Here is a 55,665-nt window from a genome sequence, read left to right as displayed (position 1 = left end):
ATATCCTCGCGTGCTTCGAGGATCTCCGGATAGATGCCGAGCGAGGCATTGTTAAGAAAGACCTGCCCGTTGACGCGGCCCACCCGGATCGGGTGCGCCTCACCCTCACGGATCGCGCGGGCCGCCTCGACGGGATCTTCGGAAAGCCGCAGGCCACGGGCAAAGAAGTTGAACGTGCCCAACGGCAGAACCGCCATAGGCACGTCGCGCCCGAGCAGCGCCCCCGCCACGGCCATCGCTGTCCCGTCTCCGCCCGCCGCAACGATCATCTCGGCCCCGTCATCGAGCGCCTTGTGCACCGTCGCTACGATATCAGCCTCGGGCGACCATCGGTAAAGCGTCGCCCCCTCACCCAGTGCCTCCATCGCACGCACGATCGAGGCTTCGTCCTTGGCGTTCCCGCCCGATTCGGGGTTCGCGATCAGTGCGACGCTTTCGCGACGCAGCGCAGCGCGCGGCGAGGGCGGCTCAGGCGACGCCGCGGCGGATTGCATGGCGGGTTGGCTCATCGGTTTTCCTTTCCTCGCGGCTCAACGCCGCAAGCGCCGGGAAAGGTCCGCGAAAACCTTGCACCTCGGGCATTGTAGTTTTACGACATAGGTGTGTCGTATTTTGACAATTTCCTGCGGCGCCCCATCTGGGGTCGAAACATGCCGCTTACCGCCCGGGCCCTGGCACCGGGCGCAAAGGGTCGAACGCGCGGTGGTAGCCCGCCCGACCCGAAACCCGGACGCTGCCACTACAGGAGGACTGTATGAACAAACTCAAACTCGCGGGCCTTGCCCTGGCCTTCCCGCTCACCGCGCTTGCCGCCCCCGCTTTCGCAGCGGATGGCGAATGCGGCTCGGTGACCGAAGCGGAGATGAACTGGGCCTCGGCTGGCGTCGCCGCGTGGGTCGACAAGATCATTCTCGAAAACGGCTATGGCTGTGACGTGACGCTGGTGACCGGCGACACGATGCCCACCTTCACCTCGATGAACGAAAAGGGTGAGCCCGACATCGCCCCCGAGCTCTGGGTGAACGCGGTGAAGGTCGCACTCGACAAGGCCGTGAGCGAGGACCGCCTCGTGATCGCCGCCGAGATCCTCAAGGACGGCGGTGAAGAGGGCTGGTGGATTCCGAAATACGTCGCCGACGCCCACCCCGAGATCAAGACGGTCGATGATGCGCTCGCTCATCCCGAGCTGTTCCCCGATCCCGAAGAGCCTTCGATGGGCGGCGTCTACAATTGCCCGTCGGGATGGAACTGCCAGATTTCGACCGCGAACCGTTTCAAGGCGCACAAGGCAGAGGAAAAGGGCTTCAAGCTGGTCGATACCGGTTCGGCTGCGGGCCTCGACGGCTCGATCGCCAATGCCTACGAGTCGAAGAAAGGCTGGCTGGGCTATTACTGGGCGCCGACCGCGATCCTCGGCAAATACCCGATGGTCAAGCTCGATGCAGGCGTGCCCAACGACAAGCAAGCCTGGGATGAGTGCAACTCGCAGGCCGATTGCGTCGATCCCAAGCCGAACGCCTACCCGACTTCGGATGTCTACACCGTCGTGACCAAGGAGTTCTCCGAGAAGAACGCGATCGCGATGGACTACCTGTCGAAGCGTGAATGGTCGAACAAGACCGTGGGTGAATTCCTCGCCTGGCAGGCCGACAACCAAGGCACCAATGAGGACACCGCCTACTACTTCCTCGAGAACTATCCGGATGTCTGGAAAGCCTGGGTCTCCGAGGACGTTGCCAAGAAAGTCGAGGACGCGCTCTGAGCGCCCTAAGGCAGAAAATGACGCGCGCGAAGACCTCTTCGCGCGCGTTTTTGCATTAACCGGCGCCAAAAATCGACCGGAGGACATAAGAAGATGGCTTCATCCTGCTGGGGGCTCCCTGAACTGCTATGCGAGTTCCCGTCCCTTCCCAACAAGACCCTGCGCCACATGCGCATGGGGATCGATGACGGGTTTCGCGGTATCGTCCGCGCCTATTCCGATCAGATCGACGCGGCCACGCGGCCGCTTCAATGGTTTCTCAACATGCTCGAACATGCGTTCGTGGATACGCCCTGGTTCATCATCTTCGCGCTGATCCTGGTGGTTGTCTGGTTCGCTTCGCGCAGCGTGAAGATCGTGATCGGCTCGGCCATCGGCCTTGCGCTGATCGGCGTCTTCGGCCTTTGGGAGGACACGATGACGACGCTCGCGATGGTCACCGTGGCCACGATGATCGCGATCATCCTCGGCCTGCCCATCGGCATCCTGATGGCCCGCTCCGACCGGATGCAGAAGATCCTGACTCCGGTGCTCGACGTGATGCAGACCATGCCGTCTTTCGTGTACCTCATCCCGGTCGTGGTGATCTTCGGGATCGGCAAGGTGCCGGGCGTGATCGCCGTGGTGATCTACGCGATCCCGCCGATGATCCGCCTGACCAATCTGGGCATCCGGCTGGTCGACAAGGAAGTCATCGAAGCCGCCGATGCCTTCGGCGCCAACCCGCGCCAGAAGCTCTGGGGCGTGCAGCTGCCGCTGTCGCTGCCGACGATCATGGCGGGCGTCAACCAGACCATCATGATGGCGCTGGCGATGGTCGTCGTGGCCTCGATGGTCGGCGTTGGCGGTCTCGGCAAGAACGTGCTGCAGGCGATCAACAACCAGTTCTTCACCATCGGCTTCCTGAACGGCTTCGCGCTTGTCGCGATCGCGATCATCTTCGACCGCGCAAGCCAGGCCTTCGGCAAGCGGCTGCAGAAACATTCGGAGGCTGGCCATGACTGATGCGACGACGAATGCAGGCACCGAGCAGCGCTCGGGCATCGAGATCCGCAACCTCTACAAGATCTTCGGCGCGAACCCCTCGGCCTATGTCGAGAAGGTACAGGCCGGGATGGGCAAGGAAGAGCTGAACGACAAGCACAACCACGTGCTTGGCCTTCAGGACATCAATCTCGACCTGCCGCCGGGCAAGATCTCGGTGATCATGGGCCTGTCGGGCTCGGGCAAATCGACCCTGATCCGCCATATCAACGGGCTGATCATGCCGACCTCGGGCGAGATCCTCTACAATGGTCGCGACGTGGTGAAGATGAACACCGAGGAGTTGCGCGAATTCCGCCGTCATGAAACGGCGATGGTGTTCCAGAAATTCGCGCTGCTGCCGCACCGAACCGTTCTGGAGAACACGTGCTACGGGCTGGATATCCAAGGCGTTCCGCGCTCGAAATCCGAGCCCATCGCCAAGAAGTGGATCGATCGGGTCGGCCTTGCGGGCTACGAGGATTACTACCCCAACCAGCTCTCGGGCGGCATGCAACAGCGGGTGGGGCTTGCTCGCGCTCTGGCCAACGATGCCGATATCCTGCTGATGGACGAGGCATTTTCGGCGCTCGATCCTCTGATCCGCATGGATATGCAGAAGGTGCTTCTGGACCTTCAGGCGGAGCTGCAAAAGACCATCGTCTTTATCACTCACGACCTCGACGAGGCGCTGCGTCTGGGTGACAAGATCGCGATCCTGCGCGATGGCGCGCTCAATCAGGTCGGCAGCGGTCAGGAGATCGTGCTGCGCCCCGCGAATGAATATATCGCCGAGTTCGTGCGCGAGGTGAACCGCGGCCGGGTCATCCGCGCCGAAACCATCGCCATGCCCCTGCCCGAAGGCGAGCTGCCGAAGATGAAGGTCAAGGCCAGCTCCGTCCTCGAGAAGATTGCGCGGCGAATGGCCGATGCCGAGGTGCGCATGGCCACGGTCGTCGACAAGGCGAACAAACCGATCGGCGTGGTCGACATGCCGACGATCCTGACCGCCATGGTCACGCCCGCCAGCGTCGAAGAGGGCGATGACGCGGTCGAGGAAGAAAGCGCCGCCTGATCGGTCGCTTCCGTGGGAGGGGCGGATCGCTCAACCGGTCTCAGACCGGTGCGATCCGCCCCCACCGACGCGCGCTCGGCGCACTCCCTTCGTCCCGGTGGGAAGGACGGGGATCGGATGATCTGGATATGGGAAGGCGGCGCTGCGCGCAAAGCCCCGGTCGTCAGAGTGTGATAGCGCGCGACCGGACGCGATCAGGCCCAGCTCGGACCACGGCGCGACAGGCGCGCGAGATTGGCACTGGTATGGCGTCCGATTTCGGACATCGAGGCCGAGATCGCCCGATCCGCGCTATGGCCTTTCAGGATCGCCCAGGCTGCGGCCTCGGTCGCCTCGACCACCGCAACAGGCTTTTCATGCAACATCTGGAAAGTCTCGTGCACAGGCACGTCCCAGAGACCTGCCATACCCGCCAGTCGCATCGCGATCACCGCCTGAGCTTCGACACCAATTCGCGCGGCTTCGAAGCCGATGCGCACCAACGAGAGGGGATCCATTTGAAATCCTTCCAAAACTCACAACGCCAAGGCGAAAACGCGCCGCATACGCTAACATTCAAGAGTTAATATATTGCCCGGATTCGGAAGGTCGAGCCATCCAAAGGTCGCATAACGGCTACCCAGCGCGCGCAGGCGCACAGGGGACTTGTCGCACGCGCGCCAAGCGATGCTTGAATTCACAGCCACGTGAACCATCATCTGTGCGAAATGGAGCGGATTGACTCCGGGAAAAAAATTGAACCATCTGGTTCAGAACAAATGCGCCGTCTTTTCTGGCCGGACGCTCAGGTAAATTCGACGGGACTCCTCATGATCAAACGTCTTCTCATCGCCATTGTCGCGCTCATTCTCGTCGTGGGCGGCATCGTCGGCTACAATATGTTCCGCTCGAAAATGATCGCGCAGTTCTTCGCGAACATGCAACAACCGCCCGTCGCGGTCTCGGTGAGCGAGGTGAAGCCTGTGACCTGGACGCCGGGTCTCGAAGCGATCGGCACCGCCTCGGCCGTGCGCGGGACCGAACTGGCCGTCGAGATGGGCGGCACGGTTCAGGAAATCCATTTCAAGGCCAATGACCGGGTCGAGAAAGGCCAGCTTCTGCTGCAAATCGACGACCGCTCCGAACGCGCCGATCTGACCTCGGCCAAGGCGGCGCTCGATCTGGCGGAGACCAATCTCAAGCGCGCACGTCAACTGGCCGAGCGCGGCGTGTCGGCCACCTCTAACCTCGATCAGGCCGAAGCCTCGGCGCAGGAGGCCCGCGCCACCGTCGCCAAGCTGCAAGCCGTGCTTGAGAAGAAACGCCTCGTCGCGCCCTTCGCTGGCGTGATCGGCATCCCGCAGGTCGAGATCGGCCAATATGCCGCCACCGGCACCGCCTTTGCCACGTTGCAGGACCGCGATCACATGCGCGTCGATTTCACGCTGTCCGAACAGCAAGCGCGACAGGCGAAGGTCGGCCAGAAGGTCGAGGTCTCGACCGAGGACGGCACGCTGAACCTGACCGGTGAGATCACCGGGATCGAGCCCAAGATCGACCCGAACTCGCGCCTCGTGACGCTCCGCGCCGAAGTCGGCAATGATGGCAACCAGCTCACGCCGGGCCAGTTCGTCCATGTCCGCGTCGTGCTGCCCGCCGAGGATGGCGTGATCGCGCTGCCGCAGACGGTCGTCAGCTCGAACCTCTATGGCGACTCGGTCTTCGTGATCCGCAAGGAAACCCCGGAAGGCGCGGACGCTCCGAAACTCATCGCCAAACAGGTCTTCGTCACGCTCGGGCGTCGCTCGGGTCCGCTGGTCGAGATCACCAAGGGGCTGACTGCGGGCGACATGGTCGTTAATGCGGGCCAGAACAAGCTCAATTCCGGGGCTGCGGTGGCTATCGACAACACGATCTCGCCCGACCCGGATGCGCCCACGACCGCCGAGGTCATGAAGGCTTTCGACATGCCCGCCCCGGCGGCGGCGCAGTAAGGGCGATCCCATGAACATTTCGGAAATCTTCATCCGCCGCCCTGTCCTGTCGATGGTGTTGGGCGCCTTCATGCTCCTGCTGGGCGCGCAGGCCTATTTCAACCTACCCGTCCGCGAATATCCGGAGGTCGAGGAGACGGTGGTCACCATTACCACGACCTATCCCGGCGCCTCGCCCGAGCTGATCCAGGGTTTCATTACCTCTCCCATCGCGGCGGCTGTCGCGACGACCGAAAACGTCGATTACGTCACTACCCAGTCGCGCCCCTCGGCCTCGGTGATCTCGGTTCATATGAAGCTCGGCTCCAACTCCGACGCGGCGATGACCGAGGTGCTCTCGAAAGTGCAGCAGGTGAAGGGCCAGCTGCCCTCGGCGGCGAAAGACCCGGTGATCGTGAAAGGCACGGGGCGGCAATTCGCGCTCATGTATCTTGCTGCGATCAACCCCAACATGACGCCCGAGCAGCTGACCGAATATCTGCGCCGGGTGATCCGTCCGCGCATGTCGACGATTCCGGGCGTGGCGCAGACCCAGATCATCGGCGCCTCCGATTACGCGATGCGGATCTGGATCGACCCGGACAAGCTGGCCGCACGCGGCGTGACCGCCTCGGAAGTGCTGGGCGCGATCCAGGCGTCGAACTTCCTCTCGGCGCCGGGCAAGACGAAGAACGAATATGTGGCGCAGTCGATCACGCTGCAATCGACCCTGCAGACGCCCGAGGCCTTCGGCAAGCTGCCGATCCGGTCGTCTGGCGACGAGGTCGTGCGGTTGCGCGATGTCGCGAAGATCGAGCTGTCGAAAGCCGCCGACAACGAGATCGTCACCTTCGACGGCAAGCAGGGGACCTTCCTCGGCGTCTTCCCGACACCTGCCGCGAACCCGCTCGACACGGCGGCCGCGGTGCGCAAGGAACTGCCCGCGATCAACGCCACCCTCCCCGAGGGCATGAAGATCGAACTGGTCTACGACTCGACCGAGACGATCTCGGCCTCGATCGACGAGGTCTTCAAGACCATCGCCGAGGCGGTCGCGATCGTGACCGTGGTGATCTTGCTGTTCCTCGGCTCCTTCCGCTCGGTGGCGATGCCGATCGTGACCATTCCGCTCTCGCTGATCGGGGTGCTCGCGGTGCTGATGGCGCTTGGCTACTCGATCAACCTGCTGACGCTGCTGGCGATGGTGCTCGCGATCGGCCTCGTGGTCGATGACGCGATCGTGGTGGTGGAGAACATCCACCGACATATCGAGGACGGGATGAAACCGATCCCGGCCGCCGTGCAGGGGATGAAGGAAATCACCGGCCCGGTGATCGCGATGACGATCACGCTGGCGGCGGTGCTGGCGCCTCTGGGCTTCACCGGCGGGCTGACCGGGCAGCTCTTCCGCGAATTCGCATTCGCCTTGGCAGGCTCCGTGATCCTCTCGGGCGTGATCGCACTGACGATTACGCCGATGATGTCGGGGCGCTTGCTGAAACATGGCGAGGCGAAGGGCTTTCAGGCTTTCATCGACCGCAATTTCGACCGGCTCGCTGGCTGGTATGGGCGACGCGTGAATGGCTCGCTCGATCTGCGCGGCATCACGATCATGATCGTCGTCTCGCTGATCGGCGTCACCGGCTTCATGCTGATGAACACCAATACCGAACTGGCCCCGGAGGAAGACAATGGCGCGCTTTTCGCGATCCTCAACGGGCCGCGCTACGCGACCAGCGACTATACCCAGAAATATATCGACCAGGTGAGCAAGGATACCGCCGGCATCCCCGAAGTGCGCACCGATTTCTCGATCGCGGGCTTCGGCGGCGACAGCTCGCAGGGCATCTATATCTGGGCGCTGAAGGACTGGTCCGAGCGCGAGCGCAGCCAGAAACAGATCCAGCAGGAGATCCAGGGCGATCTGGGCAAGTCGACGGGCCTCAAGGGCTTCGCCTTCGCGCCGCCGTCGCTGCCGGGCACCGGGGGCGGTCTGCCGATCTCGGTGGTGATCCAGTCGATCCACTCCTCGAAACGGGTGGCCGAGGTCGCCGAGGAGATCAAGAACAAGGCGATGGCCTCGGGCAAGTTCATCATCGTACAGAACTCGCTCAATTTCGACAGCCCGCAGGTCGATGTCACCATCGACCGCGACCGGGCGGCGGCGCTGAATGTGCCGGTCTCGGATATCGGTTCGACCCTTGGCCTTCTCGTAGGCGAAGCCTCGGTCGCGCAATTCGACCGCGACTCGAACAGCTATGACATCATCCCGCAGGTGCCGCAGAAATTCCGCGCCAATCCTGAAGAGCTGGGCCGTTACTACGTGCGCTCGGCATCGGGAGAGATGGTGCCGCTTTCGGCGCTGGTGAAGATCGAAACCGGGGTGAACGCGGCCTCGATCGAGCAATTCGACCAGCTCAACGCGGCGACGATCACAGCGCTGCCGCTGCCGGGTCAATCGACCGGTGCGGGGCTGCAAACCATCGTCGATATCGCCAATCAGGTAATGCCCGAGGGGTTCTTCATCAACTATTCCGGCCAGTCCCGGATCGAGACCCAGCAAGGCAACACGATCCTGATCGCCTTCGCGGCTGCCGTTCTGGTGATCTATCTCGTGCTCGCCGCGCAGTTCGAGAGCTTCCGCGATCCCTTCATCATCATGATGACAGTGCCGCTGACGATCTTCGGCGCGGTGTTGCCGCTCAATCTCGGGCTGGGCACGCTCAACATCTATTCCGAGGTCGGGCTGATCACGCTTGTCGGCCTGATCACCAAACACGGGATCCTGATGGTGGAGTTTGCCAACCAGCAGCGCGAGACCGCAGGGCTCACCCGCCGACAGGCGATCGTGAAGGCCGCCCAGATCCGTCTGCGCCCGATCCTGATGACCACAGCCGCGATGGCGCTCGCGGTGGTGCCGCTTATCCTTGCCCAAGGCGCCGGTGCCGCGGCGCGTCAGGCGATGGGGCTGGTGATCTTCTCGGGGCTTCTGATCGGGACGATGTTCACGCTCTTCGTGGTGCCGATGTTCTACAGCTTCATCGCGCCCTCGGATGCGGCCTTCGATGCGGCGGCGAAGAAGCGCGCCGAGGCGGGCTGAGGCAATGACATGAGAGGCACGGGGAACCCCGTGCCTCTCATCTTCACCCGGCCGGTTTCTCACCCGCCTTCCACGCTTGAAGCGCCGCGTTTTCTTCGGAGGCATCGGGCGTTTGCAACGTGGCGGGCGGCGGCGCCACCGCCTTGTTCATCCGGAAATAAAAGGCCTCGCGGGCGCCGAAATAGAAGCTCACAACCGCGCCCAGCAACCACCAGAGCGGCTCGGGCACGTAGTTCAGCCCAACCATTCGCTGAGCGAAGCCAACCGGATCGACCATCGCATAGACGAAGAGCCCGACGATGCCGAAAGCCAGCGCCGGACGCGGCAGGCGGTTGATGCCGTTCACGATCCGATCGAAGCGGCCAGGGCGGATATATTGGAACTCCGCGCCATGCTCCTCGAGGGCCGCAAGATAGGCGGCCTGCGTAGCTTCCAGCTTTTTCGTGGCGTTGGGCACGAAGACCTCTGCCACCGAGGTCGCTGCCTCGCCCACGGCCTTTGCGGCGGCGGCTCCACCAACGAGCCTGTCGATCACGCCCATGCAGACACCCGCTTGCGATGTTCGGCCTCTGTGAGATGGAAGCGCGGCGAGATGAATTCTTCCGCGCGGCGGATCCAGCCCCCCTTCTGTCCCGCGCGCGTGTTCGCGTATTTGCGGCTCGAGGGGCGGGCATCGGCAACGCGGTAATAGTAATTGCGCCGGGCGATCCCGTAGGCATCGGCGAAATACCCCGGCGCCGTAGCATCCGCGATCTCGGCGGCCGCTATGGTCTGCGGACCGATGACCCCGTCCACCACAACGCGCTGACCCATATCGCCCAGCAGCCGCTGAAGGATCACAACCGCATTGCCGCCCGCATTCACATACATGTCGAAAACCGAGGGCTGAATCGCAGCCGGGAGCCGGTCTATACGCGGCGCCTCGAAATAATGCTGGATGAAGATCTCGGAGGCCTGCGCGGGATCGAGCGCGCGCACATCCATCTCGTCGATCCGCCCGTCACCGGTAATATCGCGCCCGAGCCTTTTGAGCGTGCCGAGCGTCACCCCGTGCTTCGTCGCCCCGCCCGGATCGTCCGGGTCATCGACATAGCCCCCTTCGCGCGCGACGATCTCCGCCGCGATCTGCGTGACCGTTTTCATGGCCTGCCTCCGTTACTGCGAACGGCGACAGGCTCAGATTTCGGGATTAATCCTCAGGCAAACCAGCGCGCGCTGGTGCAAGGATCGAGACGCGGATCAGGACGAGGGCGGCTCGTAGATGCCCTGCTCCTTGAGCGCGTCCACGACTTCCTTGGGCATGTAATTCTCGTCATGCTTGGCAAGGATCTCGGAGGCAACGAAGGTATCGCCTTCCATCTTGCCGGTGCCGATCATGCCCTGACCTTCCTTGAAGAGATCCGGAAGCACGCCTGCGAATTTCACCGGGACGGTCGCGCCGCCATCGGTAACGTTGAATTCGATCACTTCGCCCTGACCACGCTTGAGCGAACCGGTCTCGACCAGACCGCCGAGACGGAACACCTCGCCGGGCTGCGGCGGTTCGGTCGCGAGCTGCGAAGGCGCGCGGAAGAAGTTGATCCCGTTGCGCATGGAATAGCCGATCGTGCCGGTGGCGATCACCAACGCGAGCGCGGCCACGGCCAACACCTGAATACGACGTTTCTTCTTCAGACTCTTCATCGTCTTGCCTCCTCGGATGCCGCTTCGTCTACCTTCACCGGTCTGGCCGCGCCATGACCCTGGTCAAGGGAAGACGGGGGCGAGCATCAGCCCTTCGCTTTCCTCCAGCCCGAGCATCAGGTTCGCGTTCTGGATCGCTTGTCCCGACGACCCCTTGCAGAGGTTGTCGATAGCCACGACCACGAGCGCGCGCCCGGGGATCCTGTCTCCTGATACACCAATATGGGCATAATTGGAGCCAGTTACAGACCTCGTCGACGGAACTGCGCCGAAAGGTAGCATCTCAATGAAGATTTCCGAGGCATAGCGATCCGCCAGCGCCTTGTAGACGGCCTCCGGGTCGCCCTTCACATAGGCCGAGGCAAGGATGCCGCGGTTGAAGGGCGCGAGATGCGGGGTGAACTGCACCAGCACGGGACGGCCCGCCAAGGCACTGAATTCTTGATCGAATTCGCCCAGATGGCGGTGCTTGCCGCCCTGCGAATAGGGGGCCACGCCGCCCGAGAGCTCGGCATGAAGCAGGTTTTCCTTCAGCGAACGGCCCGCCCCCGACACCCCGTTCTTCAGATCGAGGATGATGTCGTCGAGGTCGATCACGCCCGCTTCGATCAGCGGACGGATCGCGAATTGGCCGGCCGCCGCGTTACAGCCCGTGCCCGCGACCAGCCGTGCCTCGCGAATCGCGTCGCGGTAGAACTCGGTCAGCCCGTAGACCGCCTCTTTCTGAAGCTCGACCGCGGCGTGGGGCTTGCCATACCATTTTTCGTATTCGGCCGGATCGCGCAGTCGGAAATCGGCCGAGAGGTCGACGATCTTCAGGTCGCGCGGCAGTTCCTTGATCACCGCCTGCGAGGTCGCATGGGGCAGCGCGCAGAAGGCAAGATCGACATCCGAGAAATCAATGTCTTCGATTTTCACCAGATCGGGCAGCCCGAGATGACGCAGATGCGGGAAGACATCGCCCATCGCCATGCCGGCCTTACGCTCGCCCGACAGCGCCACGATCTCCATACCGGGATGGGTGGCGATGAGCCGGACCAGCTCCGCGCCGGTGTACCCCGATGCGCCCAGAATTGCGATTTTCTTGGTCATGTCTTTCTCCGCGCTTGTCGCTTGGCATTTCATTACCCTAAGCTCACGCTCAAATAAACTCCGCGTGAAGACGGGGCGAGCAGGTATTTGGACAGGTATTTTTGATGGCCCAAGACTGGTTTTACGCGGACGGACAAGCGCCCACCGGGCCGCATACGAGCGAACAGATCGAAGATATGATCCGCGCGGGTCGGATCAAGCCTGACACCCTCGTCTGGCATGAGGGAATGGCGGGCTGGGAGCCTGCCGCGGATCACTTCTTCAAGACCCGGGTCGAGGGCGACGACACAGCCAAGGACGATCTGTCGCAAAATTATGCGCATCCCGGCGTCGATCATGGCGGCGCGACCAATTACGCCGCGCGCGTCGCCCAGCGCCATCAGGCCGAGGGCAAGCTCGAGACCAATGATCCGCGCGCCTACGCCGATGCCTCGATCGAAACCGAACGGGCGAAGCGCGGCATCGGCCCGGACGGGCTTTACATCGAGGCGCCTTCTCGCGGTCCCATCGAAGCGGTGAAGGTTTGCTTTCGCAAATACGCGACGTTCAAGGGCCGGGCGAGCCGGTCGGAATATTGGTGGTTCATCCTGTTCGTGGCGATTGCCAGCGTGATCGGAGAATTCGCTGAAGGCGCGATGGGCTCGGATGGGGCCGCAATCAACGGCGTGATCGCGATCGCCACCTTCATGCCTTCGATCTCGGCTCAGGTGCGGCGCATCCATGACACCAATCGCTCGGGTTGGTGGGTCGGGGGCTACTGGCTGCTGTCGAGTGGCGGCGGCGCCTATATTGGTTATCTCGCCTGGGAGACCGGCGCAGTGGCGACGCCTTCGGGCGGCGTCGCAATGATGGCGCTGTTGTCGCTCTGGGGGATCGCGATGCTGATCTATTCGCTCACGCTATTTGTTTTCAGCGTGCGCCGAGGTACCTACGGCAAGAACGATTACGGTTGAGCTCAGGCGGCTTCGAAGCGGATCGGGTAGCGCAGGAACTGTGTCGCGTGGCTCGATACCGAGGCCGGATCGCCGGTGGTCAGGAATTTCGATGTCGTGCCGGCACCGATGAATTCGGGCCTCCGGGTGAGGTAGTCGGCCAGGCTCTCGGCCACGAGGTTGGCCTGACTGTAGACATCGACATTCGCGCCCAAAGCTTCCTGGAAGGTCTTCTGCATCAGCGGGTAATGGGTGCAGCCAAGGATCGCCGCCTCCGGATGCGGCATCCGCCGCTTGAGCGCCTCGACATGGGATTTCACCAGCGCCTCGGCGAGGATCTCGTCGCCCGTCTCGATCGCATCGACCACACCGCCGCAGGGTTGCGCCTCGACATCAACGCCGATCGCGCGGAAGGCCAGCTCGCGCTGGAACGCGCGAGACGCCACCGTTGCAGGCGTTGCAAACAGCGCCACATGCTTCACGGCCACTTCGCGCGGCGGGGAATTGTCGCCCCATTTGCGCTCGGTGAGCGCCTCGATCATCGGCACGAAGACGCCCAGCACGCGCTTGCCCTCGGGGATCCAGGTCTCCTGCATCCGCTTGAGCGCGGCGGCCGAGGCCGTGTTACAGGCGAGGATCACCAGATCGCAGCCCTCGTCCCAGAGCCGCTCCACCCCCGCGCAGGTCAGGTTGAAGATGTCATCGGCATCGCGCACCCCGTACGGCGCATGCGCATTGTCGCCGTAATAGCAGAAGGCCACGTCGGGCAGTCGCTTCGCGCAGGCATCATAGACCGTCAGCCCGCCCAGACCCGAATCGAACACACCTACCGCCATGGCACTCCCCGCGCGAAAACCCGGCGCGGAACTCGCACCGGGTAGGCATCATTTACGCCCAAGTTTTCGCGAAAGAAACGCCTTTTAGGTCACTCGGCCGCGAGCGCCTGCGGGCTTCCGCCTTCACGGAACGCCGCGAGCAACTCCTCGCGCCGCTTCGCCGCCATCTGTTCGGCCTGCGCCTTGACCGGACCGAAGCCCCGGATGCTCAGCGGCAGCTCGGCCAGTTCGCGCGCAATCTCGAGCGTCTCGGGCGTGACCTTGGGCAGCACTTCGGCCATGTCGGCCTCGTATTGCTTGATCAGGGCGCGCTCCATCTTGCGCTCGTCCGAGTAGCCGAAGATGTCGAACGGCGTGCCGCGCAGGCCTTTCAACTTGGCCAGAAGGCGGAAGTTGCGCTCCATGCCGGGGCCGAATTCGCGCTTCTTCGGGCGACCGTCCGGGCCTTGCTTGGACAGGATCGGAGGGGCGAGATGGAAGTGCATCTCGAAATCACCGTCGAACTCGGCACGCGCCTTCTCGGCCGTTTCCAGATGCAGCCGCGCGACCTCGTATTCGTCCTTATAGGCCAGAAGCTTGTGATAGCCCTTCGCGACCGCCTCGCGCAGGTCCGACGGCGCTGCATCGACCAGCTTGCGGAACCGCTTGGCGAGGCGATTGTTCTGATACTCCACCAGATGCGCCGCCCGGAACTCGATCGGATCGACGGGGGCCTTCACCACCTCCGAGGCCATCGCTTTCGCGGCCTCCTCGGGGAAGGCCATGGCCCAGCGGCCCAGCTCGAAGGCCCGCTTGTTTTCCTCGGGCTTGGCGCCGTTCAGCTCGATCGCGCGGAAGATCGCTTCATGGCTCAGGGGCACATATCCCTGCTGCCACGCGGCCCCCAGCACGACCATGTTCGAGTAGATCGAGTCGCCCAGCATCCGCCGCGCCAGCTCCGAGGTATCGGCAAAGGCCACGCGGTCCTTCAGCCGCGCCTCAAGGCTCAGCTTGAGCTGTTCGCCCGGCAGGCGGAAATCGCGGTTGCGGGTGAACTCGCCGGTGACGATCTCGTGGCTGTTGATGACGGCACCGGTGCGGCCCGTGGTCATCAGCCCCAGCGTCTTGGCCCCGGCCGAGACCACCAGATCCCCGCCGATCACGCAATCGGCCTCGCCCACGGCGACGCGGATCGCCGAGATATCCTCGGGCTTGTTCGCGAGCCGCAGGTGGATATGCACCGCCCCGCCCTTCTGGGCGAGACCGGCCATCTCCATCATGCCCGCACCCTTGCCGTCGATATGGGCGGCCATCGCCAGCACCGCGCCCACGGTCACGACGCCCGTGCCACCAACCCCGGTGATGACCACGTTATGCGTGCCCTCAATCGCGGGCAGCGCAGGTTGCGGCAGATCCGGCAGGTCAAGCGCCTGCGCCTTGGCCTTCTTCACCTTCGCGCCTTTCAGCGTCACGAAGCTCGGGCAGAACCCGTCGAGGCAGCGGAAGTCCTTGTTGCACGACGACTGGTCGATCGCACGCTTGGTGCCAAGTTCCGTCTCCACCGGAACGATCGAGACGCAGTTCGACTGCACGCCGCAATCGCCGCAGCCTTCGCAGACATCGGTGTTGATGAAGACGCGCTTGTCCGGGTCGGGGAACTGACCGCGCTTACGGCGGCGGCGTTTCTCGGCCGCGCAGGTCTGGACGTAGATCAGCGCCGAGACGCCTTTCGTCTTCGCCAGCCGCTTCTGCACCGGCATCAGCTCGGCGCGTTCGACCTTCTCGACGCCCGCCGGGAAGGCGGACAGGTCCAGCTCTTCCTTCTCGTCATAGACCACCACGACCGGCTTCACGCCCATCGCCACGATCTCGGCGGCGATCTGCTGCGCGGTCAGCCCGCCCTCGTTCTCCTGCCCGCCGGTCATTGCGACCGCATCGTTGAACAGGATCTTGTAGGTGATGTTCGTGCCCGCCGCCAAAGCCGCCCGGATCGCCTGCGCGCCCGAGTGGTTATAGGTGCCGTCGCCGAGGTTCTGGAACATATGCTCGCGCGTCGAGAACGGGGCCTCGCCGACCCAGTTCACGCCCTCGCCGCCCATATGGGTGAAGCCTTCGGTGTTCCGACCCATCCATTGCACCATGTAGTGACAGCCGATCCCGGCATAGGCGCGCTCGCCCTCGGGAACCTTGGTCGAGCTGTTATGCGGGCAGCCCGAGCAATACCAAGGTGTGCGGGTCGCGATCTCGGGCGCGTTGTCGGCACGCTGCGCGGCCTCGATCTTGGCAATCCCCGCCTTGATCGCGTCCGTGCCCCGGCCTTCCTCGATGAAGATATCGCCCAGCTTGCGCGCGATCATCACCGGATCGAGTGCGTAGCGCGTCGGGAACAGCTCTACCTGACGGCCATTCTTCCAATTGTCGCCCTTGTGCCAGCCATAGACGCGCCGTCCGCGGCGATCGTCGAAGATCGCCTCCTTGACCTGCACCTCGATCAGCTTGCGCTTTTCCTCGACGACGATGATCAGCTCCAGCCCCTCGGCCCATTCATGGAAGCTTTCCATGTCGAGCGGGAAGGTCTGGCCGATCTTGTAGGTGGTGATGCCGAGCCGTTCGGCCTCGGCCTCGTCGATGCCCAGCAAGCTCAGCGCATGAACCAGATCGAGCCAGTTCTTGCCTGCCGCCACCAGACCGATCTTCGCACCGGGCTTGCCCCAGACGCGATTGTCGATGCGGTTCGCGCGGGCAAAGGCCTCAGCGGCGAAACGCTTGTAGTCGATCATCCGCGCTTCCTGCGCGACCGGCGTGTCGCCGAGCCGGATATTCAGCCCGCCCTCGGGCATCTTGCACTCCGGGATCACGAATTGCTGGCGGAAGGGATCGCCATCGACGACCGCCGTGGCCTCGACCGTGTCTTTCATCGTCTTGAGACCGACCCAGACCCCGGCGAAACGGCTCAGCGCGTAGCCATACAGCCCGTAATCGAGGATTTCCTGCACGCCCGCGGGCGAGAGCACCGGCATATAGGCATCGACCATCGCCCAGTCGGACTGGTGCAGCACGGTCGAGGATTCGCCCGTGTGGTCGTCACCCATCGCCATGATCACGCCGCCATGGGGCGAGGTGCCCGCCATATTGGCGTGGCGCATCACATCGCCCGAGCGGTCCACGCCCGGCCCCTTGCCATACCAGAGGCCGAAGACACCGTCATATTTGCCTTCGCCGCGCAGCTCCGCCTGTTGCGAACCCCAGAGCGCAGTCGCCGCGAGGTCCTCGTTCAAGCCCGGCTCGAAGCGAACCTGGCTCTCTTCAAGCACCTTTCGCGCCCGCGCCATCTGCAAATCGACCGCCCCCAAGGGCGAGCCGCGATAGCCAGTCACATAGCCGGCTGTATTCAGACCCGCCGCCTTGTCGCGCGCCGCCTGAGCCAGAACCAGACGCACCAAAGCCTGCGTCCCGTTCAGCAAAACCGGAGATTTCGTAAGGTCAAACCGATCCGCGAGGGATATTTCTTGCCTTCCCATTAAGCACCTCCCCTTGCTAATTGGGCATAGGGCAATGATAGGTCACAAACTCTGACCTAGAAAGCGAAAAATTGTTGCGAAGCGGTTTCTTAAATTGCCCGGAGTAATGTAAAGAAACTTGCGCAGGCAGTCTTCGCGACGAACCGAAAGTGACCGGAATGGATTGGGACAAGCTCAGAATCTTCCACGCAGTGGCCGATGCGGGGTCTCTCACCCATGCTGGTGACGCGCTGCATCTTTCTCAATCTGCCGTGAGCAGACAGATTCGCGCGCTCGAAGAAGCGCTCGGAACGACGCTGTTTCACCGCCATGCCCGCGGACTGATTCTCACCGAACAGGGGGAGCTTCTGTTCGAGGCGACCTCGGCGATGGCGAAAAAGCTCGACAGCGCCTCTGCGCGAATCCGCGATAGTGAAGAGGAAGTCTTCGGCGAGCTGCGCGTGACGACCACGACCGGCTTTGGCACGCTCTGGCTCGCGCCTCGCCTGACGAAGCTCTACGAGAAATATCCCGATCTGAAGATCGACCTGATGCTGGAAGAGCGCGTTCTCGACCTTCCGATGCGTGAGGCCGATGTGGCGATCCGCATGAAGGAGCCCGCGCAGGCGGACCTGATCCGCAAGCGCCTGCTGAATATCCGGATGCGGCTTTATGCGACGCCGGAATACCTCGAAAAATCGGGCCGACCCGAAAAAATCGAGGATTTGCAGAACCATAGACTGATCTGCCAGACGCCGCGCACCCCGCAGGTGCAGGCGGGTGCGCAGCTTGCCCGGCAAGTTCTGGCCTTCGATCAAAGCTCGACGCTGACGGTGAACAACTATTTCGGCGTGCTGCAAGCGGTGCTCAATCACATCGGAATCGGCATCCTGCCCGACTACCTGACCGCCGACTTCCCCGGCATCGAGCAGGTGCTACCGGAAGTGGAATCGGTCGAGATCCCGATCTTCCTCGCCTACCCCGAGGAGCTGCGCTCATCGCGCCGGGTGACCGCATTCCGCGACTTCATCCAGGAAGAAATCCTGTCCTATCGCCGCCATCAGGCAGGGGATTCAGCCTAAGGTTGCACCGCGACATTACCGCAACGCATACCGGCCATGATGCGCTTGCAGCATGTTTTCCCTTGATGCGTTCACAAACCGCCCATAAATGAGGCGAAGAAGGGTTGGACGCGCTTCTTGGCGCATCACCTTCTACCTCCCTGTTGGACTTTGGCCGAGCTTCGTCTCGGCCTTTTTTTTATCCCGCCCCGTCTGATCCCGAAGCCGCCTTCTACCAGAGGGGTCAAATCTCACGCTCCTTCACGCGGGCGTGTGGCGCGCAGCCGCGCTGTACGCGAGACTTCAGCCTCGGTTCATTATTTTCAGACCTCCGCTGGTCACAATTATTTCAGTGAACTTTCTGCCAAACGACCTCGTTGCCTTTCCAGACGCCACGACGGCGCAAGTGATTGAATGTCACGCCAAAACCGAAAGGAGATTGACATGACCAACCAGAAAAAACTTCTCGCTGCCTCGACCACTCTCATCGGCGCGTTCGCGATCGCAGGCTCGGCCTCCGCGCTCGACCTGACGAACGTTTCGGCTACCAACAACGGTGCGGGCCAATATTACGGCATCGCCGATTATCGCAGCGGCACCGTTCCCGCACAGGAAACGTCGGCTGGCACGCCGCCCGCAGTGACCGCGGCCAACACTTCGGCCTTCACCAATGAATACGGTATTACCGACGTGACCACCGGCACCGCAAATCTGCCCGAGACGTCGAAAGGCGAAATGGCGATTCCCGCGCAGAACCAGCTGACCGATCAGGCCGGCATCGCTGGGATGAAGGTTGCAGCGCATGCGGAAGACGCGGTGATGAGCGTTAATGGCAACGTGATCGGTTCGATCGAGAAGGTCGAAAGTCACGACGGCTACGATACGATCTACGTGCGCACCTCGAACAAGCTCGACACCACCGTGTCGATGTTCAAGCTGAACGTGCCGAAGACCGCCGCGATGGACGGCAAGGTCAAACTGGGCTGGACCGTTTCGGAGCTGCTGACCTCGCTCGAAAAGCAGGTCGACATGCGCTCGTAACGCGACACACCTTCCCTCGACAGAACGCGGGGCCTTCGGGCCTCGCGTTTTTTATTGCCGCAACGTCCGGCAAATCCCTTTTCCCCTTGCCCGGATTGGCCTAATAGGAGCCCAAACCCGATGCCCGGAGGCCCTCCCATGAACGAGCCGCAGATTACGCCCGATCTCATCGCAGCCCATGGCCTGAAACCCGATGAGTACGAGCGGATCCTCGAGATCATCGGCCGCGAGCCGACTTTCACCGAGCTCGGCATCTTCTCGGCCATGTGGAACGAGCACTGCTCTTACAAGTCGTCGAAAAAATGGCTGCGCACGCTGCACACCACCGGCGATCAGGTCATCTGCGGCCCCGGCGAGAATGCGGGCGTCGTGGATATCGGCGACGGGCAGGCCGTGGTCTTCAAGATGGAGAGCCACAACCACCCCTCCTATATCGAACCGCATCAGGGCGCCGCGACCGGCGTGGGCGGCATCCTGCGCGACGTGTTCACCATGGGCGCGCGCCCGGTGGCCGCGATGGACAGCCTCAGCTTCGGCATGCCCGATCACCCCAAGACCTCGCATATCGTGAAGGGCGTGGTCGAGGGCGTCGGCGGTTACGGCAACTGCTTCGGCGTGCCGAATGTCGGCGGCGAAGTGCGCTTCCACCCCTCCTATAACGGCAATTGCCTTGTGAACGCCTTTGCGGCAGGGCTCGCGGATGCCGACAAGATCTTCTATTCGGCGGCCTCGGGCATCGGCATGCCGGTCGTCTATCTCGGCGCGAAGACGGGCCGCGACGGCGTGGGCGGTGCGACGATGGCCTCGGCCGAGTTCGACGACACGATCGAGGAGAAGCGCCCCACCGTTCAGGTCGGAGACCCCTTCACCGAGAAATGCCTGCTCGAGGCCTGCCTCGAACTGATGCAGACCGGCGCCGTGATCTCGATCCAGGACATGGGCGCCGCGGGCCTGACCTGTTCCGCCGTGGAAATGGGTGACAAGGGCGGCCTTGGCGTTCAGCTCAACCTCGACGCCGTGCCGCAGCGCGAAACCAACATGACCGCCTATGAGATGATGCTGTCGGAGAGCCAGGAGCGCATGCTCATGGTGCTCAACCCCGAGAAGGAAGAGATCGCGCGCGAGATTTTCGTGAAATGGGATCTCGACTTCGCCATCGTCGGCGAAACGATCGCGGAAGACCGCTTCCTGATCGTGCATGGCAATGAGGTGAAGGCCGATCTGCCGCTCTCGAAACTCTCCTCGGAAGCGCCCGAATATGACCGCCCCTGGGTTCCCACGCCCGAGGCGACCGCTGGCGCGGCCCTGCCCGAGATCGGTGCGATCGACGCGCTCAAGGCGCTGATCGGCTCGCCGAACTATGCCGACAAGAGCTGGGTCTACGAGCAATACGACACGCAGGTGATGGGCGACACGGTGCGCCGTCCGGGCCTCGGCGCGGGCGTGGTGCGCGTGCATGGCACGCAAAAAGCACTGGCCTTCACCTCGGACGTGACGCCCCGCTACGTCAAGGCGAACCCGTTTGAGGGCGGCAAGCAGGCCGTGGCCGAAGCTTATCGCAACCTGACGGCGGTGGGCGCCAAGCCGCTCGCCTCGACCGACAACCTGAACTTCGGCAACCCCGAAAAGCCCGAGATCATGGGCCAGTTCGTGGGCGCCATCAAAGGCATCGACGCCGCCGTGCGCGCGCTCGACATGCCGATCGTTTCGGGCAACGTCTCGCTTTACAACGAGACCGACGGCACCGGCATTCTGCCCACGCCGACGATCGGCGCCGTGGGGCTGCTGAACTCGCTCGACGAGCTGATCGCGGGTCTGCCCACGGCGGGCGACGTGGCGATGGTGATCGGTGAGACGAAGGGCCACCTAGATCAATCCGCGCTGGCCTTCGAGGCCTTCGGGATCGAGTCGGGCGATGCTCCGGCGGTCGATCTCGACGCCGAGAAACGCAATGGCGAGTTCCTGCGCGAGAACCGCGCGCTGGTCAAAGCTGCGACGGACCTCTCCGATGGCGGCCTCGCGCTCGCGGCCTTCGAAATGGCCGAAGCCGCCGGTCTGGGTGTGACGCTCGACGCCTCCGACATCCCGATGCTGTTTGGCGAGGATCAGGCGCGCTATCTCGTGGCCTGTTCCTTCGATCAGGCCGAGGCGCTGATGGTCGCCGCCCGCAAGGCCGAGGTGCCGCTCTATACCGTGGGCCGTTTCGGCGGTGACACGATCAGCTTCGGGGCGGAAAGCGCGCCGATGGCGGAACTCGTGAGCCTCTACAAATCCGCCTTCAAGGCAGCGGTGGACGCCTGATCTCTGTGAGCTGATGCAGATCGGCCATGCGCGCGGGGGCAGTTTTCTTCGCCCGCGCGCAGACTATCCTGTAGCGAGACCCAGATGATCAGGATTTTCCTTTGCCCGCATCGACGCTTGCCTATGCCGCGCGGCTTTTTCTTGCCGCGACACTTGCCCTGACCTTTGCCCGCTGGCTCGGGCTAAGCAATATCTACTGGGCGGCGATGCCGGTCTGGGTGGTGATCCAGCCCAATCGCGAGGATATGGCGTTGCGCGCGGTGCTGCGCGTGGCCGGAACGCTGGTTGGCGCCGGCATCGGGATCGCGGCGCTGCGCTGGCTTCTCGTGCCGGGGATCGCGCTGACCGTGGCGCTGACTGCGGCCACCGGGGTCGGAATCGCCTACCGGATCGGCACGCATTGGGCCTATGGCTTCACACTCATGGCAATCACCATCGGCGTCGTGGTGATGCCCGCGCTCGGCATGGGGGCCGACGCGATCCCGCTCGCACTTGACCGGGTTTATTGCACGCTGATCGGGGTCGCCTCGGTCACTGCCGTCAACTGGCTCTTCACCCCGGCACGCGCCGCCCCGATGGCACCCCGCCCGAACCCGCATTTCGCGCAACAGCTCTGGATACGCATGGCGGCGGTCGCGGTGATGACGGGGGCTGCGACTTTGCTCGACGCCTATTTCAGCCATCCCGCGGCAACTGCAGCGGGATTGTCGGTGGTCGTGTTCTCGGCGGTGCTGGGCTCGATGCCCAATCCACGCCCAGCCGTGCGCTTTCTCGTACCCGGCGTGGCGCTCGGGGTGCTGGCCGCGGTCAGTTATCGGACGCTTGCCCCGCTTACCGGAGGCGACCCGACCGAGCTGTTGATCCTCGCCTTCGCCTTCATCGCAGGCGGCGCCCTGCTGCGCGCGCACCCGCGCACGTCGCTGATGGGGATCGACATCAACATGTGCTTCCTGCTCGCCGGAGAGATCGGCGCTCCGGGCCATTCCCTGCCCGTCACCGCCGCCGGAGCCGCCACGATGTTCGCCAGCAGCGTGGCCATCGCGACGATCATGTTTTTCCTCTCGCGGCTGCATCCGCCGCTCGAGACCGCATGAGCATCCCCTTGCGGCCAGCCGCTCCCCCGCCTAAGTTTGCCGCAAAGGACGAGGAGCCCTATTTATGCCGATGGAAGCGCATGACATCGAAGCCCTGATCCGGGCGGAATTCCCCGATGCCAAGATCACGATCACCGACCTGGCCGGCGACGGCAATCACTGGGCGGCGGAAGTGATCGACGAAAGCTTTCGCGGCCAGAACCGCGTCCAGCAGCAACGCGCGGTCTATGCCGCGCTCAAAGGGGCGATGGACGGACCGGACGGGGCGCTGCATGCGCTCGCGCTGACCACCAAGGCGCCCGACTGACTTCACACGCATCCCCCAGACGGGATGGAGAAAGGACAAAGCGATGACCGCGCAAGACCAGATCGCCCAGCAGATCGCCGAGAATGATGTCGTGCTCTACATGAAGGGCACCCGCGACATGCCGCAATGCGGGTTCTCGAGCCGAGTCGCGGGCGTGCTCAACTTCATGGGCGTGACCTACAAGGACGTGAACGTTCTGGCCGATCAGGAGATCCGTCAGGGCATCAAGGATTACTCGGACTGGCCGACAATCCCGCAGCTCTATGTCAAAGGCGAGTTTGTCGGCGGCTGCGATATCGTGACCGAGATGACGCTCTCGGGCGAGCTCGACCAGCTCTTCGAGACCAAGGGCGTGAGCTTCAACAAGGAAGCGGCCGAGCAGATCCGCGCCGCCAACGCCTGAACCCGGCAAGATCATTCTGGAAAAGCCCCGCTCCGGCGGGGCTTTTCGTTTCTGGACAGCGAAGAGACGGAGGCATCTCGCCCCACGCAATCACAGCCGATCGAAAAACGGGTCGATCTGCCAATAGGGGTGAAAATCCGAGGCCGTCGCGCGTGCCATCCCCAAAAGCTCCATCGCATAGATATCCATGCTCACGAGGGCGGCGAGGCGGTAGCCGCGGGCGGCCCCCTCCCCCGCGGGCCCCGTACCCGAGAAGTTGCTCTCGATCGCGGCGGCAGCCGCCACAAGTGCGAAGCCGATCTCGAAAATCGGACAATCGGGCCAACGATCCACCAGATCGCGTACGAGCGTGCGCCAGCCGTCGCCCGGCTCGATCAGCCGCTCGATCGCAAACGCCACCCGCGCATCCTCGTTACCAAACGTCATCACCCCAGCCCGTTTCGGCTGCCACCCGGACCAGAGTTGCCGAAATTCCTTTTCACGCAAGCGTTTCGCTTCAATTTTCAAATCAATGACGTTTGAGACGGCAGGAAACCGCCTTTGACCAAATGGTTGAAGGATCTCGTGCCCTTCGCTAGCCTCTTGGCAAATCTCCAGTCGGGTTCGCTCATGACTTCCCCCACAATCGACCTTCATCCGCCGCGCAATCCGGGCATGCCGCTCGACCTGTCCTGGTTCGACCGGATCGCGGTGAATACGCCTGCGGCGCAAGCCCGTGCCGCACAGTTGAGCACGCGGCGTTCGCTCAAGAAGGAATGGCAGGCGGCCTGGCTCGTGAACGCCATCCGCTGCATCGACCTCACGACGCTCGCAGGCGACGATACCGAGGCGCGCGTGGCCCGGCTTTGCGCCAAGGCGCGCCGCCCGCTGGCCGATCATATCCTCGACGGGCTCGGGCTCGATCACGTCCAGACCGGGGCTGTCTGCGTTTATCCGACGATGGTGCGCGCCGCGGTGCGCGCGCTGGAAGGCTCGGGCATTCCCGTCGCCTCGGTTGCAACCGGCTTCCCGGCGGGGCTGATGCCGATGAACCTGCGACTGGCCGAGATCCTCTACGCCGTCGAGGAAGGCGCCGCCGAGATCGACATCGTGATCTCCCGCGCCCATGTGCTCGAAGGCAACTGGCAGGCGCTTTACGACGAGATCGCCGCTATGCGCGAGGCCTGTGGCGACGCCCATCTCAAGGCGATCCTCGCCACCGGTGAGCTCGGCTCGCTGCGCAATGTCTACAAGGCCTCGATGGTCGCGATGCTGGCGGGCGCCGATTTCATCAAGACCTCGACCGGCAAGGAAGGCGTGAACGCCACCCTGCCCGTCAGCCTGACGATGGTCCGCGCGCTGCGCGATTACGGCGCGAAGACCGGCTACAAGATCGGGTTCAAGCCCGCGGGTGGTCTCAAGACCGCCAAGGACGCGCTCGCCTGGCAGATCCTGATGCGCGAGGAGATGGGGACCGAATGGCTCCAGCCGCACCTGTTCCGTATCGGCGCCAGCTCGCTTCTGGGCGATATCGAGCGTCAGCTCGAACACCATGTCACCGGGCGCTATGCGTCCTCGTCCCGCCACGCACTCGCCTGAGGGAAAGATGCCGACCGTGAAAGAAATCCTTGAGACGATGGATTATGGCCCCGCCCCCGAGAGTGCCTCGGAGGTGATGGCCTGGCTGAAGGACCGGGACGATTTCGGTCACTTCATCGATGGCGGCTTCACCAAGCCGGGCGATGGGTTCGCAACCGAGAACCCGGCCACGGGCGAGGTGCTGGCCAAGGTCACCCAAGGCAGCGCGCAGGATATCGAGGCCGCGGTGAAGGCCGCCCGCCGCGCCGCGCCGAAATGGGCGGGGCTCTCGGGCCATGAGCGCGCGAAATACCTCTACGCGATCGCGCGCCACCTGCAAAAACGCGCGCGCTTCCTCGCGGTGCTGGAAACGCTCGACAACGGCAAGCCGATCCGCGAGAGCCGCGACATCGACATCCCGCTGGCGATCCGCCACTTCTACCACCATGCGGGCTGGGCCGAACTGGTGGCCGAGGAATTCCCGAACCACGCGCCGCACGGCGTCTGCGGCCAGATCATCCCGTGGAACTTCCCGCTGCTGATGCTGGCCTGGAAAGTCGCACCCGCGCTGGCCGCCGGGAACACGGTCGTGCTGAAACCCGCCGAATACACGCCGCTGACCGCGCTGGCCTTCGCCGAGATCTGCGCCGAGATCGGCCTGCCCAAAGGCGTCGTGAACATCGTGACCGGCGACGGCGCGACCGGTGCGGCGCTGGTGGATGCAGAGGTCGACAAGATCGCCTTCACCGGCTCGACCGAGGTCGGCCGCATCATCCGTCGCGCCACCGCCGGGACGGGCAAGGCGCTGACGCTGGAGCTGGGCGGGAAATCCCCCTTCATCGTCTTCCCCGATGCCGATCTCGATGCCGCCGTCGAAGGCGTGGTCGATGCGATATGGTTCAACCAGGGGCAGGTCTGCTGCGCGGGCTCGCGCATCCTCGTCTCCGAGGCCGTGGCGCAGGAGTTCACCGCGCGGCTGACCGCGCGGCTGCACAAGCTGCGCGTGGGCGACCCGCTGGACAAATGCACCGATATGGGCGCGATCGTGCATCCGACCCAGCTGGCCCGCATCCGCGAGCTGGTCTCGCAAGGCGAGGCCGCAGGTGCGACGCTCGTCCAGCCCGAGACGCAACTGCCCGCGAAAGGCTCGTTCTTCGCGCCCGGCCTGCTGACCGGCGCGGAACCCGCGAACCCGGCCAGCGTCGAGGAGATCTTCGGCCCCGTCGCCACGCTCACGACCTTCCGCACCCCCGCCGAGGCCGTGCAACTGGCCAACACCACCCGCTACGGGCTGTCGGCCTCGATCTGGTCGGAGAACGTGACGCTCGCGATGGATATCGCGGCGCAGGTCAAGGCGGGCGTGGTCTGGATCAACTGCACCAACCAATTCGACGCGGGCGCCGGGTTTGGCGGGATGCGCGAAAGCGGCTTTGGCCGCGAGGGCGGGCGCGAGGGGATGCTGGCCTATCTCAAGACCCCCGAGCCGAAAGCGAAACCCGAAGCGAAGGCTCCCGATTTCGCCGCCCAACCCTCGCCTGACACCCCGAGTACCGCCACGATCGACCGCACGCCGAAGCTCTATATCGGCGGCAAACAGGCGCGCCCCGATAGCGGGCAAAGCTACACGATTGCCGTGAAGGGCCGCGAACTGGGCCTCGCCCCGCTCGGCTCTCGCAAGGACATTCGCAACGCGGTCGAGGCCGCGCATAAGGCCGGCGGCTGGGGCAAGCAGACCGGGCATAACCGGGCGCAGGTGCTCTATTACATCGCCGAGAACCTCGCCGCGCGCGCCGGGGAATTCGCAGCACGGCTGAAAGAGGCCGGCCATGACCCGAAAGAGGCCGAGGCCACCGTGCAGCGCGCCTTCTACTACGCCGCCTGGGCAGACAAGCTCGACGGCGCGGTGAAATCGACCCAAAGCGCCAAGGTGACCGTTGCGATGAACGAGCCCTGGGGCGTGATGGGCATTGCCTGCCCCGATGCGGCCCCGCTTCTGGGCTTCGCCTCGCTGGTGCTGCCCGCGATTGCGATGGGCAACCGCGTAATCGCGGTCCCGGCCCAGTCGATGCCGCTGATGGCCACCGACCTCTATCAGGTCTTCGACACCTCCGACCTGCCCGGCGGCGTGGTCAATATCGTCACCGGCCCGCGCGACGAGCTGGCCAAGACGCTCGCCCAGCACGACGATGTGGCGGCGATGTGGTATTGCGGCGGGCCCGAGGGCCGCGCGATGGTCGAGGCGGAAAGCGCCGGGAACCTGAAAGCGACCTGGGTGATGGAGAACCGTGACTGGGCGCAGGCGCAGGGCCGCGCGTTCCTGACCCGCGCGACCCAGATAAAAACGATCTGGGTGCCATACGGGGAGTGAGGGGGCGCTGCCCCCTCGGGCTTCGCCCTCACCCCCGGGATATTGGGAGCAGTTGGAAATGAGGGCCGGAACACGCAACCTGATCACCGATATCGCAGGGCTGCGCGTGGGTAATGCGCAGGATGAGGCCTTACGCTCAGGCGTGAGCGTGCTGATCGGCGAACGCCCCTTCACGGCCGCTGTGCAGGTCATGGGCGGCGCGCCCGGCACGCGCGAGAGCGACCTTCTGGCGCCCGACAAGCTGGTTCAGGAGGTCGATGCGCTCGTGCTCTCGGGCGGGTCGGCCTTCGGGCTGGCGTCTTGCGACGGGGTGATGGCGGGGCTGCGCGATCAGGGGCGCGGCTTTGCGGTGGGCGACCAGCGCGTGCCGATCGTGCCCGGCGCGATCGTCTTCGATCTGCTCAATGGCGGGGCGAAGGATTGGCGCGACAATCCCTATCCCGGGTTGGGCCGTGCGGCGCTGGAGCGGGCGGCGGAGGATTTCGAGATCGGCACCGCTGGCGCGGGCTATGGCGCGATGACCGGGACGCTGAAGGGCGGGCTTGGCTCCGCCTCGGCGGTTCTGGAGAGCGGGTTCACGGTCGGCGCCATGGTGGTGGTGAATGCGCTTGGCGCGGTGACGGTGGGCGAAGACGGACGCTTCTGGGCTGCGCCTTGGGAAATGGGCTGCGAATTCGGCGGTCTAGGAGCTGCGCGGAGCTATGCGCTCGGGTTTGAACCCGAACCGATGAAGCGACAGGGCGAGGCCACGACCATCGCGATCGTTGCGACCGACGCCACGCTGACCCAGGCGCAGGCGCAGCGCTTGGCGGTGGCGGCCCATGACGGGATGGCCCGCGCCATCGTGCCCTCGCATACGCTGCTCGACGGGGATCTCGTCTTTGCCGCCGCGACGGGGGAAAAGCCACTTACCGATCCAATCCGCGATCCGTTCCAGCTGGGCCATGCCGCTGCCTGCGTGCTGGCCCGGGCGATCGCGCGCGCCATCTATGAGGCCAGGCCCAAATCCGGCGATCTGCAACCTTGCTGGCAGAGCCGTTACGGAACACAGTCGCCGCCGGGGCATTGACCCGGTGAGACACCAATACCTTCGGGAGGACACCATGCTTGACGACAAGACTGATCTCAAATCCATCCTCAAGGACCCCTCGCTGCTCGCGACCAAAGCCTTCGTCGCGGGCGAATGGGTCGATGCCGATGACGGCACCACCTTCGAGGTCACCAACCCTGCGCGGGGCGACGTGATCTGCACCGTCCCCGATCTGGGCCGCGCCGAGACCGCCCGCGCCATCGAGGCCGCTCGCGTCGCGATGAAGGACTGGGCCGCGCGCACCGGCAAGGAACGCGCCGCCGTGCTGCGCAAATGGTATGACCTGATGATGGAGAACCAGGACGACCTCGGCGCGATCCTGACCGCCGAGATGGGAAAGCCCCTGGCCGAGGCGAAGGGCGAGATCGCCTATGGCGCGGGCTTCATCGAGTGGTTCGGCGAAGAGGCCAAGCGCGTCTATGGCGAGACCATCCCGGGCCATCAGCGCGACAAGCGGATCACCGTCATCAAGCAGCCGATCGGGGTCGCGGCCTCGATCACGCCGTGGAATTTCCCCAACGCGATGATCGCGCGCAAGGCGGGCCCGGCGCTGGCCGTGGGCTGCGGTTTCGTCTGTCGTCCGGCCTCCGAAACCCCGCTCTCTGCGCTCGCGATGGCGGTGCTGGGCGAGCGCGCGGGTCTGCCGAAGGGGATCCTGTCGGTGATCACCTCGGGCAAGGCTTCCGATATCGGCAAGGAGTTTTGCGAGAACCATACCGTGCGCAAGCTGACCTTCACCGGCTCGACCGAGGTCGGCCGCATCCTGCTGCGTCAGGCCGCCGATCAGGTGATGAAATGCTCGATGGAGCTGGGCGGCAACGCGCCCTTCATCGTCTTTGACGACGCCGATCTCGACGCTGCCGTGCAGGGCGCGATGGCCTCGAAATTCCGCAATAACGGGCAGACCTGCGTCTGCGCGAACCGGATCTATGTGCAGGCCGGGGTCTATGACGCTTTCGCCGAAAAACTCGCCAAGGCGGTCGAGGCGCTGAAAGTGGGCGACGGTCTCGACGAGGGCACAGAGGCCGGGCCGCTCATCAACGAAGAGGCCGTCGAGAAGGTGCAGGAGCATATCAAGGACGTGCTCGACCGGGGCGGCGCGGTCGTCACCGGCGGCGAACGGCACGAGATGGGCGGCACGTTCTTCAAGCCGACCGTGCTGACCGGGGTGACGCAGGACGCCAAGGTCTCGCATGAGGAAACCTTCGGCCCCGTGGCGCCGCTCTTCAAGTTCGAGACCGAGGAGGAAGCCATCGAGAAGGCCAACGCCACGATCTTCGGCCTCGCGAGCTATTTCTACGCCCGCGATATCGGCCGCATCACACGCGTGCAGGAAGGGCTCGAATACGGGATCGTCGGGGTGAATACCGGCATCATCTCGACCGAGGTCGCACCCTTCGGCGGGGTCAAGCAATCGGGGCTGGGTCGCGAGGGCAGCCATCACGGGATCGAGGATTACCTCGAGATGAAATATATCTGCCTCGCGGTCTGAGGTGGAACAGGCAGAGGGCGGGGCACAATCCCGCCCTCTCTTTTATTAGTGCCCTCCGCCGCTTATCTTGACTGCAACGAGAGCGAGAGAGGCATCCTTTGGGCATTTCCGACATTGCGGACGGGATCACGCGCGGGATCGAGGGCATCGGCCATTCGGTTTCCGAGGCGCTGTTCGAACCGGTGATCCGGCTCGGCGTGACGGGGCTGTCGCGCGCGGGCAAGACGGTGTTCATCACCTCGCTGGTTGCGAACCTGCTCGACCGGGGGCGTATGCCCGCGCTGGGGGCGGCCTCGGATATCACGGCGGCCTTCCTGCAGCCGCAGCCCGACGATACCGTGCCGCGTTTCGACTATGAAAGCCACCTCGCCGCGCTGACCGGCCCGTCGCCGCATTGGCCCGAGGGGACGCGCGCGGTCTCGGAACTGAGGCTCTCCTTCCGTATCCAGCCGCGCGGCATGCTGGGCGCCGTGCGTGGCCCGCGCGTCGTGCATCTCGACATCGTCGATTACCCCGGCGAATGGCTGCTCGATCTGGGGCTGATGGACAAAAGCTATGCCGAGTGGTCGGCCGAGGTGCTGGCCCGCCTGCCGAACCGCCCGCAAGGCGCGGGCTATCTGGCGCAGGCCGGGGCGGCGGATGGCGCGGCCGAGTTCACCGAGCCGCTGGCCAAGGCGCTCGCCGCCGGTTTCACCGACTATCTGGTCGAGGCACGGAAGGCAGGCTTTTCCGACTGCACCCCGGGCCGCTTCCTGCTGCCCGGAGAGATGGCGGGATCACCCGCCCTGACCTTCGCGCCGCTGCCCGAAGGCGCGGCCCCTCGCGGCTCGCTGCGCCGCGAGATGGAACGCCGCTACGACGCCTATAAGCGCGAGGTGGTCAAACCCTTCTTCCGCGACCATTTCGCCAAGATCGACCGGCAGGTGGTGCTGGTCGATGTGCTGGGCGCGATCCATGCCGGCCCCGCAGCCCTTGATGATCTGCGCCAGTCGATGGCCGATATTCTGGCGGCCTTCCGCCCCGGTCGCGCCGGGTGGCTGACCTCGCTTCTGGGCGGCAAACGGGTCGAGAAGATCCTCTTCGCTGCCACTAAGGCCGACCATCTGCACCACACGCAACATGCCCGCCTCACCGCGATCACCGGGGCGCTTTTGCGCGAGGCCAAGGACCGCGCCGATTTCGCGGGCGCCAAGACGCTGGCGCTTTCCATCGCCGCGCTGCGCACCACGACCGAAGAGGTCATCACCCATGACGGGGCCGAGCTCCAGGCCGTGCGCGGTCGGCTTGAGGGCGGCAAATCCGTGGCGCTCTATCCCGGCGAATTGCCCGCCGATCCGGCGCAGCTTCTCTCGCCCGCCGCCCAGGGCGCCGCGAACTGGCTCGACGAGGATTATGCGATCATGAATTTCGCCCCCGCTCCGGTGATCCTCAAACCGGGCGAAGGCCCGCCGCATATCCGGCTCGACCGCGCGGCCGATTTCCTGATCGGGGACAAGCTATGAGAAAACCGGTGATGATCGAGATCGAGGACGCACCCTCGCCCGCCGAGGCCGCGCCGATCGAAGATGCGCCCTTGGGCGAAGAGCGCCTCGAAGGCCGCGCCATGCAGATCGCGACCCGGCTCGGCGCGCGCCGAACCTCCCCCATCGTGCGCTTCTTCTGGCGCGCGACGGTGGCGCTGGTGGGCTTCCTGATTTCGGTCGCGCTCTGGCGTTTCATCGACGGGCTCTTCGCCACCCACCCGATCCTCGGCTGGATCGGCACCGGGCTTGTCGCGGCCTTCGCGCTGGCCGCGCTGCTGATCGCCGCGCGCGAGATCGCCGCCTTCTCGCGACTGGCGCGGCTCGACAAGGTTCATAAGGAAGTCTCCGAGGCGCTGACCACCGACGACCTCAGCCGCGCCCGCAAGGTTGTCACCCATGTCTCCGGCCTCTACGCCGCCCGCCCCGAGATGGACTGGGCACGCAAGCGGCTGGCTGAGCGCTCCGACGAAGTGCTCGACACCGAGACGCTGATGGGGCTGGCCGAGGCCGAGCTGATGGCCCCGCTCGACGCTGCCGCCCGGCTGGAGATCGAGGCCGCCGCACGCACCGTCGCCACGGTCACCGCGATCGTCCCGCTGGCGCTCGCGGATGTCTTCACCGCGCTTACCGCGAACCTGCGGATGATCCGGCGCATCGCGGAAATCTATGGCGGGCGTGCGGGCTCTCTGGGCTCGATCCGGCTGGCCCGAACCGTGATGACCCATCTCGTTGCCACCGGCGCGGTCGCGGCGGGCGACGACCTGATCGAGACCGTCACCGGCGGCCATCTCGTCTCGAAACTCTCGCGCCGCTTCGGCGAAGGCGTCATCAACGGCGCGCTGACCGCGCGCGTCGGTATCGCGGCCCTCGAAGTCTGCCGCCCCATGCCCTTCCGCAAGCTGCAAAAGCCGCGCGTGACGAACCTGATCGGACGCTCGCTGACGGGCGTCTTCGGCAAGAAAGACGACTAACCCTTCTTCTTGATCAAAATATCTCGGGGGGCGCGTCAGCGCGGGGGCAGAGCCCCCTCTCACTTGAGCTTGCGCGCCTGCGCGCGGGTCACTTCAGCTTCGGAATTCCACCCGAAAAAGTCTCGCGTTCGACCACGCCTTGGCGCAGGCTCATCCCGATCCGGTGCGCCAGCGCCGACCAGCCCTCGGCCTGCGCGGGCGAAAGCTCCGCGCGCAGCACCTTGTCGAATTCCGCAAGCCAGGTCGAGAACATCCCCGGGCGCACATTGCCCGCCGCGCGATGGACCTGCATCGGCGAGCCGTCATAGCCCGGCTTGCGCAGGATCGCGTTCTTCCAGAACCGCGCGACCTTCGCCTCGTGTTCCGGCCAGTCCTCGACATGCGCCGCGAAAACGGGTCCGAGCATCGAATGACCGCGCACCCGTTCGTAGAACCGGGTCACGACGCGGTCGATCTCGTCTTCGGAAATGTCGATGCGGGCCAAGGGGGTGCTCATGAGGCGCAGATAGGCCGGGCGGGCGCGGCGATCAAGCGGACAGCTTGCCTCACCCGTCGCCGAAGAGGTCCGTCTGCGGCGCGGCGGGACACGGCGCTTCCAGCCCCAGATGCCGCCAGGCGCGCGCCCCGAGCATCCGGCCGCGCGGCGTGCGGCTGATCAGACCCTGTTGCAGCAGGTAAGGCTCGATGACTTCTTCGATCGCGTCGCGCGCCTCGGATAGCGCGGCCGAAAGCGTCTCCACCCCCACCGGGCCGCCGCCGTAATGCTCGGCCATCAGCATCATGTAACGCCGGTCGGCCCCATCGAGACCCAGATTGTCGACACCGAGCCGTGTCAGCGCCCGGTCCGCGATCTCGCGGGTGAGCCGTCCGTCGCCCTCGACCAGTGCGAAATCGACGACCCGGCGCAGCAGGCGTCCCGCGATGCGCGGAGTGCCACGGGCGCGCTTGGCGATCTCGCGCGTGCCCGCAGGATCGGCGGGAATACCCAGCAGCCGCGCGCCGCGCGAGACGATCAGATCGAGCTCGTCCTCAGTGTAGAATTGCAGCCGGGTCGGAATACCGAACCGGTCGCGCAGAGGCGTGGTCAGCAGGCCGAGCCGCGTGGTCGCGCCGACCAGCGTGAAGGGCTGCAGCTCGATGCGCACGGTGCGCGCGGCCGGGCCTTCGCCAATCACCAGATCGAGCTCGAAATCCTCCATCGCGGGATAGAGCACCTCTTCGACGGCCGGGTTCATCCGGTGGATCTCGTCGATGAAGAGCACGTCACGCGCTTCGAGGTTCGTCAGGATCGCGGCCAGATCGCCCGCCTTGGCCAGAACCGGGCCCGAGGTCATCTTGAAATTCACGCCCAGCTCGCGCGCCATGATCTGAGCGAGCGTCGTCTTGCCCAGACCGGGGGGGCCATGGAATAGCGTGTGATCCATCGCCTGCCCACGCATCTTCGCGCTTTCGATGAAGACACGCAGGTTGGCACGGGCTTCGGCCTGACCGACGAATTCCTCCAGAGCCTGCGGACGCAGGGCGCGGTCGGCATCTTCGGGCAGGCGCTCGGGCCGCAGGGTTGGGTCGGGTTCGCTCATCATCATCTACTGTCGCGCCTTTGGAGAGGCGGGGCAAGCGGGGGCTCTGCCCCCTGCACCCCCGAGATATTTAGATCAAGAAGAAGGGGTCAATCCTTTGGAGCCAGAAGCCGCAGGGCCGCCCGGATGAGTTTCGCGGTATCTGTGACCTCCGGGTCGTCGCTGGCCTGAGCCACGGCGCCTGCCGCATCCGAAGGCGCATAGCCGAGATTGGTCAGCGCCGAGATTGCCTCGGCGGTGAAATTCACCTTCGGTTGGACAGCGGGCGCAGGTTTCCTGGCAGGCTTTCTCGCAGGAGCGTCCTCGATCACGTCGGGAGCAGCATCTACGGTCAGCTCTGCGCCCATCGCCATCACCGTGGGAGCTTTCTCTTTCAGCTCCATCACCACGCGCTGCGCGAGTTTCGGGCCGACGCCGGGCGCAGATTTCACCGCAGACCAGTCGCCCAGCGCGATCGCGCGGCCCAGACCTTCTGCGCCGAGCGTGCCGAGGATCGCGAGCGAGGCTTTCGCGCCGATCCCCTGCACGGAGGTCAGCAGCCGGTGCCATTCCTTTTCCAAGAGCGTCGGGAAGCCGAAGAGCTGCAACAGGTCCTCGCGCACCAGAAGGTCGGTATAGAGCGCGCAGGCCTCGCCCACGGGCGGCAGCGATTGCGCGGTGCGCTGGCTGACATGGACGATATAGCCCACGCCACGCACGTCGATCATGACGTGATCGAGCGCACGGTGAATGATGATGCCTGCGATGCGACCGATCATGCGCGCCTCCGTTGCGAGGTGCCGAGAGCTGCGCGCGAGAGTTGCGCCGCGTTCATGCGGGCCGCCGATTGCAGGTGGAAGGCGTGGCAGATCGCGATGGCGAGCGCGTCGGCCGCGTCCGGGCCTTCGAATGTCACGCCGGGAAGCTGGTGGCGTACCATGTGCTGCACCTGGACCTTGTCGGCGTGACCGACACCCACGACCGTTTTCTTGATCGCGTTCGGGGCATATTCACCGACCTCGAGCCCCGCCTGCGCGGGCGCAAGCAGCGCTATGCCGCGCGCTTGACCCAGCTTCAGCGTTGCCACGGCGTCCTTGTTGACGAAGGTCTGTTCGACAGCGGCAGCCTGAGGCGCGTGGGTGGCGATCACCGCCGTCAGCCCCTCATGCAGCACAAGCAGGCGACGTGCCAAATCCTTGCCTTCGGAATGGAGGATGCCGTTCGCGACGTGGCGCAGCCGCGAGCCCTCCATCTCGATCACGCCCCATCCGAGGTTGCGCAATCCCGGATCGATCCCGATCACCCGCATCCAGCTCGTGCCCCGCTTTGTTTTCGTTGTTCCACGATTAGCACGAAAAGTGAACATCGGCCAGAGGCATGCGTGCAGTGGCCGCCGAGCTCATGCGATTCCTGCATGGCGGGGCTGTCGAAACTGCGATTGTTTTCACAAACCGCCCATCATATCTGCGGTTCAGAAAGTGAAATGACCGAAACTTGAGCAGTTTGTGAACGAAGGAACCTCCCCATGTCCTCGATCGATATCAACGCCCGCATGTCGCGCAATGTGCGTCTGGGCTTCATCTCCTCGGTGATCGCCGCGCTCCATGACTGGAACGATGCCCGCGTGACCCGCAAGGCGCTGTCGAAACTCTCCGACCGTGCGCTGGACGATATCGGCCTGACGCGGTTCGATGTGGCGCATATGCGCTGAACCGCCTTCTGGCGATGCGAAAAGGGCTGCACCGGCAACGGCGCGGCCCTTTTTCATGTTCCGGTGATGCCGATCAGTGCAACAGCGGCCAGATCATCCGGGCGATCATCTGCGTCGCCGGATCCGCATGCATCACCCAGGCGCCGATCTGCTCGAAGACCGAGCCTTCGGCGAGACTCGTGACGCGCGCGGTGTAATCCTCCTGCCCGACCTCTGCCAGCATCAGTCCCTTGAAGAGGAGCACCCCGGCCAGAAGCAGCGCGATGCCGCGCAGAGGAATGGTACGGCGGGCCTTGGGGCGAACAGAATCAAAATAGCTGCGCCCGAGCGAGCCACTGGCTTCGAAAGCGCCACCGGCCTGATGGATCTGGTCGATCCGGTGCAGGCGTTTTTCAAACTCGTTGAACTGTGGATCGCGCATCGCTGTTCTCACTGACTAATCAAGCCCCGACAGACCGGAGCCTATGAGAACAGGGTAAAACGAAACTTACCGCAATCTGAGCGAATTTGTGGCAGATTATCCCCGCCGCATCACCAATGTCGTCCAATCGCCGAACTCCTTGCGCGAATGGAGAACAAAGCCTTGGGTTTCATAGGCGGCGATCACTTCATCGGCCTGCTCGTTGAGCAAACCGCTCAGGATCACGAAGCCCGATTCGGCACAGTGACGGGCCATATCGGGGGCGAGCGAAACAAGCGGGCCTTTGAGGATATTGGCAAAAATCAGATCATAGGGCGCCGCCTGTTCGAGCTGCGGGTGGTTGAACCCGGCCGCCTCGAGGCAGATCACACGCCCCTCAAGATCATTGAGCGCAACATTGGCCGCCGCCGTCTCGACCGCGACCGGGTCGATATCGGAGGCCAGAACCGGCTCCGGCCAGAGCTTTGCTGCCGCCATCGCAAGCACCGCCGTGCCGCACCCGATATCGGCGACCTTGTGGAATGCATGGCCTTCGGTGGCGAGTTGATCGAGGGCACTCAGGCAGCCTGACGTGGTGCCGTGATGGCCGGTTCCGAAGGCCATCGCCGCATCGATGCGCAGAGCCACCGCATCGGCGGGCACCTTGTCTGCATCGTGGCTGCCATAGAGGAAGAAGCGACCCGCCTGCACCGGAGCGAGCTCACGCCGAACATGGGCGACCCAATCGGTTTCGGGCAGTTCCGAGACCGCGAAGGGTTGTGCGCCATGGGCGATCGCCAGCAGGTCAAGTGCGACCCCATCGGGTTCCTCGAGGAAATAACCCGACACCTCGTAGCGCCCCGATCCGTCCTCGATCTCGAACACGCCGGTGCCGTAGGGGCCGGGATCCAGATCCTCGAGCCGCTGCGACAGCGCCTCGGCCGCGTCGCGACTGGCCAGCGTGGTGAAGGCGGTGAAGGTGGTCATGGGCGCGCTCCTCGGGATGGGTTGCGCCGGGATTAGGGCCGCAGGCGAGACGCGTCAAGCGCGGGAGGGGCACTGCCCCGCTCCTGCGGGCCCTTCGCTTGCGCTCCGGGCATTCGGCGGGGCGTCCTTGCACTGGAAGGCTGCAAATCCCGCCTCACCCCCCGGGATATTTGGGTCAAGAAGAAGGGATCAGGCCTTGAGCCCGATCGGGCAGCTCACGCCGGTTCCGCCAATGCCACAATAACCGGCGGGGTTCTTCTCCAGATATTGCTGGTGGTAATCCTCGGCATAGTAGAAGGGCGGGGCGTCGATGATCTCGGTGGTGATCGCGCCATAGCCAGCCTGCGAAAGGCGCTCGGCATAGGCCGCGCGCGAGGCCTCGGCCGCTTCGGCCTGTGCGGGGGTGTAGGTGTAGATGCCCGAGCGATATTGCGTGCCGCGATCATTGCCCTGGCGCATTCCTTGCGTGGGGTCGTGGTTTTCCCAGAACACCCGCAGCAGGTCGTCATACGAAACCTTGGCGGGGTCATAGATCACGCGCACCACCTCGTTATGGCCGGTCATGCCGGTGCAGACCTCGCGATAGGTGGGGTTTGGCGTGTGACCGCCCGCATAGCCGACCATGCTCAGCCAGACGCCCTCGGTGTTCCAGAAGATCCGCTCGACGCCCCAGAAACAGCCCATGCCGAACATCGCCTCTTCCATGCCCTCGGGCACGGGCGCGCGCAGGTCGCGGCCCCAGAGGAAATGCGGCTCGGCAAGAGGCATCGCCTCGGGGCGGCCGGGCAGTGCTTCGGATTTCGAGGGGATAGTGGCAGGTTTTCCAAACAGCATGGCGGATCTCCCTATTCGCGCCCCTTTCAGATAGGCCGGGCGCGCGGGGATTTCCAGATCAGGCAGGCACCGGGCCGAGACCTTGCAAGACCGTCTCGTAGCCTTTCGAGGGGTGACGCGGCACCAGAAGCGCGAGCCCCAGCGAGACCACGGCCATCCCGGCTGCCAGCCCGAACACCGCGCCGGGCGAGACCATCCAGAGATAGCCCAGCGTCGCGGGCAGGAACACGGCGGCGATATGGTTGATCGTGAAGGCCACGGCGGCGGTCGGCGCGATATCCTGCGGATCGCAGATCTTCTGGAAATAGGTCTTCTGCGCGAAGGCCAGCGCGAACAGCAGGTGGTCGATCACGTAAAGCGCGGCGGCCAGCCACAGCCCCCAGCCGAACCAGTAGATCCCGCCATAGGCGAGGAAGAGCAGCGTCAGGCCGGTATATTCGAAGACCAGCGCGCGGCGCTCTCCGAAGCGCCCGACGAACCGACCCATCGCAGGGGCGGCGGCCATATTGACCGCGAAATTGATCAGGAACAGCGCCGAGATCTCATCGACCCGCAGGCCAAACCGCTCGACCATCATGAAGGCCGCGAAGACGACGAAGATCTGCCGCCGCGCCCCCGCCATGAAGGTGATCGCGTAATAGAGCCAGTAGCGCTTGCGCAGCACGAATTTCTTCGATTGCGGTTCGCGGGTGTGGAATTGCGGATAGATCAGCGCCGCGGCCCCGATCATCACCATCGTCGTCAGCCCCGCCGCCGCATAGACGAATTCGTAGCTGAGGTTGAAGGTCTTCCAGGTCAGCACCAACAGCGCATAGGCCGCCAGCGACGCGCCCGAACCGATCGCCACGATCCGTCCCAGCGTCTGCGGCGCCTCCGACTTGTCGATCCATTGCAGCTGGAGCGACTGGTTTACCGCCTGGAAATAGTGAAACCCGATCGAGGAGAGCAGCGTCACGATGATCAGCCCGGCAAAACTCGGGAACAGCGCGGTCACCGCCGTCGCCGCGCCCAGCAGCAGCAGCGACAGGATCGCCAGCGTCTGCTCGCGCATCACCCAGAGCACCACGATCACCCCGATCGCAAGGAAGCCCGGCACTTCGCGGAAACTCTGCAGCCAGCCGATATCGACCCCGTCGAAATTCACCACGTCGATGACGAAGTTATTGAGCAGCGCCGACCATGTCGCGAAGGAAATCGGCATCGCCGCCGCCATGACGTAGAGAAGGGCCTCGGGCCTGCGCCAGCGCGGCAGGGTGTGGGCCTCGTCGAGATGGACGTCGCGCAGTTTGATCATGCGCACCTTAGACGCGAAGCCTTACGCTCGGGCAAGGACGCATAGGTGCATTCTGATACAGATCAATGTGCATTTCTGTGGAATCTGTCAAAAACCGCCCGCGAACGGGAGATCTGCCATGGACATCATCGAGCTTGTAGAACGGATTGGCGAAGGGCCGACGGCCGCTGTTTTCGGCCTGATCACCGGGCTGATTTTCGGGGTCGCGGCGCAACGCTCGAATTTCTGCCTGCGTGCGGCGACTGTGGAATTCGCCCGCGGCAAGCTCGGCGGCAAGGTCGCGGTCTGGTTCCTGACCTTCTCGACCGCGCTCGTCTGGGTGCAATCGGCGCAGCTTATGGGCCTGTTCCGTCAAGCTGACAGCCGGGTGATGTCGGTGCCGGGCTCGTGGTCGGGCGCGATCATCGGAGGGCTTCTCTTCGGCGTGGGCATGGTACTCTCGCGCGGCTGTTCGGGCCGTCTGCTGGTGCTGGCGGCGACGGGCAATCTGCGCTCTGTCGTCTCGGGGCTGATCTTTGCCGTGACCGCCACGATGAGCCTCAAGGGGATTCTCGCGCCCGTGCGTGACAAGCTCGCGAGCCTCTGGATCACCGGGGCGGAGAACGTGAATATCCTCGCCGCGCTGCACCTGCCCGACTGGACGGGGCTTGCCGTGGGCATCGTCTTCGCCATCGCGGGCATGTATCTCGCCGCGCGCAACCAGATCGGGGTGAAGACCTGGATCTTTGCCTCGGGTGTCGGATTTGCCGTGGCCGTGGGCTGGGTTCTGACCTTCACGCTGAGCCAGGTCGCCTTTGAGCCGGTCCCGGTCAATTCGGTCACCTTCTCGGGCCCCTCGGCCAACACGCTTCTGTTCTTCCTCGATCGCGGCGCGGTGCTGGAATTCGATGTCGGCCTCGTGCCCGGCGTGGTGCTTGGTGCCTTTCTCAGCTCGCTCGCCGCGCGCCAGTTCGCCTGGCAGGCCTTCGATTCCGTGCCGGTGATGCGGCGTTCGATGATCGGCGCGGTGCTGATGGGCTTCGGCGCGATGCTCGCGGGCGGCTGCGCGATCGGCAACGGCGTGACGGGCACCTCGGTTCTGGCGGGCACGGCGTGGCTGGCGCTCTTTTGCATGTGGATCGGCGCGATGCTCACCGATTTCCTGCTCGACCAGCGCGCGATGACCCCCGCCGAGGCCTGCTGAAACTTTTTTCTGCAAAGACGGGATTATTCCTGCCCCTGTCGCGTCATTGCTATCGGGTCCCACAAGAACGGGCCCGATACGCATCACCGACAAGGAGCCAAGAAATGACTTTCCGTTCGCTGACCCTGCCGCTCGCATTCGCGCTGAGCCTGCCCGCAGCATTGGCCATGGCCGCCCCGACGATGACCGCCGCAAGCGGCAAGGGCAACATTCTGACCGATGACGCCGGGATGACCCTCTATATCTTCGACAAGGACGCCAACAGCCGCTCGGCCTGCAATGGCGACTGCGCCACCAAATGGCCGCCGCTCGCCGCCTCGACGGGTGACAAGCCCACGGGCGACTACGCGATCATCGCCCGTGATGACGGCACGCTGCAATGGAGCTACAAGGGCAAACCGCTCTATGCGTGGTTCAAGGACGCGAAACCGGGCGATCTGACAGGCGATGGCGTCAACGGTGTGTGGCACCTCGCGCGGCCCTGACGCGAGGACACCATGCCGGTTCTGGACGAGATCGAAGCCGAAATCCCCGCTCTGCGTCGATATGCGCGTGCGTTGCTGCGCGATGCCGACGCGGCTGACGATCTCGTCCAGGATTGCCTGGAGCGCGCGGTGGCCCGACGCCGCGACTGGCGCGGCGAAGGACCGCTACGCGCCTGGCTGTTCCGAATCCTGCTCAACCGGTTGCGCGACCTGCAACGCCGCGCGCCCCGCCCCGGACATCTGGTTCCGGTCGAGGATCTCTACCCCGAGCCCGGCCAGCCCGCTGCGCAAGAGGATCATATGGCGCTGAGCGAGGTGCGCGCCGCGATGGCGCGCCTGCCCGAGGACCAGCGCCGCGCGCTCCTGCTCGTGGCGCTCGAAGGGTTCAGCTTCGACGAGGCGGCGCTGGCGCTCGAAATTCCGAAGGGCACATTGATGTCGCGCCTCGCACGCGCACGTGAGACATTGCGCGAAATGACCGGGCGCGCGGGCAAGACGAAAGGCATCCTGAGATGAGCGACGAAGAGCTTCTGGCCTATCACGCTGGCGCGTTGGATGCGGCGGCGCGTGCACGCGTCGAGGCCCGGCTGGCAGGCGACCCCGAGGCGCGTGCCCGGCTCGCCGATTGGGCGGCTCAGGATGCGGCCCTGACGCAAGCCTTCGGCGACCCGGCCTCGGAGCCCGTGCCCGAACGGCTTAGCGCGGTGATCGCCGAAGCGCGCAACACCGCCGCGCCGTCTCCGGCGTGGACTTTCGGCCTCTCTCGGATCGCGGCCGCCGTCGCCCTTCTGGCAGTTGGCGCCGCAGGTGGGTGGTTCGCGCATGGCCCGGCCGCGCCGCAGCCCGGCACCTCGCTCGCGCAGGCCGCGACCACGGCCTATCGCACCTATGTCACCGAGGTCGTCCACCCGGTCGAAGTCCCCGCAAGCGACGCGGCGCATCTGACCTCCTGGGTCTCGAAACGGCTCGGCCACCCGATCCACGCCCCCGATTTCGCCACGCTGGGCTTCAGGTTGATGGGCGGGCGCGTCCTGCCCGGCGAACCCGGCACGGCGGCGCAATTCATGTATGAAAACGACCTCGGACAGCGCATCACCCTCTACGTAACGCAGCGCGCGCAAGGCGAGGACGACACCGCCTTCCGCTTCTTCGACGAAGGCCGCGAAAGCGGCTTCTGGTGGGTCGATGGCCCGTTCGGCTATGCGCTCGTCGGCGATATCAGCCGCGACGCGCTGCGCAAGATCGCCACCGCCGCCTATGAGCAGCTGATCTAGAGGAAACTCTGCGGGTCGATATCCACGGCGAGCCGCGCATTGGGCGGCAGTTTCAGCCCTTTCAACCAGCCCTTGAGTGCCGCCTGCAGCGGCGCGCCCTTTTCGGCCTTCACCAACATTCGCACCCGATGCCGCCCGCGCACGCGCGCGATCGGGGCGGGCGCGGGCCCGAAGACCTGCGCCCCGATCCGGCGCAACGCGGCGTCGTTGCGCGCAAGATGATTGCCGATCTCGAAGAGCGGCTGCAGATCCGGCCCCGACAGGATGATCCCCGCCATCCGGCCGTAAGGCGGCACGCCCTGCGCCTGCCGCGCGGTGGCCTCCTGCGCCCAAAAGGCTTCCTCGTCACCACCGAGGATCGCGCGGATCACCGGGTGCTCGGGCTGATAGGTCTGCAACAGCGCCACGCCCTTCTCCTCGGCCCGCCCCGCACGCCCCGCCACCTGCCGCATCAGCTGGAAGGTCTTTTCCGCCGCGCGCAGGTCCGAGCCTTGCAGCCCGAGATCAGCATCAATCACCCCAACCAGCGTCAGGCGCGGAAAGTTGTGCCCTTTCGCCACGATCTGCGTGCCGATGATGATATCGGCCTCCCCTTCCGCGATCTCGGCGATCTTCTCCTTCAGCGCACGGGCCGAGCCGAAGAGATCCGAGGACAGCACCGCAACCCGCGCATCGGGAAAGCGCTCCGCGACCTCTTCGGCCAACCGCTCCACCCCCGGCCCGACCGGCGCAAGTTTGCCCTCCACCTCACAGCTCGGGCATTTGGTCGGGATCGGTTTCGTCTCGCCGCATTGATGGCAGACGAGCCGCTTGAGGAACCGATGCTCCACCATCCGCGCATCGCAATGATCGCAGCCGATCTGATGCCCGCAGGCGCGGCAGATCGTGACCGGCGCATAGCCGCGGCGGTTGAGAAACAGCATCGCCTGCTGGCCAAGCGCGATCCGCGACACCACCTCTTTCACGAGGCTCGGCCCGATCCAATGCGCGCTCTCGATCGCCTCGTCGCGCATGTCGATCGCGGCCATCTCGGGCAGCTCCGCCGTGCCGAACCGCGCGCCGAGATCGAGGCGCTTGTATTTCCCGGCCTCCGCATTGGCCCAGGTCTCGAGGCTTGGCGTGGCCGAGGCCAGCACCACCTGCGCCGAACAGCCCGAGGCGCGCAGCACAGCCATGTCGCGGGCATTATAGAGAACCCCCTCTTCCTGCTTGTAAGAACTGTCATGCTCCTCATCGACCACGATCAGCCCCAGATCGCGGAAAGGCAGGAACAGCGCCGAACGCGCACCTACGACCAGCTGCACCTCGCCCGCCCCGCAGGCCTTCCACAACCGTCGCCGCTCAGATTGCGTCACCCCGGAATGCCACTCGCCGGGCAACGCGCCGAACCTCGCCTCGACCCGCGAAAGGAATTCCGAACTCAGCGCGATCTCGGGCAAAAGCACCAAGGCCTGACGGCCCTTGCGCAGACATTCCGCCACTGCTTCCAGATAAACCTCGGTCTTGCCCGAGCCCGTCACCCCTTTCAGGAGTGTCGTCGAATACCGCCCGCAGCCCGCGCGCAAAGCCTCCGCCGCAGAGGCCTGCGCCTTCGACAACTTCTTGCCCGGCAGATCCGGATCGAGCAGCGGGAAGGGCAGATCGCGCGGAACTTCGGCCTCGATCAGCGCGCCGGTCTTCACCAGCCCCTTCACCACCTGCGTCGTCACCCCGGCCAGATGCGCCAACTCGCCCAGGTGGAACCCCGCCCCGCCATGTTCGTGCAGCACGTCCAGAACCCGCACCCGCGCATCGGTCATCCGCGACGGCTCCTGATCCCCGAGCCGGTAGATCTTGCGCATCCCCGGCGGATCGCCCAAGCCCGGCGCGCGGGTCGCCAGCCGCAAGACCTGCGGCAAGGGCGTCATCGTGTAATCCGCCATCCGCACCAGAAACTCACGCAATTCAGCCCGCATCGGTGCCACGTCGAAGACCCGCGTGACCGAGCGCAGCTTGGCCGCGTCGAACCCGCCTTCACCCGGCCCCCAGACCACGCCCAACACCTTGCGCGGCCCCAGCGGCACCTCGACGAAGGCACCCTCGCGACAGCCGCCCTCGGGGGCGCGGTAATCCAGCGGACGCCCGATCGGCTCGGCCGTCAGAACCGCCACGCGGCTTCCTTCCGCGAACCAGCCCGGCTCAGACATCGCCTTGCCTTCCAACTGCTCCAAATATCCCGGGGTGAGGCCGCAGGCCGAGGGGCAGAGCCCCTTTTCGGGCCTGCCGGCAATGGCAGGCAATCGACCCTTTCGCACGGGCAGCATTTGCGCTAACAGGCTCGCGTCTGCCGCCAAGGAGTGCTGCCATGAAATTCTTCGTCGATACCGCTGACACCGCCGCGATCCGCGAGCTCAACGATCTGGGCATGGTCGATGGCGTGACCACCAACCCCTCGCTGATCCTGAAATCGGGCCGCGACATTCTCGAGGTGACCAAGGAGATCTGCGAGATGGTCTCGGGTCCGGTCTCGGCCGAAGTCGTCGCGACCGAAGCCAAGGACATGATCGAAGAAGGTCTGAAACTTGCCAAGATCGCCCCCAATATCGCGATCAAGGTTCCGCTGACCTGGGATGGCCTGACCGCCTGCAAGGCTTTCGCATCCGAAGGCCATATGGTCAATGTCACGCTGTGCTTCTCGGCCGCGCAGGCGATCCTCGCCGCGAAGGCGGGCGCGACCTTCATCTCGCCCTTCATCGGTCGTCTCGACGACATCAACCTCGACGGGATGCAGCTGATCGAAGACATCCGCGCGATCTACGACAATTACGATTTCTCGACGCAGATCCTCGCCGCCTCGATCCGTTCGGTCAACCACATCACCGATGCCGCCCGCATCGGCGCCGACGTGATCACCGCGCCGCCTGCCGTGATCAAGGCGATGGCGAACCACCCGCTGACCGACAAGGGTCTGGACCAGTTCCTCAAGGACTGGGCAGCGACCGGGCAGAAGATCCTCTGATCACGCGCCACGCGAAGACAGCTATGAAGGCCCGCCCCCCGGCGGGTCTTTTTCGTCCAGCGCGGGGGATTTTTTCGACTGCATGGGCGCGCTCTTCGTGTATGCTTTGGAAAAATGACAACCGATCCGAGCGACGAGACAGGCATGACCGAGACGGCCCTCGTGGAGCAACTCCGCGACAAGATCATTTCCGACCCCGATGTGATTCTCGAAGATCGCGACCTGATGCGTGCGCTGATCGCCGCGAACGAGTCGGCGATGGGCAGCAACATCGTCGATCTGCGCGGCGCGGCCATGGCCCGGCTCGAGGCAAGGCTCGACCGGCTCGAAGATACCCATCGTTCGGTGATCGCGGCGGCCTATGAAAACCTCGCCGGTACGAACCAGATCCATCGCGCCGTTCTCAAGATGCTCGACCCGCATGAATTCGAGAGCTTCCTGAAGAACCTCTCCACCGAGGTCGCCGAGATCCTTCGCGTCGATGCGGTGCGCCTCGTGCTGGAAAGCCACCAGAACGAGGACGACCCTGCGCTGCGCGTTCTCGGCGAGGTGCTTTGCGTCGCCGAACCGGGTTTCATCACCGAATACATGCGCGGCGGGCGCGGCGGGCAACCGCGCGGCGTCGTGCTGCGCCAGACCGTTCCGGGGTCCGAGGCGATCTATGGAGAGGCGGCAGACTGGGTCCGCTCCGAGGCGCTGATGCAGCTTGATCTGGGACCGGGGCGACTGCCCGGGATGCTGGTGATGGGGGCCGAAGACCCGCACCAGTTCAAACCTTCGCAGGGCACCGATCTTCTCGCTTTCTTCGCCGGCGTGTTCGAACGCACGATGCGCCGCTGGCTCGAGTGATGGCGGCGCCCTCGGAAGGGTTGCAGGCAGCACTGGCCGAATGGCTCACGCATCTGCGCGGGCTGCGCGACGCTTCAGATCACACCCTCACCGCCTATCAGCGCGATGTCGCGGGATTTCTGGGCTTCTTGCAACACCATCACGGCGAGAGCCTCGGAACGGCGCGGATCGCTTCGCTCGGCCCTTCGGAAATGCGCGCCTGGATGGCCCATGAACGTACGCGCGGCCTCTCGGCACGCTCGTTGGCCCGGGCGCTCTCCTCGGTGAAGAGTTTCATCCGCTGGCTCGCAGATCGCGACGGGTTCGACGCCAGCCACATCCTCTCGGCGCGCAGCCCGAAATATCAGCGCAAACTGCCCCGCCCCCTCAGCGAGAGCGCCGCCGCCGAAATGATCGATCAGGTCGACACGCAGGCGATGGAGCCGTGGATCGCGGCCCGCGATGCGGCCGTGCTCACGCTGCTCTATGGCTGCGGCTTGCGTATTTCGGAGGCGCTTGGTCTGACCGGGGAGGCCCATCCCCTGCCCGAGGTGCTGCGTATCCGCGGCAAGGGCGACAAGGAGCGGCTGGTGCCGGTCGTGCCCGCCGCGCGCGAGGCGGTGGCGGAATATGTGCGGCTCTGCCCCTACCCGTTAGAACCGGGAGCGCCGCTCTTTTACGGCGCGCGCGGCAAGGCGCTCAATCCACGCATGATCTCGAAGGCGATGGAGCGCGCGCGCATGTCGCTTGGGCTGCCCTCGACCGCCACGCCGCACGCGATGCGTCACAGCTTCGCGACCCATCTTCTGGCCGCCGGCGGCGACCTGCGCGCAATCCAGGAATTGCTGGGCCATGCGAGCCTTGGCACGACCCAGATCTACACCGCCGTCGACGCGGCGCGGCTGATGGAGATCTACGACCGGTCGCATCCGCGCGCCTGAAGGCTTTGCTTGCCCCTACGTCCCGAATGCGTCATCAGGGGCGCATGGATATCCGCATCAAAGCCCTTTTCGTTCACCTTCTGACCGCCACCGGCGCGGTGCTCTCGATGCTGGCACTTCTGGCCGCCGCCGACGGGCAATGGAGCATGATGTTCCTCTGGCTGGTCGTGGCCTTCTTCGTCGACGGGATCGATGGCCCCCTGGCCCGCCGCTACGACGTGAAAGCCAATGCGCCGGTCTATGACGGGGTGCTGATGGATCTGATCGTGGACTATCTGACCTATGTCTTCATCCCGGCTTTCGCGCTGTTCAAATCGGGGCTTCTGCCGGGCTGGACAGGCTGGCTCGCGATCATCGCCATCACCTATACGAGCGTCGTCTATTTTTCTGACACGCGCATGAAAATGAAGGATAATTCCTTCTCGGGCTTCCCCGGATGCTGGAACATGCTCGTGCTCGTCCTTTTCGCGCTCAAGCCGGGCTATTGGACGAGCCTGATCGTTGTCCTCGCGCTGGCAGTGGCGATGTTCCTGCCGCTGAAATTCATCCATCCCGTGCGCACGCAGCGCTGGCGCGGCCTGTCGCTGCCGATCGCGCTCTTGTGGACCTTCTTCGCGGGCTGGGCCGCGTGGGTCGATTTCGATCCGGCAAGCTGGGCGCATTGGGGGCTCGTCGTGACCTCGTTCTACCTGCTTTTCGTGGGCATCGCGCAGCAGATCATCCCCGAGCGTGCCTGAGACACCGAGCGCGATTTGCTCGCCGGTTGCGGGCGACCGTGACCACAAGACAGGAGGTCTGATGCGCCGCCTTTTCGCTCCGCTCTTAATCGCCCTGACCGCCCAGGCCGCCGTGGCCGAACCGGCCTATCTCGACAATCGCTCGACCCCGGCAGATCTGGTCCGGTCTCTCTACAACGCGATTGCCCTGCACCAATACGCCCGCGCCTGGAGCTATTTCGCCCATCACGATCAGATCGACGACTACGGCGTGTTCGCCAAAGGCTACGCCGAGACAGTCGACGTGTCAGTCGAGATTGGCACCGTCACCTCGGAAGCCGCCGCCGGGTCGATCTACGCGCGCGTGCCGGTGACAGTGCGCTCGACGCAAAGCGACGGCAGCAAACGGCTCTATGGCGGCTGCTATATACTGCGCCAGATCGCGCCGACGATCCAAGAGCCGCCCTTCACGCCATTGCAAATCGTCACCGGCCATCTGCTGTTGCGGGCGCCCGGCGAACAAGCGATGCCAAGCGGCTGCGATGAGCAGGGACGTCCCCAGTTCTGAGCGATCAGACCCTGGTCAGGACAACGCCGACCACGATGAGACCCGCAGCGATCGCTTTGCTGGTACGCATTTTCTCTCCGAAGACCAGCCAGCCGATCAGTACTGCGAAGAGGATCGAGGTCTCGCGCAGCGTCGCCACCAGCGCGATCGGCGCGCGCGTCATCGCCCAGATCGAGATCGCATAGGCCCCGTAGGAGGCCGCAGCCCCAACCCCCGCGATCCCCCATTCGCGCCCGCTCGCCCGCAGCATCGCCGAACCGCGTTGGGCGATCATCACCGCCGCGAAGAAAACCCCGCCCAGCACCATGACCCAGGCAACATACCCCACCGGCTCGCCCGAAACTCGCGCACCGATGCCGTCGACAAGTGTGTAGGTGGCCGTGGCGAGTGCGGATCCCATCGCGTAGGGCAGCAGGCGACGGCTCTCGCCATCGGTAAAAACCCCGCGCGCCATCAGCGCAATCCCGAGGCCCAGAACGGCAATGCCTGCATATTCGATGCCCGAAATCGCGTCGATCGCGAGGGCCGCGCTGACGATCGCGACCATCATCGGCGCGGAACCGCGCGCGATCGGATAGACCCGGCTCAGATCCCCCTGCTCATAGGCATGGGCAAGGAAGAACTTGTAGCCGAAATGCACGACACCCGCGCCAAGGATCCACCAGATCGCCTCCAGATGCGGCATCGGGCGGGACAAAGCGACGACGAGACCCACCACCGCTTCCATCAGCGAAAGCATCACCATGGCACGGATCTTCGAGCCACCCAGACGGATCAGCGCATTCCAGAGCGCGTGCAGGAAGGCCGCCCCCAGCACCGCGAGCATGATCGAAAGGCTCATCCTGTCTCGTCCCGTGATCCACGACCCGCCATCGGTAGCCGCACGCAGCGGGGCTGGCAAGGCGGGTTCGGATGCAACAGGGGATTGCGAAAGCGGCGGGGCTCGGGCTATGGCCCACCCATGCCCAGATATGCTTTCAAGATCGAATATGACGGAGGCCCCTTTGCCGGCTGGCAAAGGCAAGCCGATCAGCCCTCGGTGCAGGGTACGATCGAGGCGGCGCTCGCGCGTCTTGAACCTGGCGCCCACACGATCGCCGCGGCAGGCCGGACCGATGCAGGGGTTCATGCGACGGCGCAGGTGGCCCATGTCGATCTTGAAAAGGACTGGGATCCGTTCCGACTGTCAGAAGCACTGAACTATCACCTGCGCCCCGATCCTGTCTCAATCCTTGCCTGCGCGCGGGTGGCGGATGACTTTCACGCCCGGTTTTCCGCGCAGGAACGGCGCTACCGCTTTCGGCTTGTGCAGCGCCGCGCGCCGATGACCCATGATCGCGGCCTGGTCTGGCGGGTGCAGAACGCGCTCGACCTTGAAGCGATGCGTGAAGGGGCGGCCCATCTTGTCGGGCATCATGACTTCACCACCTTCCGATCGACCATGTGCCAGTCGAACTCGCCGGTGAAGACGCTCGACGAGATCTCGATCGAGGAGATCGCGATCCCGCATGGGCGCGAATACCGCTTCCACCTGCGCGCGCGGAGTTTTCTACACAATCAAGTCCGCTCGATCGTCGGAACGCTCGAGCGCGTTGGCGCGGGCGCCTGGTCACCCGCGCGCGTGGCCACTGCGCTTGATGCACGTGACCGCGCCGCTTGCGGTCCGGTCTGCCCGCCCCAGGGGCTCTATCTCTGCGGGGTCGGCTATCCCGATGATCCCTTCACTCCGCCGGGCACATCCTGAATTCTTCGTCCGCCAAGGCGGGGCTCGGGTCCGGCTCAGGGATAGCGGCCTCGGGCAGACGCGCCAGAAAGCGATCCAATCGGAACGGCTCCGGCGCCTCGATCGCTTCGCGCAAATCCCGCAAAAGGGCCGCGATCCCGAGCTCTGACAGAGACGGGGGATGAATTCTCCCGATCTTTGGATGCGCAGTCGGCGCCGTCATCGGGCCCGTCATCGGCGCCTCGTGGAGCTTCTCTCCCGGTCGAAGACCGATTTCGACGATCTCGATCTCGCCGTCAGGCGTCGATGCGTCCCGAAGCCTCAGACCTCGCGCCGCGATCATCTGGCGCGCCAGATCGAACATTCGGATCGGACGCCCCATATCGAGCGCATAGACACCGCAGCCGTCGTCCCACGTACTGCACAGTAAAACGAGCCGCGCCGCCTCGGCGATGGTCATGAAATAACGTGTGGCGCGACGATCAGTCAGCGTGAGCGGTCCGCCTGCCTGGATCTGCTCTTCAAAGAGCGGAACCACCGAGCCGGACGAACCCAGCACATTTCCAAAGCGCACAATCGCGAAACTCGTTCGGTCCGCGCGCAAGGCGAGATCCTGAATAACCAGTTCGGCCATTCGTTTCGAAGCCCCCATGACAGAGCGTGGTGCAACAGCCTTGTCCGATGAAATCAAAACGAAACGGGCGACATCGGCCTCCAGCACCGCGCGGGCGAGACAGGCTGTCGCAAAGACATTGTTGGACAGGCCTGCGCTTGGGTTGGCCTCGACGATGGGGACATGTTTATAAGCTGCCGCATGCAGGACCACATCGACGCGATGTTGCGCGAAGATCGCACGCAGAAGCAACGGATCGCCTGCCGATCCGAGTTTCGGGACCAGCACTGCGCCGACCTCTTCTGCCAACCCTCTCAGCTCCGCCTCAGCGTGATAAAGTGCGGATTCCGACAGTTCGAGCAGGATCAGCCGGGCCGGGCCCGCTGCGAGAACCTGACGGCAAAGTTCGCGCCCGATCGAACCGCCGCCACCCGTGACGAGAACCGTCTTGCCTGCGTAGTAGCTGTGAACAGGCTGGACGGTATCGTCTAGCTCGGCGCGATGCAGAAGCGCCGTGCCGGAAACCGGCTCGAGCCGTGCAGCAAGATCGCGATCTTCGATAAGCTGCGTGAATGCGGGCAAGGATTCCGTTTGCAAGCCTGCAGCCGCAAGCCTGCGCGACAGCGCGTCGCGGCGCGCCCTCGAAAGGGCGGGATCGGCCAGAATGACCCGGTCGATATTGTAGTCACGCCGCAGCCGCTCGGCCTCTGCGGGCGAAAAGATTGGCAAACCATCGAGCTGGGCACCGCGCAAGGCGGGGCTCTCGTCGACAAACGCGCAGGTGAGAATGCCGGAGCGATCCCTGAGCGCATTGGACAGGGCGATCCCCGAGGGGCTCGCGCCGTAGATGGCGACGCGCGAGACGACACGGGAATGGCGATAGATCCGGGCCATGAGCCGCAAAAGCAGCGTTCGCTGACCGAGCTGAGCCAGAAAGTAGAGCAGACCAAAAAAGACCGGCAGGGCCCAGTCGACATGCCCCGTCGTCATTCGCAGACCGAGCCCGGTTGCAACGACAAGACTGAGCGACAGCAGCGCTGCACGGCCCAGTCCCTCGCTCGCGAAGGACTTCAGACGAATGCGGGTCAGTCCGCTCAGATGGCTTACGAAACTCGCTGCGAGCACAAGACCCGGCGCGCTCATCCCGAGGGCGTGTCCGATCTCGGGATGCGTCGGGCTAAACAGTTGGGCCGTCAGCGCAATAAGCGGCAGCACCAGCGTGCCATCGAGAACCAGAAGGATCAGCGCCTTGCGTGAACGTGGCAGGGCGATCAGCCACTCCAGCATGCCGGTCTGGGATTGCGCCGCACTCATGCGAAGGCTCCCCGCAGGGTTTGCCAGATCAGCAGCAGATCGAGCCTGCGCGAGGCGTGGCGGAGGTAGATCAGGTCGAGCCGCGCCTTCACCGGAACGCAGCGGCGATCATACATGGACTGGGCCTGCACCGGATCGGCACAGTCAGACATGATCCGCGCCTCCCGGGCGTGGAAGCGCAGCGTGGCGAGCCCCGTGACACCGGGCGGGGCAGCCAGAACCCGCGCGTAGAGAGCGGGAAAGCGCGCCACGACCTCGGGCAAGGGCGGGCGAGGACCGACGAAACTCATATCGCCGCGTAAAATGTTCCAGATCTGGGGCAATTCATCGGCTCTGCTATGGCGCAAAACCCGCCCGAGCGGGGTGATCCGCGCAGCCTTGTGCCCGCCCGAGACCCCGCGATCGTTGGGCTCCGGCGCCATGGTTCGAAATTTCCACATCCGAAACCGTTGCGACGGCGACTTCATGCGTTCCTGAACGTAGAACCAGGGTCGGCCCTGGCACAGGGCGACCGCGGCGAAGACCACCACAAGGAGCGGCAGCAAAAACGGAAGCAGCGCGAGCGCAAGGAACAGATCGAAGAGTCGTTTGCTAAGACGCTGCACCCGAGTCATACGCGTTTCTCCTTTTGCCGGGGCCGCATTGCAAAACCGCCATAGGTCGACCCGAGTTGCAGCCTATGCACGCCACAGTTGCAAATCCATTAATTCCCGAGCATATCTCGAACAGGCTCGAATAACGGGGCAGCACCTGCGCGATCGCCATGGCGCGGGGACAACTTGGGGACGGGACATGCATTTTTCGTTTCGCGGGGCGCTCGGCCTCGGCATCCTTCTGGCGCTCGGAGCCTGCACCTTGCCGCGCGGAGCGGCACTGCAATCCGAGATCGTGACGAAGGCGCAAAGCGAAGAGGCGAGCTTCGACTATGTCCCCGTAACCCGCAGCAGTCTCGCCGCACTCGCGCAGTGGCACGGCGGACGTCATGCGCAGCGCCAAGGCCCCTGGCCACGCGCGAGCCGGGGCAGCGCAGATCCGCTGATCGCGCCCGGCGACACGGTGCAGCTCACGATCTGGGAGAGCGGCGACAACAAGCTGCTCAGCGCGCCCGAGTCGCAGGTCGCGGGGCTGCGTCAGACCAAGGTAAGCGCGGGCGGGACGATCTTCGTGCCCTATCTCGGTGCGACCGAGGTGGCGGGCAAGACCCCCTCGCAGGCGCGCGCCGATGTGCAACAAAAGCTCGCGGCCGTAATTCCCGATGCGCAGGTCGAGCTTGACACGACGCCCGGACCGGGGCGGACGGTCTCCTTGATCGGTGGCGTCGCGCAGCCGCGAAAGGTGGCACTCGAGGATCGCAACCTGAGTGTGCTTGACCTTCTTTCTGAAGGCGGCGGACCGGATCCGAAATTCCGCAACCCGCAGCTTCGGCTGATCCGGGGCGGCAAGGTCTATCGCGCGCCGCTCGAGACGGTGCTCGACACGCCGTCTCTCGACACGCGGCTGTTGCCGGGAGACAAGCTCTCGGTCGAGGAGGACACGCGCTATTTCCTCGCACTCGGCGCGACGGGGAAGGAAACGCTGATCCCCTTTGGCCAGCCCCGGCTGAGCGCGCTTGAAGCGGTTACGCTGGCAGGCGGGCTTTCGGATAACCGCGCCGACCCGAAAGGCGTGATGATCCTGCGCGAGTATCCCCGCGCGGCACTCCGTAGCAACCTCAGCCAAGGACCGACGAAAACGCGGGTGATCTTCGCGATCGACCTGACCACGTCCGACGGGCTGTTCTCGGCGCAGAATTTCGGCATCGAGCCGCGCGACATCGTGCTGGCGACCGAAAGCCCTGCCGTTCCCGCTCGCACTCTGCTTGGCCTGATCGGCTCGTCGGTGGGCGTGGCAAATTCGGTAAGCAACGTCTCGAATTGATCCGCGCCGCGCTCTCGCAGGTGTGACCGCGGCGGCGGGCGCCGCCCTGACACCGATACAATTGCGCTTCTGGACTTCGGTCCGCCGCGGTGATTGGATCGCGCGCGTTACGAAGGAGACTGGCATGGCATTCGGCAAGAACATCCGCACCTGGTTCGAGGGCAAGTGGCACGAGGGCGATATCGCGGTTATGCGCGCGGCCGACCACGGCATCTGGCAGGGCAGCTCGGTCTTCGATGGCGCGCGGCTTTTCGACGGCCTGGTCCCCGATCTCGAGCCGCATTGCGCGCGCACCAATGCCTCGGCCGAGGCGCTGATGATCGAGCCGACAATCGAGACGGGCAAGATGGTCGAGATCGCCCGCGAGGGGCTGAAAGCCTATGCCAAAGGCGCGGCGGTCTATATCCGACCGATGTACTGGGCGATCAACGGCTCCGATCTGGGCGTGGCGCCCGCGCGTGGAGCAACCGGTTTCGCGCTTTGCCTCGAAGAGGTGGCGATGCCCGATCCGACGAAATCCACGACGCTCACCACCACGCAGTTTCGCCGCCCGGTGATGGCCGACAATGTGACCAATGCGAAGGCGGGCTGCCTTTACCCGAACAACGCGCGGATGCTGGTCGAGGCACAGCGCAAGGGCTTCGGCAACGCTCTGGTGCAGGACGCGATGGGCAATGTCGCCGAAACCGCGACCGCGAATGTCTGGATGGTGAAGGATGGCGAGTATTTCACCCCCGTCGCCAATGGCACCTTCCTTGCAGGCCTGACCCGCAAGCGGGTGATGGGCCTGTTGCGCGATGCGGGCGAGGTGGTGAACGAGGCAGTGCTGACGCTCGATGATTTCCGTTCGGCCGACGAGGTCTTCCTGACGGGCAACTTCGCAAAGATCACCCCGGTCTCGGCATTCGACGACGTGGGCTATCAACCCGGCACGGGCACGCAGCGCGCGCGCGAGGCCTATATGGACTGGGCGCTCGGCTCTCCGCTTTGAGCGTGGTTGCCAAAGCCGCGCCTGCGGGCGATGATCTGCGCCCAAACCGTGCCGGAGGATCCATGCGCAAGTTTCTGGTCGTTCTCGACGATACCCGCGAGTGCCTCAACGCGATGCGCTTCGCCGCGATGCGCGCGGCCCATACCGGCGGTGGCGTGATCATCCTCTCGGTGATTCCGCCCGACGAGTATCAGCACTGGATCGGCGTGGCAGAGATCATGCGCGAAGAGGCCCGCGACCGGATCGAAGCGCATTTCGAGGTCTTCGCGAAATGGATGCGCGACCGGCAGGGCGTCGATCCCGAACTGCAGATCCGCGAGGGCGAGCCCGTCAACGAGATCCTCGACGTGGTCAATGAGAACCCCGAGATCGGCGTGCTCGTGCTGGGGGCCGGCACCGGCAAGGGCGGGCCCGGACCCCTCGTGACGCAAATGGTAAAGCAGGCCGGTACGCTGCCGTGCCCGCTCACCATCGTTCCCGGCGAGATGTCGAAGGAAAAGCTCGAACAGATCACGTGACTGCGACTGCACGCCTCGGCCGCAATACTTGATTAATTCAGTCGGAAGGCGCATATCCGCCCCAAGCCAAGGAGGCATGCCATGTTCATCCAGACCGAGACCACCCCGAACCCCGCGACGCTGAAATTCCTGCCCGGCCAGACCGTGCTGGAGACCGGCACCGCCGACTTTCCGAGTGCCGAGGCTGCTGCGAAATCGCCGCTCGCGACCCGCATCTTCGCGGTTCCCGGCGTGACGGGCGTGTTTTTCGGCTCGGATTTCGTGACCGTGACGAAAAACGACGCGACGAGCTGGGATCACGCGAAACCCGCGATCCTCGGTGCGATCATGGAGCATTTCCAGTCCGGCGCACCGGTGATGGAAGGCGAGGCCGGTCCCGCCCATGCCGAGCATGACGGCGAGGACGGGGCGATCGTGGCCCAGATCAAGGAACTGCTCGACACCCGCGTGCGCCCGGCCGTGGCGCAGGACGGTGGCGACATCACCTTCCACGGGTTCGAGCGTGGCGTGGTCTACCTTCACATGCAGGGCGCCTGCGCGGGTTGTCCCTCTTCGACGCTCACGCTGAAGATGGGGATCGAGAACCTGCTGCGCCATTACATTCCCGAAGTTTCCGAGGTCCGCCCGGTCAATGCGTGAGACCCGGCGTGAGAGAGCGCGGTAATTTCC

General features: G+C 64.7%; 55 protein-coding genes (2 of these 55 cut by a window edge). 34 read left to right on the top strand and 21 right to left on the bottom strand.

The window, feature by feature from the left end; translation table 11 throughout:
* Positions 1-509, bottom strand: partial view of a diacylglycerol/lipid kinase family protein gene (locus TP2_RS10085; RefSeq protein WP_240473742.1) — the 5' portion only. 469 nt of this gene lie to the left of the window's left edge; 509 of the gene's 978 nt are visible here — the first part of the coding sequence; its start codon is at positions 507-509; the stop codon falls past the left edge of the window.
* A 245-nt stretch (positions 510-754) separates the two neighbouring features.
* On the opposite strand from TP2_RS10085, the gene TP2_RS10080 reads away from it, so the two are divergent.
* From TP2_RS10080 to TP2_RS10070, 3 genes are all read left to right on the top strand, one after another.
* Positions 755-1,762 (top strand): ABC transporter substrate-binding protein, encoded by a 1,008-nt coding sequence (locus tag TP2_RS10080; RefSeq protein ID WP_038076862.1) that lies wholly within the window; start codon positions 755-757, stop codon positions 1,760-1,762.
* A 93-nt stretch (positions 1,763-1,855) separates the two neighbouring features.
* A complete protein-coding gene (locus TP2_RS10075; protein WP_038076859.1) occupies positions 1,856-2,767 on the top strand; it encodes an ABC transporter permease in 912 nt (303 codons plus the stop codon).
* Positions 2,760-3,860, top strand: a complete 1,101-nt coding sequence (locus tag TP2_RS10070) for a quaternary amine ABC transporter ATP-binding protein (RefSeq protein ID WP_038076857.1) — start codon at positions 2,760-2,762, stop codon at positions 3,858-3,860. The genes TP2_RS10075 and TP2_RS10070 overlap by 8 nt, the downstream gene beginning before the upstream one ends.
* 194 nt (positions 3,861-4,054) lie before the next feature.
* Here TP2_RS10070 and TP2_RS10065 read toward each other — a convergent pair whose 3' ends face one another.
* A complete protein-coding gene (locus tag TP2_RS10065; protein WP_051692456.1) occupies positions 4,055-4,357 on the bottom strand; it encodes a hypothetical protein in 303 nt (100 codons plus the stop codon).
* A gap of 312 nt (positions 4,358-4,669) precedes the next feature.
* On the opposite strand from TP2_RS10065, the gene TP2_RS10060 reads away from it, so the two are divergent.
* Together TP2_RS10060 and TP2_RS10055 are read left to right on the top strand one after the other, a co-directional pair.
* The gene (locus tag TP2_RS10060; protein WP_051692455.1) at positions 4,670-5,833 is read left to right on the top strand and encodes an efflux RND transporter periplasmic adaptor subunit; all 1,164 of its coding nucleotides are present in this window, start codon (positions 4,670-4,672) and stop codon (positions 5,831-5,833) included.
* A gap of 10 nt (positions 5,834-5,843) precedes the next feature.
* On the top strand, positions 5,844-8,912 hold the full coding sequence (locus TP2_RS10055; RefSeq protein WP_038076856.1) for an efflux RND transporter permease subunit: 3,069 nt from the start codon (positions 5,844-5,846) through the stop codon (positions 8,910-8,912).
* A 43-nt stretch (positions 8,913-8,955) separates the two neighbouring features.
* On the opposite strand, the gene TP2_RS10050 is transcribed toward TP2_RS10055, so the two are convergent.
* From TP2_RS10050 to argC, 4 genes are all read right to left on the bottom strand, one after another.
* A complete protein-coding gene (locus TP2_RS10050; protein WP_038076855.1) occupies positions 8,956-9,453 on the bottom strand; it encodes a holin family protein in 498 nt (165 codons plus the stop codon).
* Positions 9,444-10,055 (bottom strand): holin-associated N-acetylmuramidase, encoded by a 612-nt coding sequence (locus TP2_RS10045; protein ID WP_038076854.1) that lies wholly within the window; start codon positions 10,053-10,055, stop codon positions 9,444-9,446. The genes TP2_RS10050 and TP2_RS10045 overlap by 10 nt, the downstream gene beginning before the upstream one ends.
* A gap of 96 nt (positions 10,056-10,151) precedes the next feature.
* The gene (gene ccmE, locus TP2_RS10040; protein ID WP_038076853.1) at positions 10,152-10,595 is read right to left on the bottom strand and encodes a cytochrome c maturation protein CcmE; all 444 of its coding nucleotides are present in this window, start codon (positions 10,593-10,595) and stop codon (positions 10,152-10,154) included.
* Positions 10,596-10,658: 63 nt separating this feature from the next.
* A complete protein-coding gene (gene argC, locus TP2_RS10035; protein ID WP_038076847.1) occupies positions 10,659-11,687 on the bottom strand; it encodes an N-acetyl-gamma-glutamyl-phosphate reductase in 1,029 nt (342 codons plus the stop codon).
* A gap of 104 nt (positions 11,688-11,791) precedes the next feature.
* Here argC and TP2_RS18005 point away from each other — a divergent pair, with 104 nt between their 5' ends.
* Complete coding sequence (locus TP2_RS18005; RefSeq protein WP_051692453.1) at positions 11,792-12,640, top strand: DUF805 domain-containing protein; 849 nt, start codon at positions 11,792-11,794, stop codon at positions 12,638-12,640.
* Between the two features lie 2 nt (positions 12,641-12,642).
* Here the strand turns inward: TP2_RS18005 and TP2_RS10025 are convergent, their stop codons facing one another.
* Together TP2_RS10025 and TP2_RS10020 are read right to left on the bottom strand one after the other, a co-directional pair.
* Positions 12,643-13,455, bottom strand: coding sequence for a glutamate racemase (locus TP2_RS10025; protein WP_038076844.1), 813 nt, complete (start codon positions 13,453-13,455; stop codon positions 12,643-12,645).
* Between the two features lie 89 nt (positions 13,456-13,544).
* Positions 13,545-16,955 carry an indolepyruvate ferredoxin oxidoreductase family protein gene (locus TP2_RS10020; RefSeq protein WP_038076840.1) on the bottom strand — a complete coding sequence of 1,137 codons (3,411 nt, stop codon included), beginning with the start codon at positions 16,953-16,955 and terminating at the stop codon, positions 13,545-13,547.
* A 158-nt stretch (positions 16,956-17,113) separates the two neighbouring features.
* Between TP2_RS10020 and TP2_RS10015 the strand changes: the two genes are divergently transcribed.
* The 6 genes from TP2_RS10015 to grxD all read left to right on the top strand — a co-directional run bounded on the left by TP2_RS10015 (position 17,114) and on the right by grxD (position 23,141).
* The gene (locus tag TP2_RS10015; RefSeq protein WP_038076838.1) at positions 17,114-18,016 is read left to right on the top strand and encodes a LysR family transcriptional regulator; all 903 of its coding nucleotides are present in this window, start codon (positions 17,114-17,116) and stop codon (positions 18,014-18,016) included.
* Positions 18,017-18,439: 423 nt separating this feature from the next.
* The gene (locus tag TP2_RS10010; RefSeq protein WP_038076836.1) at positions 18,440-19,036 is read left to right on the top strand and encodes a hypothetical protein; all 597 of its coding nucleotides are present in this window, start codon (positions 18,440-18,442) and stop codon (positions 19,034-19,036) included.
* Between the two features lie 138 nt (positions 19,037-19,174).
* Positions 19,175-21,337, top strand: coding sequence for a phosphoribosylformylglycinamidine synthase subunit PurL (purL, locus tag TP2_RS10005; RefSeq protein ID WP_038076834.1), 2,163 nt, complete (start codon positions 19,175-19,177; stop codon positions 21,335-21,337).
* Positions 21,338-21,438: 101 nt separating this feature from the next.
* Positions 21,439-22,431, top strand: coding sequence for an FUSC family protein (locus TP2_RS10000; RefSeq protein WP_038076822.1), 993 nt, complete (start codon positions 21,439-21,441; stop codon positions 22,429-22,431).
* Positions 22,432-22,495: 64 nt separating this feature from the next.
* Entirely contained in the window at positions 22,496-22,738 is a 243-nt protein-coding gene (locus TP2_RS09995) for a BolA/IbaG family iron-sulfur metabolism protein (protein ID WP_038076821.1), read from the top strand.
* Positions 22,739-22,781: 43 nt separating this feature from the next.
* Positions 22,782-23,141: a Grx4 family monothiol glutaredoxin gene (gene grxD, locus TP2_RS09990; RefSeq protein ID WP_038076820.1), complete on the top strand. Its 360-nt coding sequence runs from the start codon at positions 22,782-22,784 to the stop codon at positions 23,139-23,141.
* Between the two features lie 90 nt (positions 23,142-23,231).
* On the opposite strand, the gene TP2_RS09985 is transcribed toward grxD, so the two are convergent.
* Entirely contained in the window at positions 23,232-23,567 is a 336-nt protein-coding gene (locus tag TP2_RS09985) for a hypothetical protein (RefSeq protein WP_038076818.1), read from the bottom strand.
* A 183-nt stretch (positions 23,568-23,750) separates the two neighbouring features.
* Here TP2_RS09985 and deoC point away from each other — a divergent pair, with 183 nt between their 5' ends.
* The 6 genes from deoC to TP2_RS09955 all read left to right on the top strand — a co-directional run bounded on the left by deoC (position 23,751) and on the right by TP2_RS09955 (position 32,142).
* Entirely contained in the window at positions 23,751-24,719 is a 969-nt protein-coding gene (gene deoC / locus TP2_RS09980) for a deoxyribose-phosphate aldolase (RefSeq protein ID WP_038077634.1), read from the top strand.
* A 7-nt stretch (positions 24,720-24,726) separates the two neighbouring features.
* Positions 24,727-27,066: an aldehyde dehydrogenase family protein gene (locus tag TP2_RS09975; RefSeq protein WP_038076817.1), complete on the top strand. Its 2,340-nt coding sequence runs from the start codon at positions 24,727-24,729 to the stop codon at positions 27,064-27,066.
* Between the two features lie 58 nt (positions 27,067-27,124).
* A complete protein-coding gene (locus TP2_RS09970) occupies positions 27,125-28,135 on the top strand; it encodes a P1 family peptidase (protein ID WP_038076814.1) in 1,011 nt (336 codons plus the stop codon).
* Positions 28,136-28,169: 34 nt separating this feature from the next.
* Entirely contained in the window at positions 28,170-29,648 is a 1,479-nt protein-coding gene (locus tag TP2_RS09965) for an NAD-dependent succinate-semialdehyde dehydrogenase (RefSeq protein ID WP_038076809.1), read from the top strand.
* Positions 29,649-29,746: 98 nt separating this feature from the next.
* Positions 29,747-31,150: a YcjX family GTP-binding protein gene (locus tag TP2_RS09960; RefSeq protein ID WP_051692451.1), complete on the top strand. Its 1,404-nt coding sequence runs from the start codon at positions 29,747-29,749 to the stop codon at positions 31,148-31,150.
* Positions 31,147-32,142 (top strand): YcjF family protein, encoded by a 996-nt coding sequence (locus TP2_RS09955; protein ID WP_038076806.1) that lies wholly within the window; start codon positions 31,147-31,149, stop codon positions 32,140-32,142. Before TP2_RS09960 ends, TP2_RS09955 begins: the two co-directional genes overlap by 4 nt.
* Positions 32,143-32,230: 88 nt before the next feature.
* On the opposite strand, the gene TP2_RS09950 is transcribed toward TP2_RS09955, so the two are convergent.
* The 4 genes from TP2_RS09950 to ruvC all read right to left on the bottom strand — a co-directional run bounded on the left by TP2_RS09950 (position 32,231) and on the right by ruvC (position 35,010).
* Positions 32,231-32,638: a group III truncated hemoglobin gene (locus tag TP2_RS09950; protein WP_038076803.1), complete on the bottom strand. Its 408-nt coding sequence runs from the start codon at positions 32,636-32,638 to the stop codon at positions 32,231-32,233.
* Between the two features lie 49 nt (positions 32,639-32,687).
* Positions 32,688-33,722: a Holliday junction branch migration DNA helicase RuvB gene (gene ruvB / locus TP2_RS09945; RefSeq protein ID WP_038077629.1), complete on the bottom strand. Its 1,035-nt coding sequence runs from the start codon at positions 33,720-33,722 to the stop codon at positions 32,688-32,690.
* 89 nt (positions 33,723-33,811) lie between these two features.
* Positions 33,812-34,480: a Holliday junction branch migration protein RuvA gene (ruvA, locus tag TP2_RS09940; protein WP_038076801.1), complete on the bottom strand. Its 669-nt coding sequence runs from the start codon at positions 34,478-34,480 to the stop codon at positions 33,812-33,814.
* Positions 34,477-35,010 (bottom strand): crossover junction endodeoxyribonuclease RuvC, encoded by a 534-nt coding sequence (gene ruvC / locus TP2_RS09935; RefSeq protein ID WP_038076798.1) that lies wholly within the window; start codon positions 35,008-35,010, stop codon positions 34,477-34,479. Before ruvC ends, ruvA begins: the two co-directional genes overlap by 4 nt.
* Positions 35,011-35,226: 216 nt before the next feature.
* Here ruvC and TP2_RS09930 point away from each other — a divergent pair, with 216 nt between their 5' ends.
* Positions 35,227-35,412 carry a DUF1127 domain-containing protein gene (locus tag TP2_RS09930; RefSeq protein ID WP_038076796.1) on the top strand — a complete coding sequence of 62 codons (186 nt, stop codon included), beginning with the start codon at positions 35,227-35,229 and terminating at the stop codon, positions 35,410-35,412.
* A 73-nt stretch (positions 35,413-35,485) separates the two neighbouring features.
* Here TP2_RS09930 and TP2_RS09925 read toward each other — a convergent pair whose 3' ends face one another.
* The 4 genes from TP2_RS09925 to TP2_RS09910 form a co-directional block, all read right to left on the bottom strand.
* Positions 35,486-35,833, bottom strand: a complete 348-nt coding sequence (locus tag TP2_RS09925; RefSeq protein WP_038076793.1) for a hypothetical protein — start codon at positions 35,831-35,833, stop codon at positions 35,486-35,488.
* 96 nt (positions 35,834-35,929) lie between these two features.
* Positions 35,930-36,799 carry a 50S ribosomal protein L11 methyltransferase gene (locus tag TP2_RS09920; protein ID WP_038076790.1) on the bottom strand — a complete coding sequence of 290 codons (870 nt, stop codon included), beginning with the start codon at positions 36,797-36,799 and terminating at the stop codon, positions 35,930-35,932.
* 189 nt (positions 36,800-36,988) lie between these two features.
* Positions 36,989-37,633 carry a peptide-methionine (S)-S-oxide reductase MsrA gene (msrA, locus tag TP2_RS09915; protein ID WP_038076787.1) on the bottom strand — a complete coding sequence of 215 codons (645 nt, stop codon included), beginning with the start codon at positions 37,631-37,633 and terminating at the stop codon, positions 36,989-36,991.
* A 58-nt stretch (positions 37,634-37,691) separates the two neighbouring features.
* On the bottom strand, positions 37,692-38,927 hold the full coding sequence (locus TP2_RS09910; protein ID WP_038076785.1) for an MFS transporter: 1,236 nt from the start codon (positions 38,925-38,927) through the stop codon (positions 37,692-37,694).
* A 118-nt stretch (positions 38,928-39,045) separates the two neighbouring features.
* Here TP2_RS09910 and TP2_RS09905 point away from each other — a divergent pair, with 118 nt between their 5' ends.
* From TP2_RS09905 to TP2_RS09890, 4 genes are all read left to right on the top strand, one after another.
* Positions 39,046-40,110, top strand: a complete 1,065-nt coding sequence (locus TP2_RS09905) for a YeeE/YedE family protein (protein WP_038076784.1) — start codon at positions 39,046-39,048, stop codon at positions 40,108-40,110.
* Between the two features lie 104 nt (positions 40,111-40,214).
* Complete coding sequence (locus tag TP2_RS09900; RefSeq protein WP_038076778.1) at positions 40,215-40,595, top strand: COG4315 family predicted lipoprotein; 381 nt, start codon at positions 40,215-40,217, stop codon at positions 40,593-40,595.
* A 12-nt stretch (positions 40,596-40,607) separates the two neighbouring features.
* Positions 40,608-41,111: a sigma-70 family RNA polymerase sigma factor gene (locus TP2_RS09895; protein ID WP_038076775.1), complete on the top strand. Its 504-nt coding sequence runs from the start codon at positions 40,608-40,610 to the stop codon at positions 41,109-41,111.
* Positions 41,108-41,869, top strand: a complete 762-nt coding sequence (locus TP2_RS09890) for an anti-sigma factor family protein (protein ID WP_038076773.1) — start codon at positions 41,108-41,110, stop codon at positions 41,867-41,869. The genes TP2_RS09895 and TP2_RS09890 overlap by 4 nt, the downstream gene beginning before the upstream one ends.
* Here TP2_RS09890 and TP2_RS09885 read toward each other — a convergent pair.
* Entirely contained in the window at positions 41,866-44,055 is a 2,190-nt protein-coding gene (locus TP2_RS09885; RefSeq protein WP_038076769.1) for a primosomal protein N', read from the bottom strand. The genes TP2_RS09890 and TP2_RS09885 overlap by 4 nt on opposite strands.
* Positions 44,056-44,213: 158 nt before the next feature.
* On the opposite strand from TP2_RS09885, the gene fsa reads away from it, so the two are divergent.
* The 5 genes from fsa (at position 44,214) to TP2_RS09860 (ending at position 47,920) form a co-directional block, all read left to right on the top strand.
* Positions 44,214-44,867, top strand: a complete 654-nt coding sequence (gene fsa / locus TP2_RS09880) for a fructose-6-phosphate aldolase (RefSeq protein ID WP_038076767.1) — start codon at positions 44,214-44,216, stop codon at positions 44,865-44,867.
* A 144-nt stretch (positions 44,868-45,011) separates the two neighbouring features.
* Positions 45,012-45,716 (top strand): DUF484 family protein, encoded by a 705-nt coding sequence (locus TP2_RS09875; RefSeq protein WP_038076764.1) that lies wholly within the window; start codon positions 45,012-45,014, stop codon positions 45,714-45,716.
* On the top strand, positions 45,716-46,636 hold the full coding sequence (locus tag TP2_RS09870; RefSeq protein ID WP_038076762.1) for a tyrosine recombinase XerC: 921 nt from the start codon (positions 45,716-45,718) through the stop codon (positions 46,634-46,636). The genes TP2_RS09875 and TP2_RS09870 overlap by 1 nt, the downstream gene beginning before the upstream one ends.
* 44 nt (positions 46,637-46,680) lie before the next feature.
* Positions 46,681-47,373, top strand: a complete 693-nt coding sequence (locus tag TP2_RS09865) for a CDP-alcohol phosphatidyltransferase family protein (protein WP_038077626.1) — start codon at positions 46,681-46,683, stop codon at positions 47,371-47,373.
* Between the two features lie 61 nt (positions 47,374-47,434).
* Positions 47,435-47,920, top strand: coding sequence for a hypothetical protein (locus TP2_RS09860; RefSeq protein WP_038076756.1), 486 nt, complete (start codon positions 47,435-47,437; stop codon positions 47,918-47,920).
* A gap of 4 nt (positions 47,921-47,924) precedes the next feature.
* Here TP2_RS09860 and TP2_RS09855 read toward each other — a convergent pair whose 3' ends face one another.
* A complete protein-coding gene (locus TP2_RS09855) occupies positions 47,925-48,761 on the bottom strand; it encodes a DMT family transporter (protein WP_038076754.1) in 837 nt (278 codons plus the stop codon).
* Positions 48,762-48,881: 120 nt separating this feature from the next.
* On the opposite strand from TP2_RS09855, the gene truA reads away from it, so the two are divergent.
* On the top strand, positions 48,882-49,664 hold the full coding sequence (gene truA, locus TP2_RS09850) for a tRNA pseudouridine(38-40) synthase TruA (RefSeq protein ID WP_038076752.1): 783 nt from the start codon (positions 48,882-48,884) through the stop codon (positions 49,662-49,664).
* On the opposite strand, the gene TP2_RS09845 is transcribed toward truA, so the two are convergent.
* Positions 49,642-51,570, bottom strand: coding sequence for a polysaccharide biosynthesis protein (locus TP2_RS09845; RefSeq protein ID WP_051692449.1), 1,929 nt, complete (start codon positions 51,568-51,570; stop codon positions 49,642-49,644). The genes truA and TP2_RS09845 overlap by 23 nt on opposite strands.
* Complete coding sequence (locus TP2_RS09840; RefSeq protein ID WP_038076751.1) at positions 51,567-52,184, bottom strand: sugar transferase; 618 nt, start codon at positions 52,182-52,184, stop codon at positions 51,567-51,569. Before TP2_RS09840 ends, TP2_RS09845 begins: the two co-directional genes overlap by 4 nt.
* Positions 52,185-52,362: 178 nt before the next feature.
* On the opposite strand from TP2_RS09840, the gene TP2_RS09835 reads away from it, so the two are divergent.
* The 5 genes from TP2_RS09835 to tsaB form a co-directional block, all read left to right on the top strand.
* Positions 52,363-53,487, top strand: coding sequence for a polysaccharide biosynthesis/export family protein (locus TP2_RS09835; protein WP_038076750.1), 1,125 nt, complete (start codon positions 52,363-52,365; stop codon positions 53,485-53,487).
* A gap of 124 nt (positions 53,488-53,611) precedes the next feature.
* Complete coding sequence (locus TP2_RS09830; RefSeq protein ID WP_038076749.1) at positions 53,612-54,478, top strand: branched-chain amino acid aminotransferase; 867 nt, start codon at positions 53,612-53,614, stop codon at positions 54,476-54,478.
* 62 nt (positions 54,479-54,540) lie between these two features.
* The gene (locus TP2_RS09825; RefSeq protein WP_038076747.1) at positions 54,541-54,996 is read left to right on the top strand and encodes a universal stress protein; all 456 of its coding nucleotides are present in this window, start codon (positions 54,541-54,543) and stop codon (positions 54,994-54,996) included.
* A gap of 81 nt (positions 54,997-55,077) precedes the next feature.
* Positions 55,078-55,635 carry a NifU family protein gene (locus tag TP2_RS09820; RefSeq protein ID WP_038076745.1) on the top strand — a complete coding sequence of 186 codons (558 nt, stop codon included), beginning with the start codon at positions 55,078-55,080 and terminating at the stop codon, positions 55,633-55,635.
* Between the two features lie 8 nt (positions 55,636-55,643).
* Positions 55,644-55,665, top strand: the 5' end (the start) of a protein-coding gene (gene tsaB, locus TP2_RS09815; protein ID WP_084714148.1) for a tRNA (adenosine(37)-N6)-threonylcarbamoyltransferase complex dimerization subunit type 1 TsaB. 677 nt of this gene lie beyond the right edge of the window; 22 of the gene's 699 nt are visible here — the first part of the coding sequence; it begins with the start codon at positions 55,644-55,646; its stop codon lies off the right edge, out of view.

Source organism: Thioclava pacifica DSM 10166 (assembly GCF_000714535.1).
GTDB classification, from domain to species: domain Bacteria; phylum Pseudomonadota; class Alphaproteobacteria; order Rhodobacterales; family Rhodobacteraceae; genus Thioclava; species Thioclava pacifica.
Note: the sequence above shows the minus strand (reverse complement) of the source record. Positions and strands in the feature narration are given on the sequence as shown.

Coding starts and splice junctions, on each gene's coding strand:
- TP2_RS09965 (WP_038076809.1), top strand. CDS start 28,170: ATGCTTGACGACAAGACTGATCTCAAATCCATCCTCAAGGACCCCTCG.
- grxD (WP_038076820.1), top strand. CDS start 22,782: ATGACCGCGCAAGACCAGATCGCCCAGCAGATCGCCGAGAATGATGTC.
- TP2_RS09995 (WP_038076821.1), top strand. CDS start 22,496: ATGCCGATGGAAGCGCATGACATCGAAGCCCTGATCCGGGCGGAATTC.
- TP2_RS09830 (WP_038076749.1), top strand. CDS start 53,612: ATGGCATTCGGCAAGAACATCCGCACCTGGTTCGAGGGCAAGTGGCAC.
- TP2_RS09975 (WP_038076817.1), top strand. CDS start 24,727: ATGCCGACCGTGAAAGAAATCCTTGAGACGATGGATTATGGCCCCGCC.
- TP2_RS09895 (WP_038076775.1), top strand. CDS start 40,608: ATGCCGGTTCTGGACGAGATCGAAGCCGAAATCCCCGCTCTGCGTCGA.
- TP2_RS09950 (WP_038076803.1), bottom strand. CDS start 32,638: ATGAGCACCCCCTTGGCCCGCATCGACATTTCCGAAGACGAGATCGAC.
- TP2_RS09925 (WP_038076793.1), bottom strand. CDS start 35,833: ATGCGCGATCCACAGTTCAACGAGTTTGAAAAACGCCTGCACCGGATC.
- TP2_RS09885 (WP_038076769.1), bottom strand. CDS start 44,055: ATGTCTGAGCCGGGCTGGTTCGCGGAAGGAAGCCGCGTGGCGGTTCTG.
- argC (WP_038076847.1), bottom strand. CDS start 11,687: ATGACCAAGAAAATCGCAATTCTGGGCGCATCGGGGTACACCGGCGCG.
- ruvC (WP_038076798.1), bottom strand. CDS start 35,010: ATGCGGGTGATCGGGATCGATCCGGGATTGCGCAACCTCGGATGGGGC.
- fsa (WP_038076767.1), top strand. CDS start 44,214: ATGAAATTCTTCGTCGATACCGCTGACACCGCCGCGATCCGCGAGCTC.
- TP2_RS10015 (WP_038076838.1), top strand. CDS start 17,114: ATGGATTGGGACAAGCTCAGAATCTTCCACGCAGTGGCCGATGCGGGG.
- TP2_RS10045 (WP_038076854.1), bottom strand. CDS start 10,055: ATGAAAACGGTCACGCAGATCGCGGCGGAGATCGTCGCGCGCGAAGGG.
- TP2_RS09835 (WP_038076750.1), top strand. CDS start 52,363: ATGCATTTTTCGTTTCGCGGGGCGCTCGGCCTCGGCATCCTTCTGGCG.
- TP2_RS09860 (WP_038076756.1), top strand. CDS start 47,435: ATGCGCCGCCTTTTCGCTCCGCTCTTAATCGCCCTGACCGCCCAGGCC.
- TP2_RS09840 (WP_038076751.1), bottom strand. CDS start 52,184: ATGACTCGGGTGCAGCGTCTTAGCAAACGACTCTTCGATCTGTTCCTT.
- TP2_RS10065 (WP_051692456.1), bottom strand. CDS start 4,357: ATGGATCCCCTCTCGTTGGTGCGCATCGGCTTCGAAGCCGCGCGAATT.
- deoC (WP_038077634.1), top strand. CDS start 23,751: ATGACTTCCCCCACAATCGACCTTCATCCGCCGCGCAATCCGGGCATG.
- ccmE (WP_038076853.1), bottom strand. CDS start 10,595: ATGAAGAGTCTGAAGAAGAAACGTCGTATTCAGGTGTTGGCCGTGGCC.
- TP2_RS10070 (WP_038076857.1), top strand. CDS start 2,760: ATGACTGATGCGACGACGAATGCAGGCACCGAGCAGCGCTCGGGCATC.
- TP2_RS18005 (WP_051692453.1), top strand. CDS start 11,792: ATGGCCCAAGACTGGTTTTACGCGGACGGACAAGCGCCCACCGGGCCG.
- TP2_RS10020 (WP_038076840.1), bottom strand. CDS start 16,955: ATGGGAAGGCAAGAAATATCCCTCGCGGATCGGTTTGACCTTACGAAA.
- ruvB (WP_038077629.1), bottom strand. CDS start 33,722: ATGAGCGAACCCGACCCAACCCTGCGGCCCGAGCGCCTGCCCGAAGAT.
- ruvA (WP_038076801.1), bottom strand. CDS start 34,480: ATGATCGGTCGCATCGCAGGCATCATCATTCACCGTGCGCTCGATCAC.
- TP2_RS09920 (WP_038076790.1), bottom strand. CDS start 36,799: ATGACCACCTTCACCGCCTTCACCACGCTGGCCAGTCGCGACGCGGCC.
- TP2_RS09865 (WP_038077626.1), top strand. CDS start 46,681: ATGGATATCCGCATCAAAGCCCTTTTCGTTCACCTTCTGACCGCCACC.
- TP2_RS09870 (WP_038076762.1), top strand. CDS start 45,716: ATGGCGGCGCCCTCGGAAGGGTTGCAGGCAGCACTGGCCGAATGGCTC.
- msrA (WP_038076787.1), bottom strand. CDS start 37,633: ATGCTGTTTGGAAAACCTGCCACTATCCCCTCGAAATCCGAAGCACTG.
- truA (WP_038076752.1), top strand. CDS start 48,882: ATGCCCAGATATGCTTTCAAGATCGAATATGACGGAGGCCCCTTTGCC.
- TP2_RS10055 (WP_038076856.1), top strand. CDS start 5,844: ATGAACATTTCGGAAATCTTCATCCGCCGCCCTGTCCTGTCGATGGTG.
- TP2_RS10050 (WP_038076855.1), bottom strand. CDS start 9,453: ATGGGCGTGATCGACAGGCTCGTTGGTGGAGCCGCCGCCGCAAAGGCC.
- TP2_RS09970 (WP_038076814.1), top strand. CDS start 27,125: ATGAGGGCCGGAACACGCAACCTGATCACCGATATCGCAGGGCTGCGC.
- TP2_RS09985 (WP_038076818.1), bottom strand. CDS start 23,567: ATGACGTTTGGTAACGAGGATGCGCGGGTGGCGTTTGCGATCGAGCGG.
- TP2_RS09845 (WP_051692449.1), bottom strand. CDS start 51,570: ATGAGTGCGGCGCAATCCCAGACCGGCATGCTGGAGTGGCTGATCGCC.
- TP2_RS09900 (WP_038076778.1), top strand. CDS start 40,215: ATGACTTTCCGTTCGCTGACCCTGCCGCTCGCATTCGCGCTGAGCCTG.
- TP2_RS10025 (WP_038076844.1), bottom strand. CDS start 13,455: ATGGCGGTAGGTGTGTTCGATTCGGGTCTGGGCGGGCTGACGGTCTAT.
- TP2_RS09930 (WP_038076796.1), top strand. CDS start 35,227: ATGTCCTCGATCGATATCAACGCCCGCATGTCGCGCAATGTGCGTCTG.
- TP2_RS09825 (WP_038076747.1), top strand. CDS start 54,541: ATGCGCAAGTTTCTGGTCGTTCTCGACGATACCCGCGAGTGCCTCAAC.
- TP2_RS09875 (WP_038076764.1), top strand. CDS start 45,012: ATGACCGAGACGGCCCTCGTGGAGCAACTCCGCGACAAGATCATTTCC.
- TP2_RS10010 (WP_038076836.1), top strand. CDS start 18,440: ATGACCAACCAGAAAAAACTTCTCGCTGCCTCGACCACTCTCATCGGC.
- purL (WP_038076834.1), top strand. CDS start 19,175: ATGAACGAGCCGCAGATTACGCCCGATCTCATCGCAGCCCATGGCCTG.
- TP2_RS10080 (WP_038076862.1), top strand. CDS start 755: ATGAACAAACTCAAACTCGCGGGCCTTGCCCTGGCCTTCCCGCTCACC.
- TP2_RS09955 (WP_038076806.1), top strand. CDS start 31,147: ATGAGAAAACCGGTGATGATCGAGATCGAGGACGCACCCTCGCCCGCC.
- TP2_RS09855 (WP_038076754.1), bottom strand. CDS start 48,761: ATGAGCCTTTCGATCATGCTCGCGGTGCTGGGGGCGGCCTTCCTGCAC.
- TP2_RS09905 (WP_038076784.1), top strand. CDS start 39,046: ATGGACATCATCGAGCTTGTAGAACGGATTGGCGAAGGGCCGACGGCC.
- TP2_RS10060 (WP_051692455.1), top strand. CDS start 4,670: ATGATCAAACGTCTTCTCATCGCCATTGTCGCGCTCATTCTCGTCGTG.
- TP2_RS09910 (WP_038076785.1), bottom strand. CDS start 38,927: ATGATCAAACTGCGCGACGTCCATCTCGACGAGGCCCACACCCTGCCG.
- TP2_RS09820 (WP_038076745.1), top strand. CDS start 55,078: ATGTTCATCCAGACCGAGACCACCCCGAACCCCGCGACGCTGAAATTC.
- TP2_RS09890 (WP_038076773.1), top strand. CDS start 41,108: ATGAGCGACGAAGAGCTTCTGGCCTATCACGCTGGCGCGTTGGATGCG.
- TP2_RS10075 (WP_038076859.1), top strand. CDS start 1,856: ATGGCTTCATCCTGCTGGGGGCTCCCTGAACTGCTATGCGAGTTCCCG.